This window comes from Aquisalinus flavus (assembly GCF_014640095.1).
GTDB classification, from domain to species: domain Bacteria; phylum Pseudomonadota; class Alphaproteobacteria; order Caulobacterales; family Parvularculaceae; genus Aquisalinus; species Aquisalinus flavus.
In genome coordinates this window covers 621186-678197 of sequence record NZ_BMGH01000001.1, presented here as the reverse complement: position 1 = coordinate 678197, position 57012 = coordinate 621186, and the positions used below count along the sequence as shown (strand labels likewise).

Here is a 57012-nt window from a genome sequence, read left to right as displayed (position 1 = left end):
CGCGGACCGGCTGAAGGCCGGGATGGAGGCCGCAGCGGCGCTCGGCACGGTGAACCCTGCGAAGATCGCGGTCTGCGGCTATTGCTTCGGCGGGCTATGTGCCCTCGACATGGCGCGTGCCAATACCGGCGTCATTGGCGCGGCAGCCTTCCACGCCATTCTCGGCAAGCCGGAGAAGCCCGGCAGCGGCGATATCTCCGCCAAGGTGCTGGCGATGCAGGGTTTCGACGATCCGATGGCAACACCGGAAGACGAGACCGCCTTCGGCAAGGAGATGACCGGGCGCAAGGCCGACTGGCAATTGCATGTCTATGGCGGCGTCATGCACGCCTTCACCAACAAGCAGGCAAATGACCCGGAGTTCGGCACCGTCTATGATGCGACCGCCGACCGGCGGTCATGGACGACGTTCACGGACTTTCTCGAAGAGGTCTTCAACTAGGATCGACGCACCCACTGCAAATGAAAAGCCCCGCCGGTGCGGGGCTTTTTTCGTTCAGAGCAGTTCGGCAAGTGCCGACGGCTCGAAACTCTCCAGCTTCTCACCGGCGCGGACCTTGGCAACCCAGTCCGGATCGCTCAGCAGCGCACGGCCTACGGCGATGAGATCGAACTCGTCGCGCGCCATCCGTTCCAGCAGGTTTTCCAGACCGGCGGCCTGTGCGCTCTGTCCCGCAAAGGCCGAGAAGAAGTCACCATCGAGGCCGACGGAGCCGACACTGACGGTGACCGCGCCGGTCAGCTTCTTGGCCCAGCCGGCAAAGTTCAGGCCGTTCTCGCCGTCAAGTTCGGGGAATTCCGGTTCCCAGAAGCGGCGCTGGGAGCAGTGCAGAATGTTGGCCCCGGCATCGACCAGCGGCTGCAGCCAGTCGGTCATCGCGTCCGGCGTCGGCGCGAGCCGCGCAGTATATTCCTGCTGCTTCCACTGGCTGAGGCGGATCGCGAGCGGGTAGTCCGGCCCGACAGCCTTGCGCACGGCAGCGATGACCTCCCCGGCAAAGCGCGAGCGCTCCTTGATTGTCGGGCCGCCATAGCGGTCGTCGCGCTCATTCGTGCCCGGCCAAAAGAACTCGTCGATTAGATAGCCATGGGCGCCATGCAGTTCGACCATATCGAAGCCGAGGCGTTTGGCATTAGCGGCCGCACTGGCGAAGGCGGCGACGGTATCGGCAATGTCTTCCTCGCTCATCGCCTTGCCGCGCGGGGTACCCGGTGCCAGAAGCCCGGACGGGCTCTCGACCTCGGCATCCGGCTCCCAGCCGCTCTGGCCACGGGTCGCGCCGGTATGCCAGAGCTGCGGCCCCATTCGCCCGCCAGCCTCATGCACGGCGTCGATGACGCCCTTCCAGCCGGTGAGCGCGGCGTCCCCGTGGAAGAAGGGAATATGCTGTTCATTGCGCGAGGCCGGGCGGTCGATGACCGTCCCCTCGGACAGGATCAGCCCGACATCGCCAGCGCCGCGGCGGCGATAATACTCGGCATTGGGCTGGCCCGGAACGCCGTTCGGCGCCTTGTTGCGGGTCATCGGCGCCATGACGAAACGGTTCTTCAATTCCATGGGACCGATGGATAGCGGGCGGAACAGCACATCAAGACTGTCGGACATCAGGTACTCCTTCAAAAGCAGCCTTCCACCTAACCGCGTTCTGCCGCCGATCAATCGGGCGGCAGATCACAAACAGGTGTTCGACGACCCGCAAACATAGATGACAAGCGGGCCGCGCTGCCGTAAAAGCGCCGGACCATGAAACGATTACTGCTTTTTGTCCCTATCGCGCTTTTCGCGGCCCTCGGCCTCTTCGCCCTGTTCGGGCTGAAGATCGACAAGGACGTGCTGCCCTCCGCCATGATTGACAAGCCGGTCCCGGAATTCGACCTGCCGCCGGTCGCGGCCGATATCCCGGCCTTTTCCAGCGAGGATCTTCAGGGCCAGGTGTCGCTCGTGAACATATTCGGCTCGTGGTGCATCGCCTGCCGCTATGAACACCCGTTCCTGATGGAGCTGGCGGAAAGCGGCGAGATCGCGATCTATGGCATCGACTGGAAAGACACGCCGGAGGATGGCGCGGCGTGGCTGGAGCGCTTCGGCAATCCGTACACGGCGGTCGGCAATGATTATGAAGGGCGCACGGCGATAGACTTCGGCGTTTCCGGCGCGCCGGAGACCTTCGTCATCGACCATCAGGGCCGCATCCGCTGGCGCTTTGCCGGCGCGCTGAACGAGGAGATCTGGAACCGCCAGTTCGCGCCGCTGATTACCCAATTGAGAAAGGACGCCGAAAATGCCGAGCTATAAGCTGATCTGGCACGGCACTCGCGAGGCGCTGGAACAGATTTCCATGATCGTCGCAGAGCTGTTCGACCCGATGGCCGACGCCGTCAGCCTGACCAAGAAGGACGCGATCGAGGAAGACGCCGATACCCCCTGGACGCTGGAGGTTTATTATGCCGACGCTCCGGATACTGACAGCCTTGCCGCGTTCCTGAGACAGCACGCTGTGGACGTGACCCCCGAAGTCGAGGAACTGCCCGACATCGACTGGGTCGCCCATGCACTGGAAGGTCTTGGGATCGTCACCTGCGGGCGCTTCGTGCTCTATGGCATTCACGATGCCGACAAGCTGCCCGATGCCAACACCATCGTGCCGATCCGCATCGACGCCAACCAGGCCTTTGGCACCGGTCACCACCCGACAACGGCAGGCTGCCTCGAGGTGCTCGACCGGATCGAATATCTGAAGCCGCGCAACATCCTCGATCTCGGCACCGGCTCCGCCGTGCTCGCGATCGCCGCGCGCAAGATCTGGGCTGGCAGGATCATCGCCAGCGATATCGACGCCAAGTCGGTTGAGATCGCCGCGGAGAATGCCGCGCTCAACCAGGTCAGCGATATCCGCTTCGTCACTGCTGCCGGATTCGGCCATGACGAAATCGCCGGCGCCGCACCGTTCGATTTCATCTTCGCGAATATCCTCGCTGGCCCCCTCGCCGAACTGGCGCCGGACATGGCGAGGCACACGGAGCAAGGCGCGACGGTGGTCCTCGCCGGCCTGCTCGCCCGGCAGGAAGGCGATGTCATGGCCGCCTACGAGGCGAATAACTTCACCCTGAAAGACCGCCACGCCCACGAGACATGGCCGGTGCTGATCTTCGAGAGAAGCTGAGCGGTCTAGAACTTGCCGCAGCTGGCGAGAACGAGTTCGGAGATACCGCCGAGATCGTCCTCGTTGAAATAGACCGTGTCGGTAACACCACCGGCCGACAGGGTCAGGTCACCTTCCCAGAAATCCCAGATATTGGCGACGATGTCGTAGGCCGCGCCGTCGCGGCCGGTCCACGCATATTCGTTGCGGTCATTGGGCACCAGATTGCCGTCAACAACGGTGACATCATCAATGGTGATGGTGACGGGAACCAATGCCCCGCCGGTGATCGGCACGTCGGGCTTCCAGACCACATCGAAGGCGTAGCCTCGGGTGCAGCCGAACGAGAAGGTCGGCCCGTAGCCTTCATAGACACCCTTTACGAAGTGCTCGGCAGGGTTTGACAGGTCGCCCTTTTCATAAAGGCTCCATCCATACGCGAGCGGCGTTATGGACCAGTCATCGTTCGCCATGGCGGACGAGGCCATAGGTGCGGTCAGGGCCACAAGCGCAGCCGAAACATTCAGAATTCTCATTATCGTCTCTCCCTGAAAAACCGGATGCTCGGCCGGCGGCAAAGAATAGACGCGCGCAGACCGGGCCGATATCCCCGGTTCGAGGGAGCCGGCGCTGTGCCGACCCGCATACTGAACTGGCATTCACCCGGCCAAAGGCCTATGTTCTGTCCAGATTTTACGTTCCCGATTTCAGGAGGACATTCATGTTCCAGAGCTTCGACCCCGCATCCGACCGCAGCTTCGCCGCCCAACACCTGCCGGCGATGCGCGAAGAGATGCAGAAACAAAATCTCGACGGCTTTCTCGTGCCCCATGACGACGAATATCTGAACGAGTACCTGCCCGACAATGCCGAGCGCCTGATGTGGGCATCGGGCTTTTCCGGCTCCGCCGGGTCGGCCATCGTGTTTGTCGACTCTGCCGTCATCTTCACCGATGGCCGCTATACCGTGCAGGTGCGCGAGCAGGTCGACGATCAGTATTTCGCCTATGAAGACCTGACCTCGATGCCGCCGGAAGCCTGGCTGACAAAGCATGGCAAGGAAGGCCAGCGCATCGGCTTCGATCCGCACCTGCATTCGGCCAATCACGTGAAGGCGCTGAAGGCTGCCGCCAAGCATGCCGGGTTCGAGTTGGTCGCCGTAGACGATAACCCGATCGACGTCGCATGGGCCAGCCGCCCCGCCTCCCCGATGACGCCTGTCGATGTGCATGCGGACGACTTCGCCGGCAGATCGAGCGCGGAGAAACGAGCCGAGATCGCCGCCGTGCTGAAAGACAAGAAGGCCGATGCCGTGGTGCTGACCGCGCCGCACTCGCTTGCCTGGCTGTTCAATATCCGCGGCAGGGATGTGCACGCGACGCCGCTGCCGCTTGGCCGCGCGATCCTGTTTGCCGACGGCACCGCCTCCCTGTTCATCCACCCGGACAAGATGAGCGACGCGGTCGAGACGCATCTGGGCAATGACGTGTCGGTCTACCCGGAAGCGAAGGTCGGCAAGCACCTGGACAGGCTGGGCGGCAAGACCGTGCTGATCGACCCGGCGATTGCGCCCTACTGGTTCGTCCGCAGGCTGAAAAAGGCCGATGCGAAAGTACTGGAGGGAGCGGACCCCTGCGCCCTGCCGCGGGCCTGCAAGACGCCGGTGGAAATCGAAGGCTCCCGCCAGGCCCATATCCGCGACGGACGGGCGGTGACGCGCTTCCTGTACTGGATCGCGACGCAGGCCCAGGACGGCACGGTCACGGAGATCGAGGCCGCGCGGAAGCTGGAGGAATTCCGCCGCCAGTCGAACCTGTTGCGGGACATCTCCTTTGATACCATCTCCGCCGCTGTTGGCCATGGCGCCCTGCCCCATTACCGCGTGACCACCAGCAGCGACCGCACGCTCGACCGGAATTCTCTTTATCTCGTGGACTCCGGCGGTCAGTACCCGGACGGCACGACCGACATCACCCGCACGATTGCCATCGGCACGCCGAGCCCGGAGATGAAGCAGCGCTACACGCTGGTGCTGAAGGGCCATATCGCGCTGGCGCTGGCGCGTTTCCCCAAGGGCACGCCGGGCATCCAGCTCGACACGCTGGCGCGTATGCATCTGTGGAATGCCGGGCTCGACTATGACCACGGCACCGGCCATGGTGTCGGCAGCTATCTCGGCGTCCATGAAGGCCCGCAGAACATCTCCAAGAAGCCGGTCACCCAGCCGCTGATGCCGGGCATGATCTGTTCCAACGAACCCGGCTATTACAAGGTCGGCGAGTATGGCATCCGCATCGAGAACCTGATCGTGGTCAACAACCCGGAACCCGTCGAGGGCGGTGACCGCGAGATGATGAGCTTCGAGACGGTGACGATGGCCCCGCTCGACCGGCACCTGATCGACACCAGCTTGCTGACGCAGGTCGAGCGCGACTGGGTCAACACCTATCACGCCGTCGTCTATGACAAGCTCGCCGGCGAGCTGGAAGACGATGTGCGCGACTGGCTGAAATCGGCGACCGCACCGATATAGACCAGCTTCAAACCGACCTTACCGGGCGCTTCAGGCGGGGCGCCCGGCAGGGCTCATAGCCACCCTCGAACAGCCGCCCGAGCCTGATCGGCGTATGCTTCGGGATATCATTGAGATCGAAACAGTCCCACACCTCGCCTGCCGCCACGGCGATATGGGCGCAGGCGCGGGCATCGTCATGGGCGTCGTGATGCTTCAGCGCGATGCCCAGGAACTCCGAGACGACATTGAGCTTGTGCGAATAGAGCTCCGGCCAGGTGTGGCGCGACAGGTTGACCGTGCACAGATAATCGCAAACCGGCGCCGGAATGCCATAGTCGGCGCAGACATGGCGGATGACGCTCATGTCGAAGGAGGCGTTGTGGGCAAGCACCAGCCCGCCATGGAGGTCGTCCATGAATTCCGCCATGACGTCGGGAAATTCCGGCGCAGTGCGGACATCGTCCCAGGTGATGCCATGCAGCCAGCTGTTTGTGAAGCGCGGTGACGCCGGGCGGATGAACCGGGCTTCCGTGCGCGTGACCGCACCGTCCTCGATCCAGGCAAGCCCGATGGCGCAGGCGCTGCTGCGCTGCTCGTTCGCTGTCTCGAAGTCGATCGCGACGATTGCCATGCTTGTCCTGCCCTTCTTGTTGAATGCCTAGCCGCCGATCAGCGACAGCCATTCCTCTTCTGTCATTGTACGGACTTTCAGCTCCTCGGCCTTTTTCAGCTTGGAGCCGGCCCCCGGCCCGGCGACGAGAATGTCGGTCTTGGCAGAGACCGAGCCCGCCACCTTGGCGCCCAGCGATGTCGCCCGGGCCTTGGCCTCGTCGCGGGTCATCCGTTCCAGCTTGCCGGTGAACACGACCGTCTTTCCGGCCACGGGCGAGTCCGATGACGGCGCTGCCGCCTCGGTCGTCGTGACATGCTCCAGCAACCGGTCGAGCGCATCGATATTGTGCTGTTCCCGGAAGAAGTCGCTGACCGCATCGGTGACCGTCTCGCCGATACCATCGATCGCGAGAAATTCCTGCCGCGCCTCGTCATCGCCCGCCGCTGCTTTCTCAGCAAGCGCGCGGAACCTGTCAAAGGTCAGGAAGGTGCGCGCGAACAGTCCCGCCGTGGTGCCGCCGACATGGCGGATGCCTAGGGCGAAGATGAAGCGGTCGAGATCCGCCGTGCGGCGCTGGTCGATGCCCGCATAGAGATTGCGCAGGCTCGTTTCTCCGTAGCCTTCCTTTTTCAGCAGCGCGTCGCGATGCCGGGCAAGCGTGAAAATATCCGCCGGCTCCCTGATGAGACCATCATGATAGAACGCTTCGACCTGCTTCGCCCCCAGACCGTCAATATCGAGCGCGGCGCGGGAGACGAAATGCTTCAGCCTCTCGACCGCCTGGGCCGGGCAGATCAGCCCGCCGGTGCAGCGGCGCACGACATCGGCACGGCCTTTGTCGTCGGTCTCGCGCACGGCATCGCTGCCGCAGGCTGGGCAGACGGTCGGGTACTGATATTGCTTCGAATCCTTCGGCCTCCTCTCCATGACCACTTTGACGACCTGCGGGATGACGTCGCCGGCGCGCTGGATGACGACCGTGTCGCCTTCGCGGATATCCTTGCGCTCGATCTCGTCTTCATTGTGCAGCGTCGCGTTGGAGACGACGACGCCGCCGACCGTGACCGGTTCAAGCTTGGCAACCGGCGTCAGTGCACCCGTGCGCCCGACCTGGATATCGATCTCGCGCAGCACGGTCGTTGCCTGTTCGGCGGGGAATTTATGCGCAATTGCCCAGCGCGGGGCGCGGGAGACGAAGCCGAGACGCTCCTGCCAGTCCAAGCGGTTGACCTTGTAGACGACGCCGTCGATGTCATAGGGCAATTCCGCCCGCGCCGTTTCGATGGCGCGGTAATGGTCCAGCATTTCCTCGACCGAGGTACAAAGCTTCGTCTGCGGATTGGTGGCAAAGCCCCATTTCCCGAAGCGCTCGATCGCTTGCATCTGGGTCCGGGCGATCGCCTCGCTGACTTCACCCCATGAATAGGCAAAGAAACGCAAGGGGCGCGAGCGGGTGACCTCGGGATCGAGCTGGCGCAGGGAGCCGGCGGCGGCGTTGCGTGGATTGGCAAAAATCTGGCCTTGCCTTTCAGCCTGCCGCTCGTTCAGGGCGGCAAAGTCGGCCCTGGCCATATAGACTTCGCCGCGCACCTCCAGCACCAGCGGCGCGCCCGTGATCCCGTGCGGAATATCGCCGTCGATAGTGGCCAGGTTGCGGGTGATGTCCTCCCCTTCCCGGCCATCGCCGCGAGTCGCACCGAGCACGAACTTTCCGTCCTCATAGCGCAGCGTCGCCGAGAGACCGTCGATCTTGGGTTCGGCGATGTATTCTACGGTCTCGCCCTCATCGAGACCGAGAAAGCGCCGGACGCGCTTGTCGAAATCTATGACGTCCTGTTCCTCGAAGGCATTGTCGAGGGATAGCATCGGCACGGCATGGCGGACCTTGGGAAAGCGCGAGGATGGCGCGGCGCCGACCTTGTTTGATGGCGAATCTTCGCTGACGAGGTCGGGAAATCGCTTCTCGATCGTCCGGACACGGCGGCGCAAGCGGTCATAGTCCGCATCGGAAATGGTCGGCGCATCTTCCTGGTAATAGGCCGCGTCGTGCTGCTCGATTTCCTCCACCAGGCGTGCGAGCTCGGCAGTCGCCTCCACGGCGGTCAGGTTCTTGACCGCTTTTTCCGCGTGATCGGGCTCAGACATGGCTTACGCGGCCTTCGCTTTTTTCTTGTCGCGAGTTTGACGGCCGGCCTTCAACAGGCTGGTCGCTGCGGCGCGCGCCTCTGTCGTGACGCTGGCACCGGAGAGCATGCGGGCGATCTCCTCGACACGCTCATCCTCTTCCAGCGCGAAGACTTTCGTCACCATCTTTTTCTTGCCGGACTTGGCGACCATGAAATGACGCCCGGCGCGGGCGGCAACCTGTGGCGAGTGGGTAACGACCATGACCTGTGCGTCGGCGGCGAGCTTCGACAGGCGCTCGCCGACGGCATCGGCGACTGCGCCGCCAATACCGGCATCGACCTCGTCAAAAATGATCACGGTACGGTTTTCCTGCGCCATCAGCGCGGCCTTCAGCGCCAGCACGAAGCGCGAAAGCTCGCCGCCGGACGCGATCTGCTTCAGCGGGCCCATGGGCGCACCGGGATTGGTGGAGATCATGAACTGGACCCGGTCAATACCATGCACGCCGGGCATTTCTTCGTCCGTCGTCACCAGTGCCTGGAAGGTGGCACGACCGAGCTTCAACGGCTCGAGTTCCCCGGCGACCGCCTTGTCGAGCTTTTTCGCCGTCTTGTGGCGGATCTCGGACAGTTTGCGGGCCTGTGCCATGAACTCCGACTTCGCGACGCTGGCGGTCTTCTGCAAGGTGGCGAAATCGGCTTCACCTTCCTCGATCATGGCGAGCGAATGACGTACATCGTCAAGCAGCGAATCGAGCCTGTCGGGTGTCGTATTGTGCTTGCGGGCGGCAGCGCGCAGGGCGAACAGGCGCTCTTCGGTCTGGTCCAGCTCGTCCTGATCGAACTCGAATTCGGCGACCGCCTCGCTGACGGCGCTGCGGGCTTCCTGCAATTCGGTCAGCACGGTGTCGATACGCTCGGCCACCGCCTGAAGGTTGGCCGTGGCCGAACCTTCGAGTCGTTCCAGCGTCCGCTCTACCCGTCCGAGTACGGAGGAAAGACGGTCTTCAAGGCTCGTCTCGTTCAGCAGGCCGACGGCTTCGGACAGATCGCCCGCGATTTTCTCCGCGTTCATCAGCATAATGCGGCGATTGGCGAGAAATGCCTCCTCGCCGGGCTTGGGCGCAAGCTTTTCCAGCTCGTCGGCAACATGGCGCAAATAATCGGCCTCACGGAATGCACGGGCCTTGTCTTCCTCGTGCTCGGCGAGCTTTTCCTCGGCCTCTTTCCAGATGCGCCACGCAATGGCGACGCTGTCAGCCTGTCTCGTCAGGCCACCGAATTCATCCAGCAGGCCCCGATGGGCCCCGGCATGGAGAAAGCCCTGACCGGCATGCTGGCCATGAACCTCGATCAGACTCTCACCGACCTGGCGCAGCAGCGTGACGGATACGGGCTGGTCGTTGATGAAGGCGCGGGCGCGGCCATCGGCATCCTGAACCCGGCGCAGGATGACATGGCCGCCCTGTTCGTCCTCATGGGCGATGCCATTGTCGGCGAGCAGGTGCCAGACCTCGTGATCGTTGGGAACATCGAAAGTCGCCGAAACAACGCCCTGCCGGGCGCCCTGGCGAACGAGCCCCTTTTCTGCCCGGCCGCCGGTGGCAAGACCGAGGCTGTCGAGCATGATGGACTTGCCGGCGCCGGTTTCACCGGTCAGGGCCGTCAGCCCGGTATCGAGAGAAAGGCTCAGCCGTTCGATGAGAACGATGTCCTGAATGAATAACTCTGTCAGCATAGCGGGCAAATTATCCCAATCCGTGCTGCAGGTATAGACGGTCCTGCGTCAGAATTCGCCGCCGCAGTCTGCCTACTGAGCGGCCTCGGCCGTGCGCTGGACCTGATCCGTCATTTCCAGATCATAGCGCTGGAACAGGCGATACGTATCCTCATACCAATCGCTGCCCGGGTAGTTATAGCCGAGAATGGCGGCATGGCGGCGGGCTTCCGGGACGATACCCATTTCGAGATAGGCCTCGACCATCCGGTGCAGCGCTTCCGGCGCGTGGCTGGTCGTCTGGTATTGTTCCAGCACCTTGTTGAAGCGGTTGATCGCCGCGACGTGCTGGTTGCGTTGAAGATACCAGCGGCCGATATCCATCTCCTTGCCGGCGATGTGATCATAGGTCAGGTCAAGCTTGAGGCGGGCATCGCGCGCATACTCCGTTTCCGGATAGCGGCGCACCACTTCCTGCAGGCTATCGAGCGCCTGGCGGGTGATCGACTGGTCCCGGCCGACGTCGCGAATGCGTTCGTAATAGCTCATCGCCTTGAGATAATAGGCGTAAGGCGCGTCCTTGTTGCCGGGATGGATGGAGATGAACCGGTCGAGATCGTCGATCGCGGCCTGATAATCATTGGTCTCATACTTGATATAGGCTGACATCAACATCGCGCGGCGGGCCCAGGAGGAATACGGGTGCTGGCGCTCGACCTCGTCGAAATAGGCAATCGCCTCTTCGTAGCGCTTGCGGTTCATCGCATTGGTCGCTTCTTCGTAAAGCTGTTCGACCGGGCGTTCGACATAGGCGAACTTGTCGTCCTTGTCGTTACTGCCACAAGCCGAAACACCCAGCGCCAGCGCCAAGAGAGCAGCCATCGTGCCTGTGCGGAAAACGGACCGGTTCATCATATTCAACTCCTGCCCCTGCATTCCCGGGCGTTCTTAACCCTTCTTTTATGGGCAAACGGCAGCCGGGTCAAACAATGCTGACGTCCGGGCTGTGCCGTAGTCACTTAAAATTTGGAGAGATGCGACGGCCCGAAGCGCAGGCCTATCAGGCCTCTGCCAACATGCTTTCGTTGGCCGGTTCGGGCAGGGAAACCACGGCGAAGGCCTGCGGGTTGCGAACAATGGCGCGGGCAAGCTGGGTATTCAGGTCGTGGCCGGGTTTGTAGGCCGAGATGCGGCCGATCAGCGGGCAGCCGATCAGATACAGGTCGCCGATCAGGTCGAGCGCCTTGTGATAAACGAATTCGTCGTCAAAGCGCAGGCCGCCTTCGTTCTCGACCTTGCCGTCATTGACGACGATGGCGTTGTCATAGGAGCCGCCGAGGGCAAGACCGCGGGCGCGCATGGCCTCGACATCCTTCAGGTGACAGAAGGTGCGAGCGGCGGCGACATCGTCACGGAACGTTGCCGGATCGGCAATGAACCTGGCCCGCTGACGGCCAATGGCCGGATCGGCATAGTCGACCAGGATATCGATTTCGCAGCTATCGTCGCCCGGCGACTTGTTCGGCACGATCATCGCCCAGCGGTCGCCATCCTCGACAGTGACACGCTCGATGATGCGCAGGGCACGGCGCGGCTTCGACAGCTGACGCAGGCCCGTCTGATCGATCAGGCGCAGGAACGGTTCGGACGAGCCATCCATGATCGGAATTTCCGGGCCTTCGACCTCGACAAACACATTGTCGAGACCAACGCCGGCAAAAGCCGCCATCAGATGCTCTGTCGTGGAAATGGAAACGCCATGGACGTTGGCAAGCGTCGTACCCAACTGGGTCTCGCGCACCGCATCCGGGTGCGCCTTGATCGAAATCTGGATCAGCGAAGACGACTGCGCCGACAGGCTGTCGCAGGTCAACAGGTCGATGCGGCGAAAAACGATACCCGTACCGGCGGGGGCCGGCGCCAGACGCATCTTGACCGTGCGGCCCGTATGGAGGCCGATACCCTCGCAGCTGACAGAAGCGAGCAAGGTTGTCTCTCTGATCGAGGACACAGAATGGTCAAGCTGGTCAAACACTTAAACGAACACCCCTCACTATGGGGAAGGTTGATACATTAGATTACCCCTTCCCACGAAGCCAATATGGCCAGTCTGGGTGCAATGCACAAATAAAGGTATGTTTCGTAATCTTACAATGGCACAGCCGCCGGATCGGCGACAGGCTGACACGCGCGCAGGCGCGATCCCGACAGCGTTCGGCACCAGCACAAACCAGTGAAAAGGGCGCCCGGATGCCGGACGCCCTCACACAATACTCTACTTACAGGAGTCCGTATCAGCCGTTCGCGTGCGAGGCAGCTATTCGCTGCCGTTGCGGCGCAGGAATGCCGGGATTTCCAGATCGCTGTCATCATCTTCCTGGAACAGGTCCTTGGCCTCGCGCTCGCGGCGCGGCGGCTGCGCCCGCTCGGATTGAACCGACTTGCGGCTGCGGGGCGGCTGCTCATGCTGGCCACCAAAGGTTTCCTTCAGCAGGTTCAGAGCACCGTGAATTGGACGCTTCGTCTGCTCATGAAACGGATTCGGCCGCTGGCGCGCGGGGCCCTGGCCCGAATGGGCCCTGCCCTCATCCTCGGTCAGCATCTCAATGATGCGCGAGTGGACGTCGCGAACCCGGTTGCCTTCCGGTGTTTTCAGGATGTCTTTCGGCTCGGTGCGGGCGGCGGGGCGCTGGATCGGTGCCGATGGCTTGCGCAATTGCGGCGCCTGAACGGCAGCCCGCGGCGCAGGGTCGGTTTCCCCGGCGGATGCGCTGGCGAACAGGCTATCGTCTTCATCGTCCGAGATCTCGACCGCGGCTTCAGCGGCAGGTTTCGCAGGAGCAATATTACCGAGCCACGGCTTTGCTTCCGCCCTTGCATTCTGGGCAGCGGCTTCCTGGGCCTTCGCCTCCTCGGCCTTCTGCCGTTCCGCGGCGTCAATGCCGGTCGCGACGACGGACACGCGCATCTTGCCTTCCAACTCGGACGAGAAGGTCGAGCCGACGATGATATTGGCGTCAGGATCGACTTCGGAGCGGATGCGGTTGGCGGCTTCGTCGACCTCGAACAGTTTCATGTCGAGACCGCCGGTGATGTTGATGAGAACGCCCTTGGCGCCTTTCATCGACACTTCGTCGAGCAGCGGGTTGGAGATCGCGGCTTCGGCGGCTTCGGCGGCGCGCTTGTCGCCTTCGGCCTCGCCAGTGCCCATCATCGCCTTGCCCATTTCCGACATGACCGTGCGCACATCGGCAAAGTCGAGATTGATCAGGCCCGGAACGATCATCAGATCGGTAATGCCGCGAACGCCGGAATGCAGCACTTCGTCAGCCATGGCGAAAGCGTCGGCGAAGGTCGTATTGTCGTCGGCGACGCGGAACAGGTTCTGATTCGGGATAATCAGCAGCGTGTCGACATGCTTTTGCAGTTCGGCGATCCCTTCCTCCGCGATGCGCATGCGGCGCGCACCTTCGAAGTGGAACGGCTTGGTGACGACACCGACGGTAAGAATGCCCTGTTCACGCGCGGCCTTGGCGATGACCGGTGCGGCGCCGGTGCCGGTGCCGCCGCCCATGCCGGCGGTGATGAACAGCATGTTGGCGCCGTTGATCAGCTCCATGACATCGGCGAGGCTTTCCTCTGCGGCAGCCTTGCCGATCTGCGGCTGGGAGCCGGCCCCGAGGCCCTTGGTCACGCCCGTGCCCAGCTGGATCTTGTGCTCGGCGAGCGCGAGGCCCACGGCCTGCGCATCGGTATTGGCAACGACGAATTCCACGCCCTCAAGCTGGCTCTCGATCATGTTGTTGACCGCGTTGCCTCCGGCACCGCCGACGCCGATCACGCAGATGCGCGGTTTCAGCTCGGTCACTGTCGGTACACTGAGATTCAATGGCATTACAAAAGCTCCGATTGCCTGGCTAGACATGTTGGTTAAAGAATCGGTGATATCTCTTACCAAAGAGTTAACAGCGCGTTTACCAATAAGAAAACTTATGCAGATTCGCGGGCAGGTTGCTGCCCGCAAAACTGTAAACGGAGCAAATTAAGGGGGTGGACTTTTGCGTCAAACCTCCAACTCGACCTTGACCCAGCCGGACTTGCGCTGGTCGAACTGTTCGTAGGCCGTGATCGCGTCGACCATCTCCTCGTCCTGCGTGATGATCTTCGCCGGATCGACATTGCCGCGCTCGACCATTTCGATCAGGTGCGGAATGTAGCTGCGATGATTGCAATTGCCCATGTTGATCGACAGGCTCTTGTTCATCGCCTGACCGATGGGAAAGAAATTGTCGTTCGGCGGATAGACGCCGATGATCGACAGAGTGCCGGCCTTGGCCAGCGCAGCGACTGCCCATTTGGTCGCCATCATCGGCCCGTCGCCCGGTTTCCACAGCGTGCCGTCCTGACCGGATTCCTCGACGATCTGCGCGACCATGTCATCCTGCGGGTCCTGTTTGGCGGGGCCGGACTTGGGCACCTCGGCATCGACGCCGACGGCATCGATGGCGCGGTCGACGCCGATGCCGTTGGTCAACTCCACAATGGCCTCGACCGGGTCTTCCGTGTTGAAGTTGACCGTCTCGGCACCGTGAAAACGGGCGCGCTCCAGCCGGTCCTCGTGACCATCGACCGCGATGACGCGGGCGGCGCCAAGCTGATAGGCGCTGATGACGGCGAACTGGCCGACCGGACCGCAGCCGAACACGGCGACCGTGTCGCCCTGGCTGATCTCGGCCATGTCTGCGCCGAAATAGCCGGTTGGATAGATGTCCGACAACATGATCGCCTGATCGTCGGTCACGGACGATGGCAGGCGCACCAGCGATGTGTTGGCATAGGGAATGCGGGCGTATTCGGCCTGCAGGCCATCGAACCCGCCGGCTGCTTCCGGTCCGCCGTAAAACGCCGTGCCGGCACGCTTGCCATTGGGATTGGCCTCGTCGCACTGGCCGGTATAGCCGGAGCGGCAATAGGAACAGCCGCCGCAGGAGACGGTGGAGGGGATGACGACGCGGTCGCCCGGTTTGAAATTGCGCACGCCCTTGCCGACTTCCTCAATGATACCGATCGCCTCGTGGCCGAGGATCTGGCCTTCCTTCAGCCCGCCCATCGTGCCGCGCACGAAGTGAAGATCGGTGCCGCAAATGGCGCTGTTGGTGATGCGCACGATGGCATCGCGGCTATCGGAAATCTCGGGATCGGAAACGGTATCGAGGCGGATATCGCCGACACCGTGAAAGACGACGGCTTTCATGGCACTGCTCCTCTGGCTGTTGGCGTTTCATCACGCTAACGGGCCAGTGGCGGAGGGGTTCCCCGGGCAATCGCAATGGCAAGATTAGAAACCTGTCAGAAATTCACGCGCAGCCAGTTTACCGCGCGGCCCATGAGGCCGCCAGGCAGTGTCGGTACTTCCGTCTCGTGACCATCGAGATGGCCGGTCATCAGCGGCGACTTGGGCGCTGTGCGCGTGTCGGGCTGAGTCGCGAGATGGCCGACCATGCCCGAGCAGACAGCAAACGCACAACCGCTTGCCGCCTCCGGCGCGCCATAATGGTTGATCGCCCGGCCGGTGCGGACGCGGACCTTGAACAGGGTCTCCATCATCTCTGCCGCACCATTGAGCTGGCTGCCACCGCCGGTCAGCACTGTGCGATGAATGCGGCCCATGTCGATGCCCGCCTTGCCGATGCGCTCGAAAACCAGCTTCAGCGTCTCTTCCAGGCGCGGGCCAATGATACCGGCAAGTTCCGTAACCGGAATATTCGGATCACGCGCGCCTGCATCCTGCGGTAGGTCGATGAGACGGCCCTCGTCTCCAGGCACGCACCAGGCCGTGCCGTGAACGGTCTTCAGACGCTCGGCCGCATCGCGGGAAATGCCAAGGCCGAGCGCGATGTCGCGGGTGATGTGATCGCTGCCAACGGGCACGGCACCGGCAAAGACGAGCGCCCCGTCGCGGAAGATCGAAAAGCCGGTCAGGTTCGCGCCCATGTCGAGGCACAGCACACCCATGTCGAGCTCTTCCTCGTGCAGCACGGCGAGCGCCGAGGCATAGGGAGCGGCGATGAAGCTCGCGGCTTTCAGGTTGCAGCGGTCGAGGCAGGCCTTCACGGCCTTGATCGCCGTCGCCGATGCAGACAGCGAGACCATTTCCACTGACAGGTTTTCGCATTCGATGCCGCGCGGGTCGCGCACGCCGCCGACGCCATCGATGGTAAAGCGCGACGGCCAGATATGCAGCGGGACCATCGCGCTGGCCGCAGCAAGGCGCGCGCCTTCCCTGAAGCAGGCGTCGATATCTTCCTGCGCGACGCCGACACCGTCGAGGTCGAGATCGACGGCGACGCGGCGGCAGGCGATGTGACGTGAGCAGATGGCGATGTGATAGGCCTCGAGCCGTTCGCCGGCCATACGCTCGGCCTTGTCGACGGCGGCGCGGATGGCGCTGTCGGCGGCAAGCTCGACGAGGCCGCCCTCACCGACCCCGGCGGCCGCCTGGTGGCCGACGCCGATGACTTCCATCTCCGGGCCATCGACCGAGCCGAGACCCTTGCGGATGATGAAGCAGGACACTTTGGACGTGCCGATATCGATGACACCGGTAATACCATTGTCGAGGTTGAGACCGGAAAAGGCTTTCGCCCGCGATGTGTTCAGGGTGCGCAACATGGGGAGGGTCCGTGTCCTGTCTAGCTTGCGTTCTTGGGCACGTAATAGACGGCGTTGGGCAGGCGCAGATCGAGCTTTTGCATCGTATCAGACAGCTTGCCTTCGGATTCGAGCACGCTGATCTTCTCGATCGCCGCCGCGTAATTGTCTTCCGGCAGCATCACGACGAAGCCATTGCGGAAGCCGAGGTCCCATCGCCGGTCGCCGCGATGGCGCAGTGTCGCAATGCGCGCGGCCAGCTGCGGATGGGAGCCAAGCACGGCAAGAATCTCATTCGCCCTCGACGGGTCGGTGGTGTCGGTGATCAGGGGCAGACCCGTGTACTGATGACCGCCGACCTGAGTGATGACGACACCGTCCCGGTCGATTAGGTGTAACAGCCCCTCGCCTTCCCACAGGGCGGCGGGGATGCGCTCGGAAATCGAAACATGAATAGTGTTCGGATAGAGCCGGGTAACGGCAGCATCGCGCACCCAGCCCAGGCCTTCTACCTTGGCACGGGCGCGGGCTGGCGAGAAATGCACGATCGACTGGTTGAGGATCGCGCCCTCTGAATCGTTCAGCAAAGCATCCATGACCTCATAGTCGGCAGTCTGGGTCGCGCCGGCCCAGGTGATCTTGGTCACCTTGAGCCCGGCAGCGACGGTCATGTCCTTGGTCAGGTCAACGAGGCGGCCGCCGAAATTAACGAAATAGCCGCCCGCGAACAGCATCAGTGCGACGATGAGAAACAGACCCACGGCAACGACCGCCGTGTAGGTCACGACGACATGCATCAGCCGGCTGAAAAAACCGCTGATCCGTTCGGACAGGCTCGGCGGTGCCGCCTTGCGGCCCCTGCCCGTTCTGCCTTTCCCCGCTTTTGAAGTCTTCTTGCCACTTACCTTCGGCACGACGCATCTCCGATCATCCAGTCCACCATCTCCTCGAACGAAATCCCGAGGGACGCCGCCTGTTCGGGCGCGAGGGAGGTGGGTGTCAGACCGGGCTGAGTATTAAGCTCCAAGATGAACAGACCGTTAATGCCTAATGATTCATTAAACCTGAAATCGGTGCGCGAAAGGCCGCGGCACCCGAGCGTCTGGTGCGCCTTGAGCGCCAAGTCGAGGCAGGCTTGCGTGATTTCGGCAGGCAGGTCGGCGGGAACGATATGGGACGAGCCGCCAGCGGCGTATTTCGCTTCATAGTCGTAAAAATCCGTATGCGCGATAATCTCGGTCACGGCGAGCGAGCGGTCGCCCATGACCGCAACGGTCAGCTCACGCCCCGGTATATAGGGCTCGACCAGAACGCCCTCGGCAAAGGCCGCCGGGTCCTTGATCAGGTCGGTGACCCGGCGGTTGTCGCCCTCGCGGATGATGAAGATATTGACCGAGGAGCCGGACGCATTCGGCTTGACCACGTAAGGCGCCTCGATGTCGAGCCCGGCAAATTCTTCCGGTGACCTGATGAGATAGCCGCCAGGCACCGGCAGACCGGCAGCGGCGAGCGCCTGCTTGGCGCGCTGCTTGTCCATGGCAAGGGCAGAGGCGAGAACGCCGGAATGGGTATAGGGAAGGCCCATGACTTCAAGCAGGCCCTGCACGCAGCCATCCTCGCCCCATTCGCCATGCAGGGCGTTGAAGACGATATCGGGCATTTCGCTCGGGAACAGGTTCAGCAGCTGGTCGGCGAGATTGCGCCGTGCATCGACGGTCTTGACCTTGTGGCCGAGCTTTTCCAGCGCCTTGCAGGCCGCGCGGCCGGATACGAGCGAGACGTCGCGCTCCGGCGACCAGCCACCCATGATGACGGCAATTCTCTTGGCTCTCATGCTCGCTCTCCGATGCGTTTGATTTCCCAATGCAGGTCGACGCCATGCTGCGCCTTCACATCGGCGCGCACGCTTTCGCCGAGATCTTCCAGATCCGCCGCCGTCGCGTTGCCGCGATTGATGAGGAAGTTACAGTGCAGTTCGGAGAACTGCGCGTCACCGACGACGCGCCCGCGCCCGCCGACGCTGTCGATCAGCTGCCAGCTTTTATGACCGTCAGGATTCTTGAAGGTAGAACCACCCGTACGCTCCCTGATCGGCTGGGTCTGCTCGCGCGTTGCCATGATGTCGTCCATGGCGGCGGCGATCTCGTCCGGATCGCCGGGGCGGCCCTCGAAGGTTGCCTCGATGAAGATCATGTCGTCGGGCACGGTCGAATTGCGATAGGTGAAACCCATGCCGTCATTGGCAAAGACGCGCCGGTTGCCCTGCCGGTCGAGCGCGACAGCCTCTACCAGAACGTCCTTTGTCTCGCCGCCATAGGCGCCGGCATTCATGCGCAAGGCGCCGCCGATCGTGCCCGGCACGCCACGATAGAATTCAAGGCCCGCAATGCCAGCGGCGCCTGCCTTCTTCGCGACGATGGCGTCAAGCGCTGCCGCCCCGGCGACGACGCGCATGCCGTTGGTCTCGACGCTGGCGAACGCGCCACCGAGCCGGATCACGACGCCCTTCAGCCCGCCATCGCGCACCAGCAGGTTGGAGCCGACGCCAATGGGCATGACCGGAATATCCGTATCGAGATTTTTCAGGAAGTGGGCGAGGTCATCGGCATCAGCGGGCATGAACATCACCTCAGCCGGGCCGCCGACACGGAACCACGTTACCTTGGCCATGGCCGTGCCGAACATGTAGCGCCCGCGCACTTGCGGCAGGTTCTGTTCCGTCAGCATCACGCCATCCCCAGCGCTTCGAGCCGACCCTGCAGGCTCGCGGCATGCTTGGTCACGTCGCCGGCCCCCAGAAAGACGACGTAATCACCTGCCACGGCCTTGCCCTGAACCAGCGCGGCAAGATCGTCCCAGTTCTCCATGGCGATGACATCGCGATGGCCGCGTCCGGTGATGCCGGCGACCAGCGTGTCGCGGTCAAAGCCCTCGATCGGGCTTTCCCCGGCGGGATAGACGTCGGAGACGATGACCGTGTCAGCCTCGTTCACGCAGGCGCAGAAATCGTTGAACAGGTCGCGCAGGCGGGAATAGCGGTGCGGCTGCAAGACGGCGATGACCTTGCCGTCGCAGACCGTTCGGGCGGCGGCGAGAACGGCGGAAATCTCAACCGGGTGGTGGCCGTAGTCATCGATGATGGTGACGCCATTCCAGGTGCCGGCCAGTGAGAAGCGGCGTTTGACGCCGTTGAAATTGGCAAAGCCCTTCCGGATCGCCTCGTCATTGGCGCCGACCTCGCGCGCAACGATGGCGGCAGCGAGCGCGTTGAGCACATTGTGGCGGCCTGGCATCGGCAGCTGCACATCCTCGATCCGGCTTTCGACGTGGCCGCGCTTGCGGAAGACGATGTCGAAATGCGCCTTTCCTTCCGCGAACGACATATTCTCCGCCCGCACATCGGCCTGCGGGTTCATGCCGTAGGTGATGAGGCGGCGATCGGTGATGCGCCCGACGAGGGCCTGCACTTCCGGATGATCGAGACAGACGACGCCGAATCCGTAGAAGGGTGTGTTCTCGATGAACTGGTCGAAGGCGGCGCGCAGCTTGTCGAAGTCACCATAATGGTCAAGATGTTCGGGGTCGATATTAGTGATGACGCCGACGGTCGTCGGCAGGCGGATGAAGGTGCCGTCGCTCTCATCGGCCTCGACAACCATCCAGTCACCCTCGCCGAGGCGCGCATTGGTGCCATAGGCGTTGATGACGCCGCCATTGATGACGGTCGGGTCGAGACCGGCGGAGTCCAGAAGCGCGGCGATCATCGACGTCGTGGTCGTCTTGCCATGAGTGCCGGCGACGCAGATATTCCATTTCAGGCGCATCAGCTCGGCCAGCATATTGGCCCGGCGCACGACCGGGATGTGGCGGGCGCGGGCGGCGGCGACTTCGGGGTTGGACGGCCTGATCGCGGTCGAGACGACGACCGCGTCGGCGCCGTCGATATTCTCGGGCCTGTGGCCGATCATGACGGTCATCCCCTTTTCGCGCAGTCGCTCGATGTTGGGCGACTCGGCAATATCCGACCCCTGAACCTCGTAGCCCAGATTGTGCATCACCTCGGCCATGCCGCTCATACCGATCCCGCCTATGCCGACGAAATGCACCACCCCCGCAGAAAATGGCAGCCTGATCTTGATCTTGCGGGAGTCACTCATGAAACGGTCTTCTCTATATCTGGTCGTTGGATTGTACAGGATTCCGGCTAGCGGGCGAGCCGGGTGACGATATCGGCGAGGCGCGATACCGCCTGATCCGGCGCGATTGTCGAAGCGGCAGCAGCCATTTGCGCCAGTCGGCCCGGATCGGTCAAGAGCTCGCCCAGCCTGGCCGAAAGCACATTGGCGTCGAATTGCCGCTCGGGGATCATGTCAGCCCCGCCCGCCGCGACGAGAACCGAGGCGTTGCCGGTCTGGTGATCGTCCATGGCGATGCCGAGCGGTACAAGGATCGACGGGCGCCCGACGGTGGCCAGCTCCGTCACCGAGGACGCGCCGGCGCGGGCGATGACGAGATGGGCCGCCGTCAGGCGCGCAGGGATATCCTTGAAGAACGGTGCGAGGTCCGCCTCGATGCCTGCGCCCTGATAGGTGGCGGCGACCTGGTCCTTTTCCTCGTCGCGCACCTGCTGGGTGACGCTGATGCGCTGGCGCAACTCCGCCGGCAGGGCGGCGAGCGCATCCGGCACGATGCGGGAGAACAGGCTCGCGCCCTGGCTGCCGCCGAACACGAGAAGGTTCAGCCTGTCCGAAGCATCGGGATAGGGACTGCCGGCGACGGCGCGGATCGCATCGCGCACCGGATTGCCGGTCTCGATCACTTCGCCCCTCACCCGGGCGGGCAGACGCTCCAGCATCGGGAAGGCGTGGGCAACAAACCTCGCCTGCGGCGCGACCAGGCGGTTGACCCGGCCGATGACGGCGTTCTGCTCATGCACCCCGTAAGGCACCTTCATGATCCTCGCCCCGGCCATGGCGGGCGCGGATGGATAACCGCCAAAGCCGACAGCGATACTCGGCTTGTGCCTGCGATAGGCCTGAAGCGCGGTGATGATACCACCGGTCATGGCAAACGCCGCACCCACCTTGGCCCGGGCGCCCGGAACATTCGGATTGGCCGCCTGCAGGGTCACGATCTCGTCTGCGGGAAACGAGTCGCCGAAGCGCATGCCGCGGTCGTCCGTGAACAGAAGGACGCGCCAGCCGCGGCGTTTCATCTCCTCTGCCAGCGCCTCGGCCGGGAACATGTGTCCGCCGGTGCCGCCCGCCGCCAGGGCGATCAGCGCCCGCCTGCCCTCGATATCGACCATTCCTGCCTCCAATACGCCCAATCAACCGGCGCCAGAATACCCCGTTAAAGGGCAGTTTCTTGGCAGCATCAAGGTTTCACCATGAAGTCAGGCGATCAAGCCAGAGTTTCCCGGCGGCTCATATGTCCGGGCTGCTTGCGGGTCAGGGCGAGGATCAGGCCGATGGCAAGGCCGGTCGCCAGCAACGAGGATCCGCCATAGGAGATAAAAGGCAGCGTCATACCCTTGGCCGGCAGGACGCGCAGGTTCACACCGATATTGACGATCGCCTGCAGGCCGATCATCGCCGCGAGCCCGCACACGGCGGTCTGGATGAAGACCGACTGCTTGCGCGCTGCCAGCATGAAGGCGCGACAGACGAAAAACCCATAGAGCGCGAGGATGACGAGGCAGAGGAAGAAGCCGAACTCCTCGCCCGCAACGGCAAAGATGAAATCCGTATGGGAATCCGGCAGCTGGTACTTCACCGCATCGGCAGCCGCGCCCGGCTCCTGCCCGAAATCATGACCGAAGGCGCCGCCATTGCGGATCGCTTCCACCGCCTTGTCGACCTGATAGGTGTCGCCGGAGGCCGGGTTGAGGAAGGTGTCGATCCGCGCGGCGATATGGGGCGCATAGAGGTAACCCATATAGAGCGCGCCGACCGCGGTACAACCGAGCGCAATGATCCAGAACCAGCTCCACCCGGCGATGAAGAACATGATCGCCCAGACGGCGGTGACGAGCGCCCATTGGCCGTAATCCGGCTGGGCGATGAGCAGCCCCGCAAACATGCCGTAGCAGCCGAGCGCCATCAAACCGCCGGGAAATTTCTTCTCCTTCGCGCCTTCGGCCATCAGCCAGGCGGCAGCGATGACGAAACCGGCCTTGGCGAATTCGGAAGGCTGGATCCCGATCGGGCCGAGCGGCAGCCAACGATGCGCGCCCTTGATCGTCGGCCCGAACAACAGGGCAGCAACGATCATGACCAGCATCACGGCGAACACGACGACACCGACCCGGCGCGCCTGCAGCGGCGTGAGAAAGGAGATCAGCATCATCAGTCCGACAGCCGGAATGATGAACATCATGTGCTTGATAATGAAATGATTGGTGTTGTCGATGCCGATACGCATGGCCGAGGCGGGACCGGCGGCGAAGGACAGAACGATGCCCATCAGGATGAGCGCGCCGGTGGCATAAAGCAGCCAATGATCGATCGACCACCACCAGCGCCCGAGTGCCGACATGGAATCGCGCGAGGTCAGACGCAGATCGGAGATATAGGCGGTCAGCGTATTCATGCGGCATCACTCTCGATAAGGGATTGGACGATCCGGGTAAAGAGCGCCTGGTTCGCGCCCTGGCCCGCACCGGGGCAGCCGGGCGAGAACAGCACCATGGGCATGGCGATATCGTCCTCCTCGGCGAGGCGCCTCGCTTCTTTCAATGCCGCGCGGATGGCGTCCTCGGGGCTGGCACACAGGACGCTGTCGAAAGTGCGCGCGGTCGCCCGCGCGATCGGTTCTGCCGCCTCGCCATAGAGAAAGGCTTTCAGGACGCCGTCGCCAGCCTCGCGCAGACGGGCATAGTCGCGCTGGCGGTGCTCGCCGCCGCCGATCCAGATAATATCCTCGCCGGCGTTCAGCGCGGCGATGGTCGATGGCAGCCAGCTCGCTGCGCCATCATCGAAAAACACTGTTTCCTGATGGTCGCCCATGCAGAACAGCCGCCCCGGCAGACCGGGCCAGGCGGTCACCGCGCGGGTGATCAACGGCGCGGTCAGGCCGAGATGCAGGCAGACCGCATAAGTCGCCGCTGCCGCCTGGTTGAAATGGGCGCCGAAAATGCCGGGCGCGCGCGTGATCGTACCGAGGCTCGCCGTCTTGTCCGACCGCGCATCGAAAACGCGCCCGTCGAGGGAGAAGACGCCCAGCCCCAGCGTCGCCTCACCCGACACGGCGATGATATTGTCGCCGGTATTGAAGCTCGCCGTGATCGCGGTGCAGATCTTCTGGCTCAGGATATCATCGACGCCGATGATCATGGCGTCGTCATCCCTCTGGTTACGGAAGATGCGGGTTGCCGCACGCACGGCCTTGTCCGCCGTCTTGAAGTAGCGCACGTCGAGGGCGGTGAGGTTCAGCAGGACACCGGCATCGCAGCGCAGCTGGCGGGTGAAGGCCAGCGTCTGCGGCAGGATTTCGAGGACATAGGTCGTCCCCGCCCCGCCTTCCGGCAGGTTCAGCACGCTGTCGCCTGCCGTCCCGCCGAGCCAGGCGTCATGCCCCGACGCATTGAGGACATGGGTGATCAGCGCGGCGGTGACGGATTTGCCGTGGGTGCCGGTAATACCGACGATGCGCGGGCGTTCGGCTGCGGTCTTCGCGGCCATCGCCTCTGCGAAGAGGTCGACATCGCTCCTGACCGGCACCGAATGTTCCGCCGCCAGCCCGAGAATGCGGGTCGCCCGCACGAAGCCGGGCCGGGTCGAGAAGCCCGGCACGATCACAGCGAGCTCATCCCACGGCCAGTCTTTCGGCGGGATGCACTTGATGCCGGTCGCGCTGACACGCTGGCGCACCTGTTCGTTCTCGTCCCAGAAAAACGGGTGCGCCCCTGCGGCAGCGAAGGCCGCATGGGCAGACAGGCCGGCAGACCCGGCACCATAGATGCCGACGGCCTTGTCAGTATACGCACGCAACGAAATCATCTGGACGAATTACTCCCGGGACTAACGCAGTTTAAGGGTCGACAAGCCGATGAGCGCGAGGATGACCGAAATGATCCAGAAGCGGATCACGATGGTCGGCTCCTTCCAGCCCATTTGCTCGAAATGGTGATGGATCGGCGCCATGCGGAAGACGCGCTTGCCGGTCAGCTTGAACGAGGCGACCTGGATCATGACCGACAGGCCCTCGAGCACGAACAGGCCGCCGATGATGGCGAGCACGATCTCGTGCTTGGCTGCAACAGCGGTTGCGCCGATGGCCCCGCCCAGCGACAGCGAGCCGGTATCGCCCATGAAGATCATGGCCGGCGGCGCGTTGAACCAGAGGAAGCCGAGCCCCGCCCCGATGATCGCGCCGCAGACAATGGCCAGTTCGCCGACGCCGGGCACGAAGATGATCTGCAGGTATTCCGCATAGATCGCGTTGCCGGTCAGATAGACGATGAACATGTAGCTGGCCGACGCGATCATCACAGGGACGATGGCGAGGCCGTCGAGACCGTCGGTCAGGTTCACCGTGTTCGACGCGCCGACGATCACGAAAGCCGCGAAAGGCACGAACATGAAGCCGAGCGGGATGAGGAGATCCTTGAAGAAGGGCAGAGGCACGGAGCTCGCCGTTGCAGGGTCAACCTCCGGAGACGCACCGAGCACCTTCATGCAGATATAGCCCGCGATCAGCGCGACCGCGAACTGCACGACCAGCTTGCCCTGGCTGAGCACGCCCGCCGTGTTCTGCTTCTTCACCTTCAGATAGTCATCGACGAAGCCGAGCAGGCCATAGGCAGCTGTGACGCCGAGGACGACCCAGACATAGGGGTTGTCGAGCCGGGCCCAGAGCAGGACGGAGACGATCAGCGAGATCAGGATCAGGACACCGCCCATGGTCGGTGTGCCGGCCTTCTCGACGATATGGGTCTGCGGGCCGTCGGCGCGGATCGGCTGGCCCTTGCCCTGGCGGGCGCGCATCCAGCGGATCAGCGAGGGGCCGATGATGAAGCAGATGATCAGCGCCGTCATGATCGCGCCACCCATGCGGAACGTCAGATAGCGGAAGACGTTGAAGATCGGGATCGCGTCTGCGAGAGGGAAGAAGATGTGATAAAGCATGATTATTCCTGATGCACTCCCCCTGCCCGCTCGGTCAGCGCCTCGACGAAGGCGGAAACGCGGGAGGCATTGGAGCCCTTGGCCATGATGACGGCGCCGTCTTCGGCGTCAGCGGCGACATTGTCAACGAGATCGGCGGCGGTTTCGGCCCATTTGCCTTGCATCGCACCCGGCAGGCCGTCGAACATCGGCTTCATCAGCGTACCGGCGGCAAAGACGCGGGTCACGCCGGCCTTTGCCAGCAGCGGGCCGAGACCGGCATGCAGCATCGGGCCATTGTCGCCGAGCTCGCGCATCTCGCCGAGGACCGCGATCTTCTGCGCGCCCTGCCATGAGGCAAGCACATGGATTGCCGCGGCCATGGAGGCCGGGTTGGCATTGTAGCTTTCATCGAGCAGCGTGACGGACTTGCCGTCGAGTTTCAGGTCGAGCGGCTTGCCGCGGCCCCCGACCGGGCGGTGACCGGCGATCGCTTCCATCGCAAGAGCGAGGTCGCCGCCCGCAGCCTTTACCGCGCCGAGCGCGGCAAGGGCGTTCATCGCCTGATGCTCCCCGGCGAGGCCGATGGTGAAACTCCTCCGTTCGCCGAAGATTGCAGCGGTGATGGTGCCACGCCCCTGTGTTGTGGCTGTATAGTCCAGCATGCGCAGGTCGGCCCCCTCGGCCCTACCGAATGTTATCGTTTTAATCTCCCGCCCATACTGATTAATATCGCTAACCTGCTTCGCGAGGATTGCAAAATGCTCATTGTCGAGCGGCAGCACCGCCGTGCCGCCCTTGCGCAGACCAAGGATGATTTCCGCCTTCGCCTCGGCAATGCCCGCGACCGAGTCGAAGAATTCCAGATGCGCCGCGGCGACCGTGGTGACGATGGCGACATGCGGACGCACGAGACTGGTCAGCGGCGTGATCTCGCCTGCATGGTTCATGCCGATCTCGAAGACGCCAAAATCGGTGTCCGGCTGGAGCGCGGCCAGCGTCAGCGGCACGCCCCAGTGATTGTTGTAGCTCTTCTCTGCGGCGTGAACCTTGCCCTGCCCCATCAGCATGGTGCGGAGCATTTCCTTGGTCGAGGTCTTGCCCGCCGAGCCGGTGACGCCGATCAGCTTGCCGAAGCAGCGGTCGCGGGCGGCGGCGGCGAGCGCCTCCAGCCCTTTCTGGGTGTCCTGAACCAGCAGCAGCGGTGCACCATCAGGCGTGTCTTCCGGCGCGCGGGAGACGAGCGCGGCGGAGGCCCCGGCCTTGAACGCGTTGCGCACGAAGTCGTGGCCATCACGGGCGGCCTTCAGCGCGACGAAGATATCGCCTTTTCGGATCGTACGGGTGTCGATCGACAGGCCCGACGCGATCCAGCTTTCTTCCGGCAGGATCTCGTCATTGCCGCCGAGATCGCCGCGGGCGCACAGGGCACCCCCGGTCGCAGCGGCAGCCTCATAGGCATTCCATAGAGTACTCATCTCCCAAGCTCCTTTGTCCATCAGGCCCCATCCTGATCGTTTTGAGATTTCAGCTGTCCCACCAGCCTTTGCGCGACCTCACGGTCGTTGAACGGGTGCGTGACCGTCCCCACGGTCTGTCCCGACTCGTGCCCCTTGCCAGCGATCAGCAGGACATCGCCCGCCCTCAACTCCTTCAGGCCCGCCATGATGGCGGCCTCGCGACCGCCTATTTCTTCGGCGTCCGGGCATCCTTCCATGACCTGACGGCGGATCGCTGCCGGGTCTTCTGTGCGCGGATTGTCGTCGGTGACGATAACCTTGTCGGCACCAGCGGCCGCGGCCTTGCCCATCAGCGGGCGCTTGCGATTGTCGCGGTCGCCGCCGGCGCCGAGGATGATGATGATGCGGTTTTCGGCGTGAGGGCGGATCGCCTTCAGCGCGGTCTCGATCGCATCCGGCGTATGGGCAAAATCGACATAGACACCCGCCTTGCCATCAGCGAATTCAAGCTCGTCGGCGAGCTGCATGCGGCCCGGCGCGCCGTCCAGCTTTTCCAGCAACGGCATGACCCGGCCGATATCGTGGCCGGAGGCGATGACCAGCCCGGCAGCGACGAGCGCGTTCTCCGCCTGGAAATAGCCGATCAGCGGCAGGTGCAGGTCATAGCGCGTATCGCCGGCCTCCAGCGACAGCGAGGTGCCATCGGGCAATGGCGCGGTCTCGATCAGGCGGATATCCGCGCCCTTGCGACCGACCGAAAACAATATGCGGCCGGCCTTGGCGATCGCGCGGCCCATCTCCTCGGACCCGGCGCCATCGACATTGACGACCGCCGTGCCGCCTTCCGGCAGAAGCTCGGTGAACAGACGTTTCTTGGCGTTGAAATAGTCGTCGAAATCGGGGTGATAATCGAGATGGTCCTGGGTGATGTTGGTAAAGGCGGCGAGCGAGAATTTCACCCCGTCGGCGCGGTATTGCGACAGGCCATGGCTCGAAACCTCCATCGCCAGATGGCTCGTGCCGAGCGTCGCCATGGTCGACAGCACCTGATGGATTTCAACCGGGTCCGGCGTCGTGTGGCGCAGCGTGTATTCATAGCCCGCCGCATAAGCGCCGAGCGTGCCGAGCGAACCTGCCTTGTGGCCAAGCATACCCCAGAGCTGCTGGCAGAACCGGGCAATGGACGTCTTGCCATTCGTGCCGGTCACGCCGGCAACCAGCGCCGGCTGGCCGGGGTGGAGTTTCGCGGCATACTGCGCCAGCGCGAGGCGCGGATTGTCGCTTTCGATCACCGGCACATTGGCCTTTGTGCCCGGCAGGCCGAGCACGGCGAAGGCCCCCGCCTCCTCCGCCTGCGGAATGAAGTCGGCGCCATCCATCTTCGTGCCCGGCAGGGCAGCAAACAGAAAGCCCGGCTGCACCGCGCGGCTGTCGGCGGTCATGCCGGTAATTTCGGGGTCCTGGCCGAGACCGGTGCGGCCGGTCAGGGCGGAGAGTTTCATCGGTGTCGTCGTCATGGGCCAAGCTCCTTTGCCAGCAGCCTTGCCACATCATCCATCTCGTCGCCAACCGCCAGCGAGGCTGTGTCGCTCGCATCGATCTGATCGTTCAAGGCAAGGGTGACCTTCTCGCTAGCGCGCAAACCCGCCATGAATTGGGCAAAGGCAAGATCGTCATGGGCGGGGGCGATGCCCAGCACCGGGCCCATCCGGGCGACGATATTGCCGAACACCGGCGCAGCGACCCAGCCTGCGGTCGCGTACCCATAGGTCGCCTTGATGCCGTGGGGCTCGTCGAAGGAGACGAGGATGACATATTCCGGGTCATAGCCGGGGAACGCGCCCACAAAGGACGAGATGCGGGCGTTGTCGCGGTAGCCGCCAATGCCCGGCTTGTCGGCGGTCGCCGTCTTGCCGATGGGATAATAGCCCGGCGCTTCTGCCTTGGACGACGTGCCGTCGGTGATGACCTGGCGCATGATCAGGCGCATCTTGGCGGATGTCTCCAGCGAAAACACCCGGCGGCCCTCGCGGCTTGCGCCGGTCTGATCCTCCACCTTCAGGAAGGTCGGCGTGCGATAAATGCCGCCATTGACGACGGCACTGACTGCTGCGGTAAGCTGCATCGGCGTGACGGCAATGCCGTGGCCATAGGAAATCGTTGCGGTCTCGACCGGCCCCCAACGCAGCGGCAGGTCAGGGTCTCGCGTTTCCGGCAGCTCGGTCTTCACCGCTTCGGTCAGGCCGAGGGCGGCGAAGTATTCTTTCTGTTTGTCGCGGCCAAGATCGAGCGCGGCGCGGGCAATCCCGATATTCGACGAATGCTGAATGACCCTCGACAGGCTCATGATTTCACGGCGCGGATGATAATCGTAGATCGTGCGGTCATAGACCTTCAGCGGCATGCGCGCGTCATAGAGCGTCTCAGGCGAGGCGATCCCCTCCTCGATCACGCTCGCCGCCGTGATCACCTTGAAGGCGGAGCCGAGCTCGTAGCGGTCCTGCATGGCGCGGTTGCGCCAGTGGTCGGCGGGCGAGTCATTGACCTCGTTCGGGTTGAAGGACGGCATCGAGGCAATCGCGACGACCTCGCCGGTCTTTGCCTTCATGATCACGCCCCAGGCGCTGTCGACCTGGAAGCGTTCCATCCCGGCACGGATTTCCTCTTCGAGGATCTGCTGCGCACGAACGTCAATGGAGGACGCGAGCACGCCTTCGCCGGCATGATCATCGGCTACAAATTCGAGACCGGCGACACCGCCCCGCCCGGCAATCGTATAGCCCGCGGCATGGGCTGCGAGCGTGCCCTGCGGATAGACGCGCTTGGTCGTTTCCGGGAAAGTCACGCCGGGCAAGCCCAGTGTGAGGATGGTCCGCTGCTCCTCGGCGGTCAATTCATTGCGCAGGATGATGTATTTCTTGTCCTCGATCCGGCGGGCGAGCGCGACCGGGTCGACTTGCGGGAAGACGCTGGCGATCCCTTGAGCCGTTTCCATCGCGTCCCAGACATTCCTCGTGTCGATGGCAAGGCCGGTGACGGTACGGTTCAGCGCGAGGGAGACGCCATTGCGGTCGGTAATCTCGGGCCGTTCACCCGGCTCGACGATGGCGCGGGTCGCGACCATCACCTTGTCCGGCGCTCCGTTGACCAGGGTGATACTGGCAAGGCGCAGGGCGAGGCCTGAAAAGACCAGGACAAAGACGGACAGGCACAGCCAGATGCGCCCCTGAAGCTGGCGGGCGCGGCCGGCCTCGCGGCCGAGGAGTGTCGTGCGGCTGGAAATGGGCAGGCACGGCTCGACCGGCATCTCCGGCAGCGAGCCATCGAAGATGATGCCGGCTTTCGCCGTCTTGCTACGCCGTCCTGTCAGCCACGCCAGCACCTAACCGCCCTCTACTGTTGCTGCTCGGGCTGACCGAAATCGGCCATCGCGATTGCATTGATGATGAAGTCGCCATTGTCGCGGCGGCGTGGTGCGATGGTAGCGGCGTCGCCGGCCTCGATCAGCATGGCGAATTGGCGGGCATCGGCGAGTTGGGCCGAGCGGGCCGGCACGAGGTCGAGCCGGTGTGAGGCAAGCTGCGCCAGGCGCGGGCCTGATTCAAGCACCTCGACCTGCAGCTTCAGCTCACTGATCTTCTGCTCTTCGGCAGCGATCTGGCTCTCTATCGCCCTGATCTCCGCCTTGTCGGCCCTGACATTGGCCTCGGCCTTGTAGCGGCCGACGGCGGCCGCGGCCAGCAGCAGGCAGAAGAAAAGCGTGGAAATACGCAGCATGTCTCAACTCCAGGATTTCAGGGCATGGGAAAAGGTCGGGCGCGGCAGCCCGATACGCGACAGGAATTCTTCATCGGCGGCTTGCGCCGGAGCGCCAGTGCGGATACCGGCGCGCAGGCGCGCGGACCGGGCGCGCGGATTGGCGGCGACTTCTTCCTCATCGGCATCGACCGCCTTGCCATAAAGAAGCGTGAAGGTCGGCGCGTCGGCGTCGTCGGGTAGCGGCATGTGACGTGAGCCGGCACCCTGCTTGCCGGCCCGCATGGCCAGGAAGCGCTTGACGATACGGTCTTCCAGCGAGTGGAAGGTTACGACGACGAGACGCGCAGCGGGTTTCAGCATCGCCTCGGCGGCGATCAGCCCGCGCACCAGCTGGCCCAGCTCGTCATTGATGAAGATGCGGATCGCCTGGAAGGCGCGGGTCGCGGGATGGATCTTCTCCTTGCCGCGCGGGCCGACGGCACCGGCGATGATGTCCGCCAGTTGCAGCGTGCGGGTGATCGGCGCCTTCTCGCGCTCGCGGACAATGGCGCGGGCGATGGCGCGGGACTTCTTTTCCTCGCCATAGATATAGAGAATGTCGGCGAGGTCCTTCTCGCTGGCATGATTGACGAGATCCTCAGCCGACTGATCGGTCGATGAATCCATGCGCATGTTCAAGGGTCCGTCCTTGGCAAAGGAAAAGCCGCGCTCCGCCTCATCAAGCTGGACGGACGAAACGCCGAGGTCGAAGACGATGCCGTCGACAGCCTCGACGCCAAGTTCGCGCAGCACGTCTTCGAGCCGGTCGAACGGATGGGGTGCCAGCACCATGCGGCCGGCATAGGCGCCGGACCAGGCCTGCGCGCGCTCGATTGCCACGGGATCGCGGTCGAAACCAACGACCGTGCAGCCGGCGCGCCCGAGGATCATGCGGGAATAGCCGCCGCCGCCCATGGTCGCATCGACATAGACCCCGCCATCGACCGGCGCGAGGGCGTCGACGGCCTGGCGGCCCATGACCGGCACATGACCGAATGTGCGGGAATGGTCGTCCTGCAGATCATCCGGTCGCTTATCCGTCACGGCGCCCTCCCTTCTCCTGCCTGGCCTTCTCCATGCTGGGGAGAGTGCGGGCACGCATGGTCTCGCTATGGCGCGCAATGACGCCGCCGAGCTTGTCCATGCGCTGCTTGTAGGCATCGGGATGCCAGATCTGGAAAATGCCGCGGCGGCCGACCAGCGTCGCATGGGTGGTCAGCCCGCAATGCTCGCGCATCTCCGCCGGCATCGACACGCGGCCTGTCTCGTCAAAGAACAGGCGCTGCGAGCTGGCGAGAAAGGCTTCCTCGATCAATTCTCGGTCCTCGTCGAATTCATCGATGGAAGAGACCTGACGCATGAAATGGTCGAGTAGCGCCGGCCCGCCGCATTCGAGCACGGGACGGGTCAGCGACCGTGCACAGATGAAGCCGTCAAAATCGGGATTGGCGCCGAGCAGCATCTTGCGGAAATCGGCAGGCACGGAGAGGCGGCCCTTGGAGTCGAGCTTGTTGGTGAAGGTACCGAGGAACTGGACCTCCCCTGCACTCCTTGCCTCGCCAGCAATCTCCGTGGCCAATGCCATAGATGAGAAACCCTTCTATCCCAGCCCGGTTCGCAAACCGGCAGCCCCGAACGGGCTTTCCGCACTTTATGAAAGTTATGGGATATCATGGGAATTGATGGTTAGCAATATCTTTACTGCTTGCCGGACCTTCTTCCAAAGAACAAATAGTGAACATCGGCATTTATTTACTTCACCCGCAATTCGATCGGTCCATGGAAGAGATTGGCGACGCGCCTGCCGCAATGGCGCTGCCTGCTGCAACCAGAGCAGGAACCCTCCCGCCAATACAGCCCTGCATCAAAAGCTTCACGAAATCCCGCGCATCGGCTAAAGGCCTTCGATCGCTTGCAGAATATTACTCCTTACACGATGTTTCATGAAGTGCAGCAATATTGTCATGAGACCTACATCTCGATGTCACACTGCCTTTCTGGGTGCCGGACACGTCCCATTCATCCACATGCACCTTGAGGGGTTTTAAGATGCAATCACTGTTTCACTCCCGAATCTCTTTGAAATCACTGCTGGCCAGCACCGTTGCCATAGGCACACTGACGATATCTTTTGCCTCGGCACAGGATGAGCTCACCGAAGATGAAGTCATCGTCGTTACCGGTCAGGCCCTGTCCCTGAAGCGCTCTCTGGATGTCAAACGCGAAGCGGAAAACATCGTCGATGCCAGCGTGCAGGACGATATCGGCCGCCTGCCAGATCTGAACACCGCCGCCGTCATCCGCCGTATCAGCGGCGTTGCCGTACAAAACGACCAGGCCGAAGCCCGTTTTCCGGTCATCCGCGGTCTCAACCCGACCTATAACCGCACGACGATTGACGGCGGCATCGTCTCCTCGCCGGAACGTGGCGGCGCAGGGCGCTCCGTGCCGCTCGACGTCATTCCAGCCTCGCTGCTGTCGCGCCTTGAAGTCGTGAAATCCGTCACGCCGGAAATGGACGCCAATGCCATTGGCGGTACGATCAATGTCGTTACCCGCTCGGCTTTTACCGAGGACTCGCCTTTCTTCTACGGCTCTGCTTTCGTTGGCTGGCATGAACAGTCAGGCGATGGCGGCACCCTCGACGGTGATGACCACAAGCAGCCCTGGCGCCTGAATTTTGCGACCGGCAAGCGCTTCGGCGCCGACGAACAGTTCGGCCTCGTGCTCGGCTTCGACTACTCCATCCGCAATTTCGAGATTCCGCAGATCGAGGTGGACGACGCCGACTACACCGAGTTCGATGACGCAGGAAACAATGTCGGCATCGGCAATGGCAACGGCATTATCGTGCCGACCAATAACCGCCTGTTTTTCTACAACAACACGCGCGAGCGCATCGGCGGCACGGCGAAACTCGAGTGGCAGCCGACAGAGGCGCTCGATTTCGCGCTTTCCGGCCTTTACACCAAGTTCAACGATGACGAGCGCCGGGACGAATTCACTTACGAGCTCGGCACCAGTGGCGCCTCCTCCCAGCCCGACACGATTACTGACCAGACACCGGTCTCGGGCGTCACCGAAGACGGCTTCGGTTTTGTCGGTATCGGGCGTTTCACCCTGAACCGCGAGATTTCCAATGTTCAGTCAACGGTCGAATGGCGCGCCAGCGACATGACGACCCTCGACGGCCGCCTGACCTACTCCACGGCGAGCTTGGAAAACCCTGAATCGACAGAAGCCTTCGTAACGGATGCGACCTTTGGCGCCCGCTACGACACGAGCGACTTCTTCAACCGCTATTCGCCGCTCGATCCGCAGGGCTTCTACGATCCGGAGAGCTATGAGTTCGGCAATCGCGGCGAACTTGACCGCTTCGCCGAAGACGAGATTTTCGAGGCGGCTGGCAACGCCAGGTTCGATCTGAGTGAAACCTTCTCGATCAAGACCGGTGGCATCTATCGTGACCGCCAGAAGGAAGAAGGCTTCGATTTCGCCCGCTTCGTCGCCAATGACGGCTTCAGCTACACGCTTGCCGATGTCGTCGACCGCACCCTTGCGGACACCGAATTCCAGGGCAATCAGCAATTCACCTTCCGCATCGACAGTCAGGGCGCGAACGATTTCTTCGAAGCGAACAATTCTTCCTTCAACCAGTCGGCGGCCGTTTCATCCGGCTCGACTGCCGAAGAGCAGGTCTATGCCGGCTACCTGCAGGGCACATATCGCTTCGACAAGGGCTTCGTCACCGGCGGCCTGCGCTATGAGAGCACGGAATGGGAAGGCGGTCCTGCCGGGGCCGAGACCGTTTCGGGCGAATACGACAACTGGCTGCCCTCGATCGTCGCAAAGTACAATCTGTCCGAAGACATCGTGTTGCGGGGCGCCGCCTCCCAGACCATCGGCAGGCCCGACATCACTTCGCTGACCCGCGGCCAGTCGCTGAACCTGACCGATCTCAGCGTCTCGCGCTCCAATCCTGACCTGCAGCCGCGCAAATCGACGAATTTTGACTTCTCAGCCGAATGGTACATCCCGGATGGCATTCTCGCGATCGGCGTGTTCTCCAAGGATATCGAAGACGAAATCTTCACCCGGACGAGCCAGACCAGCCTCACCATTGATGGTCAGCTATTCGACACCGTCACCCAGCCGGAAAATGCTTCCTCTGCGGAAATTCTCGGCTTCGAGGCCCAGTACAGCCAGGTCCTGTCGTTCCTGCCTGCACCATGGGATGGCTTCGGCGTCGGCGCCAATATGACCATCCTCGACACGGACTTCGAAATTCCGCTGGCTGATGGTTCGACGCGGTCAACGGGCCTGTTCCAGCAACCGGACACGATCTACAATCTCGTCGCCTTCTACGAGAACGATCACTTCGAGGTGCGCGGCTCCTATAACTGGACCGGCGAGTTTCTCGATACGATCAATGCCGAAAACCCCAACCTTGATGAATACTGGGATGATCGCGGGCAACTCGACATGCAGGTCCGCGTCAACATCAGCGACAAGCTGAGCCTCGTCGCCGAAGGCGTGAACCTGTCCGACGAAGGACGCACCGAGCTGACCGGCCCCGGCGCCCGTTTCCTTCAGGAAGACGCCCAGTTCGGCCGCACCTTCTGGCTCGGCGCCAACTTCGCGATGTAACCATGATGGGCGGCGATGCAGCGCGTCGCCGCCCTTTTCTTCAAGAGGATATTTTCATGCGCATTTTTATCACCACCACCGCCATCGCCCTTGCCGCCGCCAGCTCCCTCGCCCAGGCACAGGAAATGACGCACGAGCAACGCCGTGCCCAATGGGAAGCCATGGGCATAGAAGACTACCAGCCGCCAGCTGCGGCTGAATATGAAGCGGCACTGATCGAAGGCTTTCCCGCAATCGAGGCTGGCCAGGGCGCTGCAGCGGATGCGGACCATTTCTATGCCATCGTCAACTATGTCATCGGCAAGTATGATCGGCAAACCGGCGAGCTTGTCGGCCGGTGGAAAGGCCCACGCGGCGGTCCGATCGGGCACCTCAACAGCTGTTATGCCGAAGCGGGCAAGCTCTATTGCGCCAACTCCAACCATCCCAATCTTCCCATGGGCAGCTCGATCGAGATCTTCGATACGGAGACAATGACCCATGAAGCAAGCAAGAGCCTCGGCATGATGGATGAGGGCTCGCTCGTCTGGTTCGATCATTACAAGGACGGATGGATCGCCGGGTTTGCTCATTACGACGATGAAACTGGCTTGCCGTTCAAAGATCATACATACGCCTCGATCGTCCTGTTCGACGATCGGTGGCGCCGGACCGGAGGATACATGCTGCCGGCCTCTATTCTGGAGAAGATGGCGCCACAGGCCGCTTCCGGCGGCGCGATGGGCGATGACGGATATCTCTATGTCATGGGCCACGACCTGCCTGAGATGTATGTCCTGCGCTTCCCGCAAATGGGCCCGTCTATGGAGCATGTCGCGACGATCAGCGTCCCCGCCGAAGGACAGGCCTTCGCCTTCGATCCGGAGAACGCGCGAGACGTCTGGGCGATCAGCCGGCCGGCGCGCCAGGTCCGGCATTTCACGATCCCGCCCATCGACTGAGGCGGTCTCGACGCGCGGCCTGCAACGGTGGAATGTGAAGCGTCAGATGACCTGTAAGCCGGGTTCTGTATCCCGCCGAGTGATCGGCGGGCGATGACCATTCCTCTCGGGCGGCGCTTGCGCGACGCCTCCAGCAACCAACCCGGACAGTGGGGCCGGAACGGGCCCTGGTCAGTAACCATGCTGTCCCTATTCGGTCTTGCTCCGGACGGGGCTTGCCATGCCCGGACCGTTGCCGGCCCGGCGGTGCGCTCTTACCGCACCCTTTCACCCTTACCTCCCCGGCCAGGGCCGTGGAGGCGGTCTGCTCTCTGTGGCGCTATCCCTTGGTTCGCACCAGCCGGGCGTTACCCGGCGTCCTCGTTCCGTGGAGCCCGGACTTTCCTCGGCCTGCCTGAACAGGCAGGACGCGGCCATCCGGTCATCTGACGCGCCCCCCACATGGGCCCAGAAAAAAATTCCGTCAAGAAGGCCATCCGTGCCAGTTCTTCCGTTTACCATGTACCGTTCGGGGAATGCGTGCCGTATCGGCACAGAAAACACCTTGGAAAATCAAGTTTAATCAATGGCTTAGGGAAATATTTACCAACGAGTTTAGACGTTTTTTTACAAGCCCGTCGTATAGTGCCCTCACTGAAATACCCTCCAGAGTTGAGTATATGGGAGCACGAACATGGCTAGTCTAGCATCCAACAGGTCCGAAGGGCTGACAGGCAAGGACCCTTACGTCATCGGACCGGATGGATCGGCCCTGACGCTGAAGGATCTTCCTTCACCCAAGACCAAGCGCTGGGTCATCCGGCGCAAGGCCGAAGTGGTCGCCGCCGTACGCGGGGGACTGATGAGCCTCGAACAGGCATGCCAGCGTTATTCGCTGACCGACGAGGAATATGCTTCCTGGGAAGTCGCGATCGACAAGCACGGCCTGCCGGGTCTCCGGACCACACGATTGCAGCAATACCGTAAATAAGACCTCGATACCGTTGATCCTCAACAGATCTTCAATGGCGCCCGGCAGAGAAATCTCCGGGCGCTTTGCATTGCTGTCATAATTATTGCGTTGCAGTGCATGACCGCTGGCAGCATGATACGAATGGAGACCGAAGACCATTTGGGAAGTACAGATTCTGTTATGAGTTTTGAGACTTTTTCCGCTCCCACGCTGAATGAGGCAAAGGCTGCCATGCGCGCCAAGCTTGGCGAGGGGGCTGTGATTCTCGCAACCCGCAAGCGCCAGGACGGCATGGTCGAACTGCGTGCCATCCGCAAGGGCATGCCGCTTTTCGATGGCGAAGGCCCCGCCTCGCCTGCCCCGAAGAGAGAAGGACCACGGAACGAAACCTCCAGGGAAGCCGAGAAGAGCCGCCCCGCGTCCGGCCTCGCAGCACGCACGGCGAAAAGACCTGACGATGAAAAGCGATCCACACCGCGCGAAGGCACCGGCCTCCACAACAAGATCGAACGCTCGGCCGGGGAATCCGCCCTGTCGGCGTTGAAGGGCGATTTCTCGCTCAAGCTTGGCGGGCGCGGCGGTGATCCCGACGACCCGTTCCAGCGCGAGATCGCTCAGGCCCTGCAACACCACGGGATCTCCCAGAAGCTGATCAAGGCGCTGGCGAACGAAGCCCGCTCGGCCCACGCCCGCGATCTGACAGGCATGCTCGAGCATGCCTTCGCCCGTGTCCTCAACTATGCGCCACTGACCCTGACGGCAGGCGCCCCGGTCATGCTGGTCGGCCAGACCGGTGCCGGCAAGACCTCCTCCGCCGCCAAGCTGGCCGCACGCGCCGCGGCCGAGGGTGACAAGGCGGCCTTCCTGTGCGCTGACGTCGGCCGCGCCGGGGCGCTCGACCAGATGACGACCTATGCCAGCGCCCTCGACACGCGCTATTGGCCGATTGAAGACCCGCAGGATGTCGAGAATGTGCTGCGCGAGGAAAACCCGCGTGAAATCCTGATTCTCGACACGCCCGGCGTCTCGCCCTTTGCGCCGGCAGACATTGCCGCCATGCGCGCCTTCCGGGATTCGCTCGATGCCGAGCCGGTGCTGGTCCTGCCCGCTTCCGGCGACATGTACGAACATATCGACTGGGCCAACGCTTTCCGCGAGATCGGCGTGCGCCGCTGCATCATCACCAAATTCGATACATCCCGCCGCGTCGGCGCGGCGCTGTCGGCGGCCTATGAAGGCAATCTGGCGCTTGCCCACTTTTCCGAGGCGCCGTTCATCGCCGACGGGCTGATCGACGCGAGCCCCGCTTATCTCGCCCGGCGGCTGGTGATCGAAAACCCGGCACGCATCGCCGATACGTTCTGATTGCCAAGTCCGACTTTGGGCAAAAAAAAGCGGGCCCCGAGGGGCCCGCAGTCATTTCAACCGTTTCACGCAACTAAAATCTTTAGACGGATCAGAACTTGACCGCTTTGGCATCGCTGCCATCGAGCGCGGCGATCGGGTCGGTCGGCTTCAATTCGTGGCGCAGCTCGAAATGCAGCTGCGGCTGGTCGACGCTGCCGGTGGTGCCGACCTTGGCGATGATCTGGCCCTTGCGGATCTTGTCGCCCTTGTTGACGAGGATTGCATCGGTATGGGCGTAGGCACTGACCCAGCCATCGGTATGCTTGATCAGCAGCAGATTGCCATAGCCTTCCAGCTCGGAGCCGCGATAGACGACCTCGCCATCATCGACGGAGCGGATCGGCGTGCCGACCGGCGCGGCAATATTGATGCCGTCATTGCGCCGGCCATCGTCGGACATGCCGTAGCTCATGATGACCCGGCCCTGCAGCGGCCACTCGAACCGGGACTTCTCGCTCGATTTCGGCAGCGAGTAAGACGCTTCGGTCTGTTCATTTGCGGCGTCAGCCTCGGCAATCTGCTCGGGCTCATAGATCGGGTTTATCGCGCGGCTCGCCATCTCCTGCGTTTCCGCAGAAGGCGCAGGGCGGGATGACAGCGATGCCGTCGCGCCGGCCGCCGTGGACGGAATAACCAGTTCCTGGCCGATGGAGAGCGCATAGGGCGCCTCGATATTGTTCGCCTCGGCGACCGCAGAGACATCGAGCCCGTAGGACTTGGCGATGGAGAAGAGCGTGTTGCCCGGCTCCACCATATGTGTCGTCATGCCCATGGCCTGTTCAGCGTAAGCAGCGTCGATGCTGCGCACCGGTTGAGCGGCTGGCTGGGCCGCTGGCTGTTCGGCCATCAGCTCGGCTTGGGTCGTTTCCTCTTGTGTTTCCGTTTGCAGGGAGACTGTGACCGGACGGACCGGCGCCTCCTCTTGTGCTTCCGATTCTTCCGTATAGGTGGCGATGGTTGCAGGGGCCGCGTCGGCGAGACCCGGAATCAGCAATTCCTGGCCGATATCGAGCGCATAGGGCGCCGAGAGATCGTTCGCCTCGATAATCGCTGCCGGCTTGGCACCATAACGGCGTGACAGGGCAAAGACGGTATCGCCCGGCTGGACGGTGATGTAGCCCTCGGCCTGCTTGTCCTTGGCATAAGCGAGCTGTGTTGCCTCAGCCTGTGACGCCTCTGCCTGAGACGCTTGCGCCATGCGATAGATCGGATCCTGACCGTACAGGCCCCCGGCCAGAACGCCCGTCTGGGTACTGTCCTGGGAAAACTCTGCCCGAAGCGGCGTCGGTCCCCCGGTTGCCGTGGCAATCAGCATCGTGTCAATGCCATCGCCTGCGCCATAGTCGAAGGCGCCAGCATCGGCATTCCCGGACGCCCCGACCCCTGCCAGATCGGCCTCGACATTGCGCGGATGCGCGTCGCCAGGGTCCGTCGCGAAGACGACGGGCGCCTTTTGTTTTTCAGTGGTCTGGTTGGCGCTGTCATCCGCACCGAGCCCAACGGGGATCAGGCAGGCAGCGCCGGTCATCAGCAATAATTTGACACGCATGATAAGGCCCTCCCGGGTCACCTTTGGTTAACCTTGATTAGGACACTCATACACCTTGGTTAACAAAGGTTTACCCTGCCACGATTCTACCCGTGAAATGAAACCGGTAACAGGCGCCAATTCAATCGAAAAGCTTCGAGATTTCCTGGCGCGATTTCTCGTGTGTCAGGTCAAGATGAACCGGCGTGATCGAAATGCGGCCTTCATAGATCGCCTTCAGGTCCGTGCCATCCGCAGGGTCCGACAGCGTGCCGTCAAAGCCGAACCAGTAATAGCGGCGGCCGCGCAAATCGGTGCGCTCCTCGGCAAAAAGATTGACCTTGTCGCGGGCGCCCTGTGCCGTAAGTTCGATGCCGGTGACCTCCTCCGGCGTGCGGTCGGGGAAATTGATGTTGATCACGACATCCTTGTCCCAGCCCTTGTCGAGCAGCTTCCTGAGGATCGCGGGCGCATGCTGTTCCGGCGTTTCCCAGTGGCAATGCTCGCGCCGGAACCGGGCAAGCGACAGTGCGACGGACGGCACGCCCAGCGCCATACCCTGAAACGCCACTGCGACCGTGCCGGAAAAGGTAATGTCCTCGGCGACATTCTGGCCGTTGTTGATGCCGGACAGGATCAGGTCCGGCCGCCTGCCGTCATCATGCAGGATCGTGCCGACACCCATCTGGACGCAGTCGGTCGGCGTGCCGGCAATCGCATATTTGCGCTCCGCGACCTTGCGCACCCGCAGCGGGTGCGACAGCGTCAGCGAGCGGGCAGCCCCCGACTGGTCCGTCTCTGGCGCGACGACCCAGACATCGTCGGACAGTTCGCGGGCAATCTTTTCCAGCGTTTCAAGCCCTTCGGCATGGATGCCGTCATCATTGGAACAGAGAATTCGCAGGCTCACGCGTCACCGCCGATCTTTTCTTTGTTGCCCATATAGGGCTTCAGAACATCCGGGATGGCGATGGAGCCATCCGCCTGCTGATAATTCTCCAGCACCGCGACGAGCGTGCGCCCGACGGCAAGGCCGGAGCCGTTCAGCGTGTGCACGAAGAGCGGTTTCTTGTCGCCCTCCTTGCGATAGCGCGCCATCATCCGGCGCGCCTGGAAGTCGCCGCAGTTCGAGCAGGAAGAAATCTCGCGATACTTGCCCTGCCCCGGCAGCCAGACCTCGAGATCGAAGGTCTTCTGCGCGCCGAAACCCATATCGCCGGTGCACAAGAGCATGGTGCGGAACGGCAGGCCGAGACGTTGCAGCACCTCCTCCGCGGCGCCGGTCATGCGGTCATGCTCCTCGTTCGAGGCTTCCGGCGTGGTGATCGACACGAGCTCGACCTTCGAGAACTGGTGCAGGCGGATCATCCCGCGCGTGTCGCGCCCGGCCGAGCCTGCCTCTGAACGGAAACACTGGGTCCAGGCGGTGAAGCGCTTGGGCAGTTCCTCCTCCGCCATGATGCTGTCGCGCACAAGATTGGTCAGCGTCACCTCGGCGGTCGGGGTGAGATACATGTCATTGGTGGTCTTGAAGAGGTCTTCCTCGAATTTCGGCAGCTGGCCGGTGCCTTCGAGCGCGGGGGCATTGACCAGCACCGGCGGCTGGACCTCTTCATAGCCGAATTCCTCCGTGTGAAGATCGAGCATGAAGGCGGCGAGCGCACGCTCCAGCCTGGCGAGGTCCTTCTTCAGCACGACGAAGCGCGCGCCTGAGAGTTTCGCCGCGATCTCGAAATCCATCTGGCTGCCGCCGGTCGCCGCAGGTAGCGCCTCGCCAAGCTCGTAATGCTCCTTCGCGCCGTCGATTGCCCTCGGCTCGCCCCAGGCTCTCACCTCGACATTCTCGTTCTCGTCCGCGCCGTCAGGCACTTCGTGGAACGGGATGTTGGGGATCGCCATCAGCTCGGCGTTCAGCGTATCCTGCAGTTCTTTCTGCTTTTCCTCGGCGGCGGCGAGATCGTCCTTCATCGCGGCGACTTGCGCCTTCAGGCGCTCGGCCTCGTCCTGGTCGCCCTTTCCCATGGCCGCGCCGATCTGCTTGGAGGCCGCGTTGCGGGCCGACTGCAGCTCGTTCATCCTCTGGGTCTCGGCGGCGACGGCCTCGTATTTCTCCGCCAGCGTATCGGCGATGGGGGCGAGGCCCCGGCGCGCCATCGCCTTGTCGAATTCTTCGCGGTTATCTCTGATGTAACGGATATCGTGCATGGAACCTGAACTCTCTGCTGTTGCCCGTGGCTATAGGCAATATCGCCGGGAGGGTCCAGTGGCCGGGAATTTTGTCGCCGCCCATGGCCCGCAATCGCAATAGACGGCTCGAAAACTCCGTGTTAGCGTTCTCATCATAACCGGGGCAAACCGGGCGCCGCTCAAGCGGCATTTTTGGGAGGTTACTATGGGAAGGCTTACCCGCCGGCAGATGCTGGCGCACTCTTTGGCATTGACATCGGCAGGCTTTCTGACCGCTTGCGGCGGCGGTGGTGGCAGTTCAGGCGGCGGCACGACCACGCCAACCCCGGCACCCCCTCCTCCGCCTCCACCACCCCCGGCTACAGTCGCGATCGACCCGATCCGCGCCGCAGCAGCGGCAAAGAACATGACCTTCGGCACGGCGATCGACACCGGCACTTATGGCGACCCAAATTACCGGGCGCTGGTCAAAGAGCACTGCAACAATCTCGTGGCTGAAAACTCGCACAAATGGGAAGCGATCAGGCCGACACCGGATGTTTTCAATTTCGGCAATGGCGACCAGTTGACGGATTACGCCGCAAGCGAGAACATCGAGATCCGCTTCCACACGCTGCTGTGGGAAGCCGAAGAACGTTATCCGGGCTGGTTCGACACCTATGATTTCGGTGCGGACCCGGCGCGCGAAGCAGAACGCCTGCTGACCGATCATATCCAGACCGCTGCCCGGCGCTATGGCAGCCAGATTACGTCATGGGATGTGGTCAACGAGGCAGTCGATCCGGCGACCGGCGGCTATCGCTCTTCTCCCTTCTCGCGCAATCTCGGCTCGATGGAGACGGTCCTCGACATCGCCTTCAACACCGCCCGGGCCGAGCTGCCAACCGCCCAGCTGGTCTATAACGACTATATGAGCTGGAACGGAAATTCGCTGCATCATGACGGTGTGTTGCGCCTGCTTGAGGGGTTGCTGACTCGCGGCACACCGATCGATGCGCTGGGCGTGCAGGGCCATATCTGGGGCGGTAATTCCGGCGGGTTCGCGGCCAATGAAACAGAGTGGCGCACCTTCCTCGACGAGGTGACCGGCATGGGGCTCGACCTCATCATCACCGAGTTCGATGTCAATGACGCCGATCTTCCGGCGGGTATCGCAACCCGTGACCAGCGGGTCGCCGAGGCGACAAGGGCCTATCTCGACCTGATGTTCGATTATCCCCAGTTGTCGGACTGCCTGTGCTGGGGCCTTGTCCACCGCTATTCCTGGCTGCAGGGCTTTGCACCGCGCAGCGACGGGCTCGCCAACCGCCCGACGCCGTTCGATGACAATTACGATCCGACGCCGATGGCCGAGGCGATCCTCGCCGCGTATGAGGCGACCAGCGTGCGGACGTGAGGCTGACAAAGCAACATTGACTTCATTTTGTCACTTTGCTAAATGACAAAATATGAGCACAGTCTTCAAGGCATTGTCCGACCCGACCCGCCGCAAGGTGCTGGAGCTGCTGAAAGGCGGCCCGCGCAATGCTGGCGAGCTGGCAGAGCATTTTCAAATTTCCAAGCCAACCATGTCCGGCCATTTCGCCGTGCTGCGAGAAGCCGGGCTCGTGACCAGCGAGCGTGACGGCAAGCAGGTCGTGTACGAATTACAGCTGTCAGTTCTGGAAGACGCAATGCTGGCCTTCACGAAGGCGTTTGGCTGGGACCTCAAAACCAGTGACAGCACGGACAGAACTGCTGCTGAAAAGGGAGAAACCGCATGACCACGGATAATGACGATACCCGGGCGTTCCTGCCCCTCGCATTTGGCGCAGGCGTGATCATCCTTGCCATCATGACTGTTGCCGCGGCGAAGGAGTTCGGCTGGCTCGATGGCAGCGCGGCGAAACGGCTGGTGGGCGTCAGCATCGCTGCCATGCTGGTGCTGATGGGCAACTACATACCCAAGGCCGGGTTCCTGCAACTGTTCGTCGACGCGCCGCGCAAATCGCTCGCCAGGGCCGACCTGATGGCCGGGCGCATCCTGTGCCTCGCCGGTGTCGTGATCATCGGCGTCTGGGCTTTTGCCGCCATAGAGAACGCGCAGCTCGGCGCGGCGCTGATCGGCCTGGCCGCCTTCTTTCTCGCCGTGGCCAGCTGGCTGATGTTGAAACCGACCCATACCGGAGAGAAATCATGAACCAGAAACAGGGCATTCGCCTCGCCATGCTGCACATCCTTCATGCCATTCTGTGGGTTATGGTGATGATCATCGCCGATACGATCTGGGGCGACGACAGCATCAAGTGGACGGTGATCGGCTTTGTCATCTCGAGCAGCCTGCTGACGACATGGTTCACCATCTTCGCCAGACAGAAATCCTGAAATCTATTCCGCGTTGGCTTCCTCTGCCTGTACGCGTTTCTGCACGATGCGCACGGTGAGGATGGAGAACTCATACAGCCCCCACAGCGTCGCGCCGAGGATGATCTGGCTGATCGGGTCGGGTGGCGTCAGGAAAGCAGCGGCGAGGAAGATGCCGACGATCGCATAACGCCGGGCGCCGACGAGTGTCTTGTCAGTGATGATGCCGGCCAGGGCGAGCAGGGTCAGGACGACAGGCAGCTGGAAGGCAAAACCGAAGGCGATGCACAGCGCCATGATCAGCGCCAGGTAATCCCCGACGAATATGAACAGATTATAGGTCACCTGCGCGCCGGTGTCTGGCGGTGTCTGCATCGACAGCGCGAACTGGATGACGAAGGGCATGATCAGGTAATAGACCAGCGCCAGACCGGCCAGAAACAGGAACGGGATCGCGATCAGGAAGGGATAGATCGCCCTCTTCTCGTTCGAATAAAGCCCCGGCGCGACGAACAGGTAGAGCTCGCGGGCGATGACTGGAAAAGCCAGCATGATCCCGGCAATCAGGGACAGCTTGATCCGGGCAAAGAACAATTCCAGCGGCTTGTAGTTCAGCACCGCCGTCTCGCCCGCATTGCGGTCCTGCACCGCCTCGATATAGGGCACGGTAAGCAGGTCATAGAGCTGCTGGGAAAAGATGAAGCAGACGATGAAGGCGATGAAGATCGCCGCAATGGAAACGATCACCCGGCGGCGCAGTTCGATCAGGTGAGACAGAAGCGGCGCGCGGCTCGCCTCGACCTCGTCTTCATAATCGTGCGGGTCGTCGCGGATGATGTCAGGCGGCTGGTCGGCCGACTGGTCCTTGTTGTCGTCCTCGCCGCCCGTCATGCCCCGCCTTCGGCTTTCTTCGTTTCAGCCGGTTCAGAAGCCGCGACCGGCGCATCGCTTTGCTCTGCGGCCTGTGCGGCTTTCGTCTCGCCAGCCTGTTTCGGCGGCGTGCCCTTGACCTGCTGGTAGCGGTCGGCATCGGCCTGGCGAGCCGTATCCTCCACGGCCTTTTTCACCTCATTGACCGGATTGTTCTTCTTCAGGCTCTCGATCTCTTCGCGCAGCTCGGCCATTTCGGTCTCGCGCGCCATCTCGTCGAAACCGGCGCGAAATTCATCCGCCATGGCCCGCGCCTGTTTCAGGAACTTGCCAATGCCGCGCATGAGTTTGGGCAGGTCTTTCGGCCCGACGACGACAAGCGCCAGCACGGCCAGGACCATAAGCTCGAGAAATCCGATTTGCGGCAGCAGGCTCATCGCTTGCGCGCCTTTCGCCTAGGTGAAGATTATTCGGAAGTGCCGGCCTTCTTGGCGGGCTCCTGCTCGTGGACCTTGTCGTCGGCATAGACCGTCGACTTGTCCTCCTTGAGGCGCTGCTTGTCCTCTTCCTCGTCGTCATCGGACAGGCCCTTGCGGAAGGATTTGATGCCTTTCGCGAAGTCGCCCATGATCGAGGAAATCTTGCCGCGACCGCCAAAGAGCAGCAGCGCGATCACTGCAACGAGAATTAATTGCCAGGCGCTCGGTGCCATAACAGCCTCTTTTCAGTTAGTTGACCTGATATGTAGCGATCCTGCGGCGCCGGCGCAAATGCCAAGTTGCCACTTTAGCGTTTCCCGGTGAAGCGGAAACCGGTTCACCGTCAGGAAACGCGGCAAACAGGGAGTCTGGATCGATTCAGCGTTTCGACAGAACGCTGAATCGATCTAACGATCGTCTTCGGGTTCTTCTTCGGCGTCAAACGCGTCATCATCGATCTCTTCACCGGCGATCATGTCAGGCTCCTCGACAATTTCAGCGGCTTCCGGATCGCCTTCCTCGAAATCATTTTCCTCAAGATCATCAGCCAGTTCGGCGTCGATCTCGTCATCTTCCTCGAGGTCGGCCCCGGTGCTCGCCTGATGGAAGTCTTCCACGAAATCGGTCTCCGGCGGTTCGTTCTCGTCGGTCTCGATCTCGTCGCCATCCCTCGGCGTCGGCACAACGAAATCAGGCGGCAGTCGCGCATCGAGCAGACCTGCCGCCTTGAGGTCGGCCATGCCCGGCAGGTGAGACACGGATTCCAGCCCGAAATGCTCGAGAAATTCCTGGCTCGTGCCATAGAGCAGCGGGCGGCCCGGCGTATCGTCCTTGCGCCCGCGCAGGCGGATCCAGCCGATCTCGAGCAGCTTGTCGAGCGAGCCGGCAGACACGGCCACGCCGCGCACTTCCTCGATCTCGGCGCGGGTGCAGGGCTGGTGATAGGCGATGATCGCCAGCGTCTCGAGCGCCGCCCGCGAGAGTTTCTTGGGCTGGACCTGCTCGATCTGCAGTATATGCGCCACATCCGGTGCCGTAACGAACTGCCATTTCTTGCCAGTTCTGGAGAGGGTTACGCCGCGATTCTCATATTGCTTCTGAAGCGCCTCCAGGATGTCCTTGATCGCAGCATTTTCCGGCAGGCGCTTGGCGATGGTCGGTTCGTCGAGCGGCTCGGCGGCAGCGAACAGCAGCGCTTCGGTCATGCGCACATGCTCGGCGAACTCGGCCGCGGCGGCGAACGGGTTCTCCTGATCGCCGAACAGCGAACTCAGCTCGTCATCTTCCTCATCATCGTCGCGGGTCATGGAGACGACACGGTGCTCCTCTTCGTCCTTCCCGGCACCATCTTCGGCGGTCGGATCGGCATCGTTCGCCTCGATCGCGGCCTCGATTTCGGCGTTGAGGGCCTCAGCGAGCGCAGCCTGGACCTCCTGTGCGTCCATGTCCTGCATGGTCTTTGCCGGGGCGTTCTTGCCTGACATAACTCTCAACTCTCCGGATTAAAGGATTGCGCCGATTCTGCGCCTGGCGCCGCGCCGACGCGCTTGCGCAGGTAAAGCGGCTGGAAGGCGCCGCCCTGGCGGATATCGATGTGCCCGGCCTTGGCATATTCAAGCGTGGCGTTGAAGGCACTGGCGATGATCGACGAGCGCGGCGCGTCGACCTCCTGATCCATCCACAGGCTCGTGAGGTCGGTCCAGTCGGGGATGTCGCCGAGAATGCGCCCGAGGCGCTCGCGCGCCGCCTCGATCTGGAAGACCTTTGGCGGGGTGTATTTGATCGTTGCATCGACGGCCTTCACGCGCTGGCTGGTATAGGCCTTCAGCAGGTCATAGATTTCCGCGTTCCATTCGGTGGTCCGCACGACCCGCACGCCCTCGGGATTGCCGCGCGGGAAGAAATTGATGCCGCGCTGGGGCAGTTCGAGGATCTTGTCCGCCGCCTCGCGCATGGCTTCGAGCCGCTGCAGCTGAAAGGCGAGCCGGGCCGCCATCTCGTCCGCCGTCGGCTCCTCGCCATCCGCTTCCTGTTTGGGCAGCAGCAGGCGCGATTTGAGGTAGGTCAGCCAAGCCGCCATGACGAGATAGTCGGCAGCGAGCTCCAGCTTGCGCGCGCGGGCCGCCTCGACAAAGATCAGATATTGCTCGACCAGGGTCAGGACCGAAATCTGGCGCAGGTCGACCTTCTGGCGGCGCGCCAGATCGAGCAGCATGTCGAGCGGGCCTTCATAGGCCTCGAGCCGCACGATCAGCGCGTCGGGGTCGAGCTCCGCGGCTTCCGGCTTCACGCGCACCGGCGCGTCGAAATCCTCAGCCTGCTCGCCTTCGCCGACATGGCCGGATGGCGACGCAGGTTCTGCCTCTTCGGGCGCGGCAGACGCGTCGTCCTCGTCGAGGGTCTCGTCCATGGATTGGGGTTCATTACTCATATCGTGAAACCTTAAGACCGATTCCGGCCTCAGGCCATGACAGGTTTTAGCAATTGGGCAAAACGAGCCTCTTCTTTTTCCCGATCGAAGCCCGATTTGGATGTCAAAAGCGCCATCGCAGCGTCAGCGCGCTCCAGCGCCCTGCCCTCCAGCACAGGCGCGGCCGCGGCGATCGCCTGCATCTCGGCCATATCGCCATTGCAGTGGAGCAGCAAATCGCAACCGGCAGCGAGCGCGGCACTGGCGCGATCCCCGAACGAGCCCGTCAGCGCCTTCATCGACAGATCGTCGGTCATCAACAGGCCATCGAACCCGACCTGGCGGCGAATGACATCGCCGACGACCTTGGGCGACAGGGTCGCGCAATTATCGGCATCCCAGGCGGTGTAGATGACATGGGCGGTCATCGCCATCGGCGCATCACACAACGCCTTGAACGGCACGAGATCGACCTTTTCGAGATCATCGAGCGGCGCGGTAACGACAGGCAGCTCGAGATGGCTGTCGGCCATGGCGCGGCCATGCCCCGGAATATGCTTGATGATCGGCAGGACACCGCCGGCGAGTGACCCGTTGATGACATCGCGGCCGAGGCTGGCGATGACTTCCGGATGGTTCGCCAGCGCCCGGTCGCCGATGATCTCGTGGGCGTCCGGCTGCGGCACGTCGAGCACCGGCACGCAATTGACGTTCACTCCAACCTCCGTGAGATCCGCCGCGATCAGCCGCGCCCCGAGAAAGGCCGCCTCGGCCGCCTTCTCGTGCTTCAGCTTGTAGAGATCGCCGAAGCGCGCCATGGGCGGGCGTTTTGGCCAGCCGGGCTCTTTCAGGCGGGCGACACGGCCACCCTCCTGGTCGATCAGGATCGGGGCGTTGTCTACCGCTATGGCCGCGCGCAGCTCGGCGCAGAGGGCGCGGATCTGGTCTTTATCCTGACAATTGCGGGCAAAGAGGATGAACCCCCAGGGCCGCGTCTTCTCGAAGAAGCTCTTTTCTTCATCGCTCAGGGATAGACCGGCGCAACCGGCGATGAAGGCGCATTGGGGCGAATTGGTCATGAAAGCCTCCCGGCCTTGATGGCCGGTGTTGAGGGTGATCAGTCGACGGCCCGCACGAGGCAGTCCTGGCCCGCCGCCTTCAGCTGGTCGCACCAGTTGGATGCCCCATCATAGGACGTGAACGGTCCGATGCGCAGGCGGTGGAAGACACCGCGATCGCCAAGATCGGCGACCTGGATGTCCGGCCGCTTGCCGCTCATCAGCGTGGCATGGCGGCCAGTCAGCCGGTCATAGAACGTGTTCGCCTCGGCATCGCTGCCAAACGCGCCGACCTGAACGACATGGCTGCCGGAAACCGGGGCTGTGGTCGTGGTCGCCGGTGTCGGGGCGGGTGTCGTGGCCGGGGTCGTGGCAGGCGTGCTCGCAGCCGGTTCGGGTCGGGTTGCCGGTTGCTCGATCGGTTGCGTGGCGACCGGGTCCGGATCGCTGCGGACCGGCGATGTTGCCGTGGCCTGGCCGGTGGATGCAGAGGTCGACGGCTGAGCGGACGAGTCGCTCGTCTCTTGCTCTGGCGCCGTTTCGCTGCCACTCACCTGCTGCGAGGCCGATACGGTCTCGCCATAATTCTCAAGCGGATCGCGGTCGGCCCCGGCATCGACCAGCACTTCGGCAGGCGGATTGCCGGAAAGGGTCTCTTCGACTTCAGGCCGCGTACCGGCGGGCAGATCGAGCGCGCGCTCGGTCTTGACCGGACCGGCCTCGGCGGTAACCAGCGGAACCTCCCCGGAGCGCTGCTCGCCAACGGCCATGCCGCGCTTGTAGGCAAAGACCACGATGAGGCAGAAAACGAGAACAATCAGCAGGCCAACGACCAGGATCAGCAGGCCTGATGGGCCTGCGCCTTCCTCGTCATCGTAATACTCGTCGTATTCTTCGCTATATTCTTCGCTCATCGCTGCCATGAAGCTGATATTCCTGAAAATTGGCCCCACAATGCGGGTATGGATGGTTTGCCGTAACGCGACTCGGGCGCGATCCGCAAGTTACCTGTTGCAGAGAGTGGTTAACGTGAACCTTGGCATCAATATGACGGCGCCCCGTCGGACCCAGCCGCCTAGACCCAGCCGCCTGCATCAAACAGCTTGTGATGCTCGCGGATCGCGAAGCGGTCGGTCATGCCGGCGATGTAGTCACAGATCGCCCGGGCTTTTTTCTGTTCGTCGCCGTCAGCCCACGCATGGCGCCATTCCGGCGGCAGCGTTTCCGGCTCGGCCATGAACACACCGAACAGATCGCGCACGATGCGCTTGGCGTGGGACCGGGCCCGCATCACCTTCCAGTGGCGGTACATGCGCGCAAACAGGAAGGTGCGCAGCTCTGTCACCTTGGCGAACATCCCGTCAGAGAACGCAACCATCGCCCGCTCGGCATGGCGGATATCCTCCGCCGTTTCCGGCTTCAGCACTGCCAGCCTGCGGTTGGTCTCGTCAAAGACATCCGCCACCATTTCACCGATCATGTCGGAGACAGCCTCGGCGACCAGCAGGGGCTCGCTGCAATCCGGATATTTTTCCCGCGTCGCGCGGATAGCCTCGCCGATCAGCGGCACGTCCATCGCCTCCTCGAGCGTGAACAGCCCGGCCCGCAGGCCGTCATCGACGTCGTGGTTGTTATAGGCGATGTCGTCGGCAAGGGCGGCGCATTGCGCCTCCAGACCGGGCCAGGTGTGCAGCTGCAGGTCGTGAAGTTCGGCATATTCGGCCAGCGCGGCGGGCAGCGGCGGCGCCTTGTCGCCCTTATTTCGTTCTCGCGCGATGGCATCCGCGCCGGGGCCGATGAGCGGACCATTATGCTTGACGACGCCTTCCAGCGTTTCCCAGGTCAGGTTGAGGCCCGGAAACGCCGCATGGCGCTGTTCGAGCTTGGCGAGAATGCGCAGGGTCTGGGCGTTGTGATCGAACCCGCCATAGGGCGCCATCACCTCCTCCAGCACATCCTCGCCGGTATGGCCGAACGGCGAATGGCCGAGATCGTGGGCGAGCGCGAGACATTCGGCGAGGTCCTCATCGAGCTGCAGCAGACGCGCGAGCGAGCGCCCGACCTGCGCCACCTCCAGGGAATGGGTCAGCCGCGTGCGGTAGTGATCGCCCTCGTGATAGAAGAACACCTGCGTCTTGTGCTTCAGCCGGCGGAAGGCGATTGAGTGCACGACCCTGTCGCGATCGCGCTGGAAAGGCGAGCGGGTCTGGCTCTCCGGCTCGTCGTAGAGACGGCCGCGGGTCTGCGCGGCATTGCAGGCATAGGGCTTGATCGGGGCCGGAAACGGGACTGCCATGGCGCTGGCCTTCAGGGTTGTGCGACTGGAACAAATCGTGTACGGTGTGCCGGAGGCGGTCCGGCTCTGATGCTCGCTTAGACCAGTTCGCCCGCAGAGCCAAAGGGCAAGTGCTTCGGCGCCTGAGTGCGACGCCCAGCCCGGCCCGCGATCTATTGTCAGGTGCGAGGCTTTGAAAGGGTGGCGCAGACCCTTATATCCTGTATCAGCGGCCCACTGCCGCGCCGTTTAATGGAGTATCTGATTATGGTTTTCGCCGCTTTTGCCCTTGCCGCCGCTGCCGCATTCGTTTTCATTACCACGCGCCCGAAACCGCAGCCAAAGCGCGTCCGCGTCCGGGCTGAGCGCAAAAACCACCGCTGATCCCACAGGTATTTCTCCCACAGGTATTTCTGCATGAACGACTCTATCACCCTTTCCGACCGCGCCGCGAGGCGCATCGCCGAGATCCTGTCGAAGGAAGCGGATGGCGCTATGCTGCGCATTGCCGTCGCCGGTGGCGGCTGCTCGGGTTTTCAGTACACGTTCGACATCGTCTCGGAACGCGAGGATGACGACCTCGTCCTGCAGAAGGGTGGTGCAACGGTGCTGATCGACTCGATCTCGCAAGGCTATATGCCCGGCGCGGAAATCGACTTTGCCGACGAACTGATCGGCGCGGCGTTCAGGATCAACAACCCGGTCGCCAGCGCCAGTTGCGGCTGCGGCACCTCTTTCGCGATCTGACAGGTCGGCACTTCTATCGGGCATGCCGCCTTCGACATGCTATAAGTGACGAGAGAATCACCATGAGAGGGGTTTACCCATGATGTCCCTGGTCTTGCCGTTGCTCGTGCAGGTCGCGCTGACTTTCTTCCTGTTGTTCTGGGTCGCGATTTCGCGCAGCCGGGCCGCCGGCGCCGACAAGGAGATGATCCAGCGGTCTGCCACGGACCCCTCGATCTGGCCAGACCGGCCGAGGCAGGTCGCAAACTGCTATTCCAACCAGTTCGAACTGCCGCTCCTGTTCTATCTAGTCATCCTGCTCTACATCGTCACCGGCGGGTCGAGCGTGCTGATGACCGTCCTGGCCTGGGTCTTCGTCGCCTTCCGCATCGTCCACATGATCATCCACACCGGTACCAACCGCGTAATGCACCGCTTCTATGCCTTTCTCGGCAGCATGGTGGCGGCGATCGCCATGTGGGCACTCTTCATCTTTCACTATTTCTGATAGTCAGCCTGCCCCATGAAAATTGCCTCCTGGAACGTCAATTCCATCAATGCCCGCCTGCCCCGCATTCTCGAATGGTTCGATGCGGCCACGCCCGATGTCTGCGTGCTGCAGGAAATCAAATGTCTCGACGAGAAGTTTCCCGTCGGCGCGTTCGAGGATCGCGGCTACAATTGCGAGCTGCACGGACAAAAGACCTATAATGGCGTCGCCCTGCTGTCGAAATTTCCTGTGGAAGACGTGATCCGCGGCCTGCCGGGCAATGACGATGACGACCAGTCGCGCTATATTGAGGCGATGGTGTTCCCGGACGATGCCGAACCGGTACGCGTCGGCGGGCTCTACCTGCCCAATGGCAACCCGGCGCCGGGTCCGAAATATGACTACAAGCTCGGCTGGATGGCGCATCTGAAAGCCCGCGCAGAAGCCCTGCTCAAAACCGAAGAAGCCTTCATCCTGACCGGCGATTACAACGTCATCCCGCAGGCCGAAGACGTGCATAATCCCGCCGCATGGGCTGACGATGCGCTGTTCCTGCCGGCGACCCGCGCCGCGTTTCGCGAGATCGAGAATCTCGGCCTGACCGACGCGTTGCGCCATCTCTATCCCTATGATGTGTTCTACACCTTCTGGGACTATCAGCGCGGTGCCTGGCAGAAGGATCATGGCATCCGCATCGACCATGTCATGCTCTCGCCCCAGGCCGCCGACCGGCTGACCTCCGGCGGCGTCGACCGCACCACGCGCGACCCCGGCTTCGGCAGCCAGGAGGCAAAACCTTCCGACCACGTCCCTGTCTGGATCACGCTGGACTAGAATATGAGCTGGTCACCGCAACAAGATGCCGCGCTGAAAGCCGTTTCGCGCTGGTATGAAGGCAAGCGCGAGGCCCAGGTGTTCCGCCTGTTCGGCTATGCCGGTACCGGCAAGACCACCCTCGCCCGCCATATCGCCGAGCATATCGATGGCGACGTGGTGTTCGGCGCCTTCACCGGCAAGGCCGCCCATGTTCTGCGCCAGAAGGGCTGCGCCGACGCTGGCACGATCCATTCCCTGATCTATCGCCCCGCCATAAGCGAGGACGAAGAGGAAGACGGCGCGCCGATGTTCACCATCCGCCGCGACGCGCCCGCCGGCGAGGCTGACCTCATTATCATCGACGAATGCTCCATGGTCGACGAGGAGCTCGGCCGCGACCTCCTCTCCTTCGGCGTGCCGGTGCTGGTGCTGGGCGATCCGGCACAGCTGCCGCCGGTCAAGGGCGGCGGCTTCTTTACCGAGGCAGAGCCCGACGTGATGCTGACCGAGGTGCACCGTCAGGCGGCGGACAATCCGATCATCCGCCTGTCCATGGATATCCGCGAGGGCGGCATGCCCGAGCACGGCACCTATGGCGAGAGCCGCGTCATCGGCCGGCGTGAAATCGATGCCGACGCGATCCTCGCCGCCAACCAGGTGCTGGTCGGGCGCAATATCACCCGCCAGAAGTATAATGGCCGCATCCGCACGCTGCTGGAGTTCGATGGCGATAGCCCTTGCGTCGGCGAACGGCTCGTCTGCCTGCGCAACAACAAGCAAAAGGGCCTGCTCAATGGCGGCATGTGGAAGGTGAAGGCGCGGGCCGGCAAGAAGCGCGGGCTGCTGCGTATGGACCTGATCCCGGAGGATGGCGGGCGCACGACCCGTGTCGGGGTGCTGCCTGACTTTTTCTCCGAGAGCGCTGAACAGATCCCCTGGCAGAAGCGGCGGCGCTCGGACGAGTTCGATTATGGCTATGCCCTGACCGTGCACAAGGCGCAGGGCTCGCAATGGGATGATGTCGTGCTGTTCGACGAAAGCTTTGCCTTTCGCGAGCACCGCGACCGCTGGCTCTACACCGCCGTGACGCGCGCGGCGGAGAAAATCACGATCGTCCGATAGCTTATTTGGTCAATACTGCTATCAGCCGCTCGTATTTCGTTGCGAATTCCTTTTGATGCCTGACGAGGGTTTCGGTAATTTCCTCTTCCGACCCGTCTGGCAATTCAAGTTTTGCCTTGACGCCGCCTTTGGCGAAAAGTTCGATTTGGCGCAGCGCATCTTCGCGCTCTTCACGGCACCAGTTCACGAGTTCCTCGATTGTCATGACTCTCTCCTTTCATGCTTTCTCAAGAAATCTGCTCGTCACCCCCGGAGAGAATAGCTTCCTTCTATCCGTCCCTCAACCGGCTTTACGATTACATCGATCAAATCGAAGATGATCGCGAATTCCTTCAGCAGGTCGCCGACCCGCTCGCGCGAGGCGATGGACCGGAAGCTGGAGCCTTTCTGCAGCACATTGCCGGTTTCCACCGCCAGATAGAGCGCCCCGTCGGCAAAGGCGGCGCGGGGCTGCTTGCCTTTGAAGAGGTTTTCCAGCTCCAGAAACCGCTCGAGCACGACAGGGTCGAGCAGGTCGCGCGCCTCGACCTGGTCGGTCGACCACGCCTCGAACAGTTTCTCGAATCGCGGGCTCGCCATCCCAACCCTGGAAAAGCCGCTGCCCGGTTTTGACATGGCGTTGAACCAGCCGGCATCGCGGGCGACCACGGTCTTGCCGTAGAACTTTCTGGGATAGCCGATCCTGAGAAGCTGGCCGCGGAAGACGGTATGCCAGGTCTCGTCGCCATCCTTGTCGCGCGACACCGTTTCCAGATGCGCCTCATAGACGAAAAAGTCGGTCCCGTGGCGCGTGCCGGTGACGAGGTCCTCGAAGGACCGGCGGTCATCATCCGGCAAAAGTTTCAGGGCCCGGAAGGCCGCAAATTCGGGCGGCGCGAACGCCTTCTCCGTATAGGTCATGTCGAGGGCGGAGATGACCGAGTCCATCAGGAAGTCGTGGGCGCCGCTATTGACCTTGCTGAGCGGCATATAGGAGATGCCCGCGCCGATGCCTGCAACGGCCAGCCCGCCAATCGCAGCGACGAGCCAGTGACCGGACCAGAAAAACAGGCCAGCGCCAAGGACTGCCGCGAGGATCAGCGCAACCACCGAGCCCCGCTGGAAGGCTTTGAGCTTTTGCTGGCGCTCTTGTTCAATCGCCATCAATCTCGGCTCTAACTTATCAGTGTATAGAGTATCGAATGCGACGAAGTCGGGATGGATGGATTCGAAGTCTGTCACACCGGCCTTCGTCATTCCACTGAAGTCACTTCGGTCACGAGGCCTGCCGCCGCGACACCGGCCATGATGCAGGCAACATCGTCGGAGCTGTCCGCGCCGGAAACCCCTACGCCGCCGAGTGGCGAGCCGTCGGCCATGTAGATCGGCAAGCCGCCCTCCCACACCGCGATGTCAGGGGCCTCCCCGCCCCAGTCGGCGGTGATGGAGGTCGCGAAGCGGTACTTTGCGGCGGAACGGCCCTTCCACATGGCGACATCGGGGATGGCAGCGGCGATCCCGTCCATTGCCGCATAGGTCACCATCATGCCGCGATTGTCGAACACGGCGATGGCGATGACCATGTCATTCTCGGCCGCATGGGCGAGGCATCCGTCGCGGATCGTGGCGGCGCTTTCCAGCGTCAGCTGGGC

General features: G+C 62.7%; 54 protein-coding genes and 1 other RNA gene (2 of these 55 running past the window's edge). 16 read left to right on the top strand and 39 right to left on the bottom strand.

Going from position 1 to position 57012, the window contains the following annotated elements; all coding sequences use genetic code 11:
- A protein-coding gene (locus IEV88_RS03160) for a dienelactone hydrolase family protein (RefSeq protein ID WP_188159828.1) crosses the window boundary here: on the top strand, positions 1-442 show its 3' portion. Its footprint begins 278 nt before the window's first position; only the last 442 of its 720 coding nucleotides appear in the window; the start codon falls outside the window, past its left edge; the stop codon is at positions 440-442.
- A gap of 54 nt (positions 443-496) precedes the next feature.
- On the opposite strand, the gene IEV88_RS03155 is transcribed toward IEV88_RS03160, so the two are convergent.
- A complete protein-coding gene (locus tag IEV88_RS03155; RefSeq protein ID WP_188159827.1) occupies positions 497-1606 on the bottom strand; it encodes an NADH:flavin oxidoreductase in 1110 nt (369 codons plus the stop codon).
- Positions 1607-1744: 138 nt separating this feature from the next.
- Here IEV88_RS03155 and IEV88_RS03150 point away from each other — a divergent pair, with 138 nt between their 5' ends.
- Complete coding sequence (locus tag IEV88_RS03150) at positions 1745-2296, top strand: DsbE family thiol:disulfide interchange protein (protein ID WP_188159826.1); 552 nt, start codon at positions 1745-1747, stop codon at positions 2294-2296.
- The gene (locus IEV88_RS03145) at positions 2283-3164 is read left to right on the top strand and encodes a 50S ribosomal protein L11 methyltransferase (RefSeq protein ID WP_188159825.1); all 882 of its coding nucleotides are present in this window, start codon (positions 2283-2285) and stop codon (positions 3162-3164) included. Before IEV88_RS03150 ends, IEV88_RS03145 begins: the two co-directional genes overlap by 14 nt.
- Positions 3165-3169: 5 nt before the next feature.
- On the opposite strand, the gene IEV88_RS03140 is transcribed toward IEV88_RS03145, so the two are convergent.
- Positions 3170-3679, bottom strand: a complete 510-nt coding sequence (locus IEV88_RS03140; protein WP_188159824.1) for a hypothetical protein — start codon at positions 3677-3679, stop codon at positions 3170-3172.
- Between the two features lie 185 nt (positions 3680-3864).
- Here IEV88_RS03140 and IEV88_RS03135 point away from each other — a divergent pair, with 185 nt between their 5' ends.
- Positions 3865-5676, top strand: coding sequence for an aminopeptidase P family protein (locus tag IEV88_RS03135; RefSeq protein WP_188159823.1), 1812 nt, complete (start codon positions 3865-3867; stop codon positions 5674-5676).
- A 7-nt stretch (positions 5677-5683) separates the two neighbouring features.
- Here the strand turns inward: IEV88_RS03135 and IEV88_RS03130 are convergent, their stop codons facing one another.
- From IEV88_RS03130 to IEV88_RS03025, 22 genes are all read right to left on the bottom strand, one after another.
- Positions 5684-6289: a 3'-5' exonuclease gene (locus IEV88_RS03130; RefSeq protein ID WP_188159822.1), complete on the bottom strand. Its 606-nt coding sequence runs from the start codon at positions 6287-6289 to the stop codon at positions 5684-5686.
- A 27-nt stretch (positions 6290-6316) separates the two neighbouring features.
- A complete protein-coding gene (ligA, locus tag IEV88_RS03125) occupies positions 6317-8416 on the bottom strand; it encodes an NAD-dependent DNA ligase LigA (protein ID WP_188159821.1) in 2100 nt (699 codons plus the stop codon).
- Positions 8417-8419: 3 nt separating this feature from the next.
- A complete protein-coding gene (recN, locus tag IEV88_RS03120; RefSeq protein WP_188159820.1) occupies positions 8420-10135 on the bottom strand; it encodes a DNA repair protein RecN in 1716 nt (571 codons plus the stop codon).
- 72 nt (positions 10136-10207) lie between these two features.
- Entirely contained in the window at positions 10208-11029 is an 822-nt protein-coding gene (locus IEV88_RS03115; protein ID WP_229731396.1) for an outer membrane protein assembly factor BamD, read from the bottom strand.
- A 145-nt stretch (positions 11030-11174) separates the two neighbouring features.
- A complete protein-coding gene (gene lpxC / locus IEV88_RS03110) occupies positions 11175-12125 on the bottom strand; it encodes a UDP-3-O-acyl-N-acetylglucosamine deacetylase (RefSeq protein ID WP_268235737.1) in 951 nt (316 codons plus the stop codon).
- A 306-nt stretch (positions 12126-12431) separates the two neighbouring features.
- On the bottom strand, positions 12432-14009 hold the full coding sequence (ftsZ, locus tag IEV88_RS03105) for a cell division protein FtsZ (RefSeq protein WP_188159818.1): 1578 nt from the start codon (positions 14007-14009) through the stop codon (positions 12432-12434).
- Between the two features lie 168 nt (positions 14010-14177).
- A complete protein-coding gene (locus tag IEV88_RS03100) occupies positions 14178-15368 on the bottom strand; it encodes a zinc-dependent alcohol dehydrogenase (RefSeq protein WP_188159817.1) in 1191 nt (396 codons plus the stop codon).
- Positions 15369-15463: 95 nt separating this feature from the next.
- Entirely contained in the window at positions 15464-16786 is a 1323-nt protein-coding gene (ftsA, locus tag IEV88_RS03095; RefSeq protein WP_188159816.1) for a cell division protein FtsA, read from the bottom strand.
- Positions 16787-16806: 20 nt separating this feature from the next.
- Complete coding sequence (locus IEV88_RS03090) at positions 16807-17679, bottom strand: cell division protein FtsQ/DivIB (protein WP_188159815.1); 873 nt, start codon at positions 17677-17679, stop codon at positions 16807-16809.
- Positions 17667-18599 (bottom strand): D-alanine--D-alanine ligase, encoded by a 933-nt coding sequence (locus tag IEV88_RS03085; protein ID WP_188159814.1) that lies wholly within the window; start codon positions 18597-18599, stop codon positions 17667-17669. Before IEV88_RS03085 ends, IEV88_RS03090 begins: the two co-directional genes overlap by 13 nt.
- On the bottom strand, positions 18596-19492 hold the full coding sequence (murB, locus tag IEV88_RS03080; RefSeq protein ID WP_188159813.1) for a UDP-N-acetylmuramate dehydrogenase: 897 nt from the start codon (positions 19490-19492) through the stop codon (positions 18596-18598). Before murB ends, IEV88_RS03085 begins: the two co-directional genes overlap by 4 nt.
- Positions 19492-20898 (bottom strand): UDP-N-acetylmuramate--L-alanine ligase, encoded by a 1407-nt coding sequence (gene murC / locus IEV88_RS03075; protein ID WP_188160526.1) that lies wholly within the window; start codon positions 20896-20898, stop codon positions 19492-19494. The genes murB and murC overlap by 1 nt, the downstream gene beginning before the upstream one ends.
- Positions 20899-20969: 71 nt before the next feature.
- Positions 20970-22073 (bottom strand): undecaprenyldiphospho-muramoylpentapeptide beta-N-acetylglucosaminyltransferase, encoded by a 1104-nt coding sequence (murG, locus tag IEV88_RS03070; RefSeq protein ID WP_188159812.1) that lies wholly within the window; start codon positions 22071-22073, stop codon positions 20970-20972.
- A gap of 95 nt (positions 22074-22168) precedes the next feature.
- Positions 22169-23356, bottom strand: a complete 1188-nt coding sequence (locus tag IEV88_RS03065) for an FtsW/RodA/SpoVE family cell cycle protein (protein WP_206711331.1) — start codon at positions 23354-23356, stop codon at positions 22169-22171.
- Positions 23353-24765: a Mur ligase family protein gene (locus IEV88_RS03060; protein ID WP_188159811.1), complete on the bottom strand. Its 1413-nt coding sequence runs from the start codon at positions 24763-24765 to the stop codon at positions 23353-23355. The genes IEV88_RS03065 and IEV88_RS03060 overlap by 4 nt, the downstream gene beginning before the upstream one ends.
- A gap of 21 nt (positions 24766-24786) precedes the next feature.
- Positions 24787-25893 carry a phospho-N-acetylmuramoyl-pentapeptide-transferase gene (gene mraY, locus IEV88_RS03055; RefSeq protein ID WP_188159810.1) on the bottom strand — a complete coding sequence of 369 codons (1107 nt, stop codon included), beginning with the start codon at positions 25891-25893 and terminating at the stop codon, positions 24787-24789.
- 2 nt (positions 25894-25895) lie between these two features.
- Complete coding sequence (locus tag IEV88_RS03050; protein ID WP_188159809.1) at positions 25896-27350, bottom strand: UDP-N-acetylmuramoyl-tripeptide--D-alanyl-D-alanine ligase; 1455 nt, start codon at positions 27348-27350, stop codon at positions 25896-25898.
- Between the two features lie 20 nt (positions 27351-27370).
- A complete protein-coding gene (locus IEV88_RS03045; RefSeq protein ID WP_188159808.1) occupies positions 27371-28849 on the bottom strand; it encodes a UDP-N-acetylmuramoyl-L-alanyl-D-glutamate--2,6-diaminopimelate ligase in 1479 nt (492 codons plus the stop codon).
- Entirely contained in the window at positions 28846-30714 is a 1869-nt protein-coding gene (locus IEV88_RS03040) for a peptidoglycan D,D-transpeptidase FtsI family protein (RefSeq protein ID WP_188159807.1), read from the bottom strand. The genes IEV88_RS03045 and IEV88_RS03040 overlap by 4 nt, the downstream gene beginning before the upstream one ends.
- 11 nt (positions 30715-30725) lie before the next feature.
- Positions 30726-31109 (bottom strand): hypothetical protein, encoded by a 384-nt coding sequence (locus IEV88_RS03035; protein WP_188159806.1) that lies wholly within the window; start codon positions 31107-31109, stop codon positions 30726-30728.
- A 3-nt stretch (positions 31110-31112) separates the two neighbouring features.
- Positions 31113-32174 carry a 16S rRNA (cytosine(1402)-N(4))-methyltransferase RsmH gene (rsmH, locus tag IEV88_RS03030; protein ID WP_188160582.1) on the bottom strand — a complete coding sequence of 354 codons (1062 nt, stop codon included), beginning with the start codon at positions 32172-32174 and terminating at the stop codon, positions 31113-31115.
- The gene (locus IEV88_RS03025; RefSeq protein WP_188159805.1) at positions 32164-32715 is read right to left on the bottom strand and encodes a division/cell wall cluster transcriptional repressor MraZ; all 552 of its coding nucleotides are present in this window, start codon (positions 32713-32715) and stop codon (positions 32164-32166) included. Before IEV88_RS03025 ends, rsmH begins: the two co-directional genes overlap by 11 nt.
- Before the next feature lie 464 nt (positions 32716-33179).
- On the opposite strand from IEV88_RS03025, the gene IEV88_RS03020 reads away from it, so the two are divergent.
- Together IEV88_RS03020 and IEV88_RS03015 are read left to right on the top strand one after the other, a co-directional pair.
- Complete coding sequence (locus IEV88_RS03020; protein ID WP_188159804.1) at positions 33180-35777, top strand: TonB-dependent receptor; 2598 nt, start codon at positions 33180-33182, stop codon at positions 35775-35777.
- A gap of 56 nt (positions 35778-35833) precedes the next feature.
- On the top strand, positions 35834-36718 hold the full coding sequence (locus IEV88_RS03015) for a hypothetical protein (protein WP_188159803.1): 885 nt from the start codon (positions 35834-35836) through the stop codon (positions 36716-36718).
- 38 nt (positions 36719-36756) lie between these two features.
- On the opposite strand, the gene rnpB is transcribed toward IEV88_RS03015, so the two are convergent.
- An RNA gene (rnpB, locus tag IEV88_RS03010) (RNase P RNA component class A) lies at positions 36757-37147 on the bottom strand.
- A 244-nt stretch (positions 37148-37391) separates the two neighbouring features.
- Here rnpB and sciP point away from each other — a divergent pair.
- On the top strand, positions 37392-37688 hold the full coding sequence (gene sciP / locus IEV88_RS03005; protein ID WP_155141670.1) for a CtrA inhibitor SciP: 297 nt from the start codon (positions 37392-37394) through the stop codon (positions 37686-37688).
- A gap of 162 nt (positions 37689-37850) precedes the next feature.
- Positions 37851-39035, top strand: coding sequence for a flagellar biosynthesis protein FlhF (locus tag IEV88_RS03000; RefSeq protein ID WP_188159802.1), 1185 nt, complete (start codon positions 37851-37853; stop codon positions 39033-39035).
- Positions 39036-39126: 91 nt separating this feature from the next.
- On the opposite strand, the gene IEV88_RS02995 is transcribed toward IEV88_RS03000, so the two are convergent.
- The 3 genes from IEV88_RS02995 to serS all read right to left on the bottom strand — a co-directional run bounded on the left by IEV88_RS02995 (position 39127) and on the right by serS (position 42810).
- Positions 39127-40626 carry a peptidoglycan DD-metalloendopeptidase family protein gene (locus IEV88_RS02995; protein WP_188159801.1) on the bottom strand — a complete coding sequence of 500 codons (1500 nt, stop codon included), beginning with the start codon at positions 40624-40626 and terminating at the stop codon, positions 39127-39129.
- A gap of 121 nt (positions 40627-40747) precedes the next feature.
- Positions 40748-41509 (bottom strand): 5'/3'-nucleotidase SurE, encoded by a 762-nt coding sequence (surE, locus tag IEV88_RS02990; RefSeq protein ID WP_188160524.1) that lies wholly within the window; start codon positions 41507-41509, stop codon positions 40748-40750.
- Positions 41510-41511: 2 nt separating this feature from the next.
- A complete protein-coding gene (gene serS, locus IEV88_RS02985; RefSeq protein ID WP_188159800.1) occupies positions 41512-42810 on the bottom strand; it encodes a serine--tRNA ligase in 1299 nt (432 codons plus the stop codon).
- A 187-nt stretch (positions 42811-42997) separates the two neighbouring features.
- Here serS and IEV88_RS02980 point away from each other — a divergent pair, with 187 nt between their 5' ends.
- Genes IEV88_RS02980 through IEV88_RS02965 form a run of 4 tightly spaced genes read left to right on the top strand, consistent with a single transcriptional unit; the run spans position 42998 to position 45156 of the window.
- Positions 42998-44188, top strand: a complete 1191-nt coding sequence (locus tag IEV88_RS02980) for an endo-1,4-beta-xylanase (protein WP_188159799.1) — start codon at positions 42998-43000, stop codon at positions 44186-44188.
- A 52-nt stretch (positions 44189-44240) separates the two neighbouring features.
- Positions 44241-44555 (top strand): autorepressor SdpR family transcription factor, encoded by a 315-nt coding sequence (locus IEV88_RS02975; protein WP_188159798.1) that lies wholly within the window; start codon positions 44241-44243, stop codon positions 44553-44555.
- Entirely contained in the window at positions 44552-44971 is a 420-nt protein-coding gene (locus tag IEV88_RS02970; protein WP_188159797.1) for a hypothetical protein, read from the top strand. The genes IEV88_RS02975 and IEV88_RS02970 overlap by 4 nt, the downstream gene beginning before the upstream one ends.
- The gene (locus IEV88_RS02965) at positions 44968-45156 is read left to right on the top strand and encodes a hypothetical protein (RefSeq protein WP_188159796.1); all 189 of its coding nucleotides are present in this window, start codon (positions 44968-44970) and stop codon (positions 45154-45156) included. Before IEV88_RS02970 ends, IEV88_RS02965 begins: the two co-directional genes overlap by 4 nt.
- 3 nt (positions 45157-45159) lie before the next feature.
- Here IEV88_RS02965 and tatC read toward each other — a convergent pair whose 3' ends face one another.
- From tatC to IEV88_RS02925, 8 genes are all read right to left on the bottom strand, one after another.
- On the bottom strand, positions 45160-46026 hold the full coding sequence (tatC, locus tag IEV88_RS02960) for a twin-arginine translocase subunit TatC (protein ID WP_188159795.1): 867 nt from the start codon (positions 46024-46026) through the stop codon (positions 45160-45162).
- Positions 46023-46442, bottom strand: coding sequence for a Sec-independent protein translocase protein TatB (gene tatB / locus IEV88_RS02955; RefSeq protein ID WP_188159794.1), 420 nt, complete (start codon positions 46440-46442; stop codon positions 46023-46025). The genes tatC and tatB overlap by 4 nt, the downstream gene beginning before the upstream one ends.
- Positions 46443-46471: 29 nt before the next feature.
- Positions 46472-46717: a twin-arginine translocase TatA/TatE family subunit gene (gene tatA / locus IEV88_RS02950; protein ID WP_188159793.1), complete on the bottom strand. Its 246-nt coding sequence runs from the start codon at positions 46715-46717 to the stop codon at positions 46472-46474.
- A gap of 174 nt (positions 46718-46891) precedes the next feature.
- Complete coding sequence (gene scpB / locus IEV88_RS02945) at positions 46892-47968, bottom strand: SMC-Scp complex subunit ScpB (RefSeq protein ID WP_206711330.1); 1077 nt, start codon at positions 47966-47968, stop codon at positions 46892-46894.
- 5 nt (positions 47969-47973) lie between these two features.
- Entirely contained in the window at positions 47974-48915 is a 942-nt protein-coding gene (locus IEV88_RS02940) for a segregation and condensation protein A (RefSeq protein WP_229731394.1), read from the bottom strand.
- A gap of 29 nt (positions 48916-48944) precedes the next feature.
- Positions 48945-49973, bottom strand: coding sequence for a beta-N-acetylhexosaminidase (nagZ, locus tag IEV88_RS02935; RefSeq protein ID WP_188159792.1), 1029 nt, complete (start codon positions 49971-49973; stop codon positions 48945-48947).
- A 38-nt stretch (positions 49974-50011) separates the two neighbouring features.
- A complete protein-coding gene (locus IEV88_RS02930) occupies positions 50012-50875 on the bottom strand; it encodes an SPOR domain-containing protein (protein ID WP_188159791.1) in 864 nt (287 codons plus the stop codon).
- A gap of 152 nt (positions 50876-51027) precedes the next feature.
- Positions 51028-52248 (bottom strand): deoxyguanosinetriphosphate triphosphohydrolase, encoded by a 1221-nt coding sequence (locus IEV88_RS02925; RefSeq protein ID WP_188159790.1) that lies wholly within the window; start codon positions 52246-52248, stop codon positions 51028-51030.
- Positions 52249-52644: 396 nt separating this feature from the next.
- On the opposite strand from IEV88_RS02925, the gene IEV88_RS02920 reads away from it, so the two are divergent.
- The 4 genes from IEV88_RS02920 to IEV88_RS02905 all read left to right on the top strand — a co-directional run bounded on the left by IEV88_RS02920 (position 52645) and on the right by IEV88_RS02905 (position 55381).
- Entirely contained in the window at positions 52645-52974 is a 330-nt protein-coding gene (locus IEV88_RS02920) for a HesB/IscA family protein (RefSeq protein ID WP_188159789.1), read from the top strand.
- A 79-nt stretch (positions 52975-53053) separates the two neighbouring features.
- A complete protein-coding gene (locus IEV88_RS02915) occupies positions 53054-53461 on the top strand; it encodes an MAPEG family protein (RefSeq protein WP_188159788.1) in 408 nt (135 codons plus the stop codon).
- A 15-nt stretch (positions 53462-53476) separates the two neighbouring features.
- The gene (locus IEV88_RS02910; protein WP_188159787.1) at positions 53477-54277 is read left to right on the top strand and encodes an exodeoxyribonuclease III; all 801 of its coding nucleotides are present in this window, start codon (positions 53477-53479) and stop codon (positions 54275-54277) included.
- A gap of 3 nt (positions 54278-54280) precedes the next feature.
- Positions 54281-55381: an ATP-dependent DNA helicase gene (locus IEV88_RS02905; protein WP_188159786.1), complete on the top strand. Its 1101-nt coding sequence runs from the start codon at positions 54281-54283 to the stop codon at positions 55379-55381.
- Between the two features lies 1 nt (position 55382).
- Here IEV88_RS02905 and IEV88_RS02900 read toward each other — a convergent pair whose 3' ends face one another.
- The 3 genes from IEV88_RS02900 to IEV88_RS02890 all read right to left on the bottom strand — a co-directional run.
- On the bottom strand, positions 55383-55586 hold the full coding sequence (locus IEV88_RS02900; RefSeq protein WP_188159785.1) for a hypothetical protein: 204 nt from the start codon (positions 55584-55586) through the stop codon (positions 55383-55385).
- Between the two features lie 38 nt (positions 55587-55624).
- The gene (locus tag IEV88_RS02895) at positions 55625-56524 is read right to left on the bottom strand and encodes a DUF3137 domain-containing protein (protein ID WP_188159784.1); all 900 of its coding nucleotides are present in this window, start codon (positions 56522-56524) and stop codon (positions 55625-55627) included.
- An 89-nt stretch (positions 56525-56613) separates the two neighbouring features.
- Positions 56614-57012 carry the 3' portion of a GlcG/HbpS family heme-binding protein gene (locus tag IEV88_RS02890; RefSeq protein ID WP_188159783.1) on the bottom strand. It continues 81 nt past the right edge of the window, so only the last 399 of its 480 coding nucleotides appear in the window; its start codon lies off the right edge, out of view; it ends in the stop codon at positions 56614-56616.

Coding starts and splice junctions, on each gene's coding strand:
- IEV88_RS03155 (WP_188159827.1), bottom strand. CDS start 1,606: ATGTCCGACAGTCTTGATGTGCTGTTCCGCCCGCTATCCATCGGTCCC.
- IEV88_RS03150 (WP_188159826.1), top strand. CDS start 1,745: ATGAAACGATTACTGCTTTTTGTCCCTATCGCGCTTTTCGCGGCCCTC.
- IEV88_RS03145 (WP_188159825.1), top strand. CDS start 2,283: ATGCCGAGCTATAAGCTGATCTGGCACGGCACTCGCGAGGCGCTGGAA.
- IEV88_RS03140 (WP_188159824.1), bottom strand. CDS start 3,679: ATGAGAATTCTGAATGTTTCGGCTGCGCTTGTGGCCCTGACCGCACCT.
- IEV88_RS03135 (WP_188159823.1), top strand. CDS start 3,865: ATGTTCCAGAGCTTCGACCCCGCATCCGACCGCAGCTTCGCCGCCCAA.
- IEV88_RS03130 (WP_188159822.1), bottom strand. CDS start 6,289: ATGGCAATCGTCGCGATCGACTTCGAGACAGCGAACGAGCAGCGCAGC.
- ligA (WP_188159821.1), bottom strand. CDS start 8,416: ATGTCTGAGCCCGATCACGCGGAAAAAGCGGTCAAGAACCTGACCGCC.
- recN (WP_188159820.1), bottom strand. CDS start 10,135: ATGCTGACAGAGTTATTCATTCAGGACATCGTTCTCATCGAACGGCTG.
- IEV88_RS03115 (WP_229731396.1), bottom strand. CDS start 11,029: ATGATGAACCGGTCCGTTTTCCGCACAGGCACGATGGCTGCTCTCTTG.
- ftsZ (WP_188159818.1), bottom strand. CDS start 14,009: ATGCCATTGAATCTCAGTGTACCGACAGTGACCGAGCTGAAACCGCGC.
- IEV88_RS03100 (WP_188159817.1), bottom strand. CDS start 15,368: ATGAAAGCCGTCGTCTTTCACGGTGTCGGCGATATCCGCCTCGATACC.
- ftsA (WP_188159816.1), bottom strand. CDS start 16,786: ATGTTGCGCACCCTGAACACATCGCGGGCGAAAGCCTTTTCCGGTCTC.
- IEV88_RS03085 (WP_188159814.1), bottom strand. CDS start 18,599: ATGAGAGCCAAGAGAATTGCCGTCATCATGGGTGGCTGGTCGCCGGAG.
- murB (WP_188159813.1), bottom strand. CDS start 19,492: ATGCTGACGGAACAGAACCTGCCGCAAGTGCGCGGGCGCTACATGTTC.
- murG (WP_188159812.1), bottom strand. CDS start 22,073: ATGGTCGATATCGAGGGCAGGCGGGCGCTGATCGCCCTGGCGGCGGGC.
- IEV88_RS03065 (WP_206711331.1), bottom strand. CDS start 23,356: ATGAATACGCTGACCGCCTATATCTCCGATCTGCGTCTGACCTCGCGC.
- IEV88_RS03060 (WP_188159811.1), bottom strand. CDS start 24,765: ATGATTTCGTTGCGTGCGTATACTGACAAGGCCGTCGGCATCTATGGT.
- mraY (WP_188159810.1), bottom strand. CDS start 25,893: ATGCTTTATCACATCTTCTTCCCTCTCGCAGACGCGATCCCGATCTTC.
- IEV88_RS03050 (WP_188159809.1), bottom strand. CDS start 27,350: ATGAGTACTCTATGGAATGCCTATGAGGCTGCCGCTGCGACCGGGGGT.
- IEV88_RS03045 (WP_188159808.1), bottom strand. CDS start 28,849: ATGACGACGACACCGATGAAACTCTCCGCCCTGACCGGCCGCACCGGT.
- IEV88_RS03035 (WP_188159806.1), bottom strand. CDS start 31,109: ATGCTGCGTATTTCCACGCTTTTCTTCTGCCTGCTGCTGGCCGCGGCC.
- IEV88_RS03025 (WP_188159805.1), bottom strand. CDS start 32,715: ATGGCATTGGCCACGGAGATTGCTGGCGAGGCAAGGAGTGCAGGGGAG.
- IEV88_RS03020 (WP_188159804.1), top strand. CDS start 33,180: ATGCAATCACTGTTTCACTCCCGAATCTCTTTGAAATCACTGCTGGCC.
- IEV88_RS03015 (WP_188159803.1), top strand. CDS start 35,834: ATGCGCATTTTTATCACCACCACCGCCATCGCCCTTGCCGCCGCCAGC.
- sciP (WP_155141670.1), top strand. CDS start 37,392: ATGGCTAGTCTAGCATCCAACAGGTCCGAAGGGCTGACAGGCAAGGAC.
- IEV88_RS03000 (WP_188159802.1), top strand. CDS start 37,851: ATGAGTTTTGAGACTTTTTCCGCTCCCACGCTGAATGAGGCAAAGGCT.
- IEV88_RS02995 (WP_188159801.1), bottom strand. CDS start 40,626: ATGCGTGTCAAATTATTGCTGATGACCGGCGCTGCCTGCCTGATCCCC.
- serS (WP_188159800.1), bottom strand. CDS start 42,810: ATGCACGATATCCGTTACATCAGAGATAACCGCGAAGAATTCGACAAG.
- IEV88_RS02980 (WP_188159799.1), top strand. CDS start 42,998: ATGGGAAGGCTTACCCGCCGGCAGATGCTGGCGCACTCTTTGGCATTG.
- IEV88_RS02975 (WP_188159798.1), top strand. CDS start 44,241: ATGAGCACAGTCTTCAAGGCATTGTCCGACCCGACCCGCCGCAAGGTG.
- IEV88_RS02970 (WP_188159797.1), top strand. CDS start 44,552: ATGACCACGGATAATGACGATACCCGGGCGTTCCTGCCCCTCGCATTT.
- IEV88_RS02965 (WP_188159796.1), top strand. CDS start 44,968: ATGAACCAGAAACAGGGCATTCGCCTCGCCATGCTGCACATCCTTCAT.
- tatC (WP_188159795.1), bottom strand. CDS start 46,026: ATGACGGGCGGCGAGGACGACAACAAGGACCAGTCGGCCGACCAGCCG.
- tatB (WP_188159794.1), bottom strand. CDS start 46,442: ATGAGCCTGCTGCCGCAAATCGGATTTCTCGAGCTTATGGTCCTGGCC.
- tatA (WP_188159793.1), bottom strand. CDS start 46,717: ATGGCACCGAGCGCCTGGCAATTAATTCTCGTTGCAGTGATCGCGCTG.
- scpB (WP_206711330.1), bottom strand. CDS start 47,968: ATGTCAGGCAAGAACGCCCCGGCAAAGACCATGCAGGACATGGACGCA.
- IEV88_RS02940 (WP_229731394.1), bottom strand. CDS start 48,915: ATGAGTAATGAACCCCAATCCATGGACGAGACCCTCGACGAGGACGAC.
- nagZ (WP_188159792.1), bottom strand. CDS start 49,973: ATGACCAATTCGCCCCAATGCGCCTTCATCGCCGGTTGCGCCGGTCTA.
- IEV88_RS02930 (WP_188159791.1), bottom strand. CDS start 50,875: ATGGCAGCGATGAGCGAAGAATATAGCGAAGAATACGACGAGTATTAC.
- IEV88_RS02925 (WP_188159790.1), bottom strand. CDS start 52,248: ATGGCAGTCCCGTTTCCGGCCCCGATCAAGCCCTATGCCTGCAATGCC.
- IEV88_RS02920 (WP_188159789.1), top strand. CDS start 52,645: ATGAACGACTCTATCACCCTTTCCGACCGCGCCGCGAGGCGCATCGCC.
- IEV88_RS02915 (WP_188159788.1), top strand. CDS start 53,054: ATGATGTCCCTGGTCTTGCCGTTGCTCGTGCAGGTCGCGCTGACTTTC.
- IEV88_RS02910 (WP_188159787.1), top strand. CDS start 53,477: ATGAAAATTGCCTCCTGGAACGTCAATTCCATCAATGCCCGCCTGCCC.
- IEV88_RS02905 (WP_188159786.1), top strand. CDS start 54,281: ATGAGCTGGTCACCGCAACAAGATGCCGCGCTGAAAGCCGTTTCGCGC.
- IEV88_RS02900 (WP_188159785.1), bottom strand. CDS start 55,586: ATGACAATCGAGGAACTCGTGAACTGGTGCCGTGAAGAGCGCGAAGAT.
- IEV88_RS02895 (WP_188159784.1), bottom strand. CDS start 56,524: ATGGCGATTGAACAAGAGCGCCAGCAAAAGCTCAAAGCCTTCCAGCGG.